Source organism: Hymenobacter sp. B81, from assembly GCF_044628455.1.
Lineage (GTDB): Bacteria > Bacteroidota > Bacteroidia > Cytophagales > Hymenobacteraceae > Solirubrum.
This window is the reverse complement of the sequence record NZ_JBIYZW010000001.1, coordinates 1,910,329-1,967,999: the sequence shown is the minus strand read 5'-3', so window position 1 is coordinate 1,967,999 and position 57,671 is coordinate 1,910,329. Positions and strand designations below refer to the sequence as shown.

Genomic DNA, 57,671 nt, shown 5'->3' with positions numbered 1-57,671 from the left:
GGTAGGGCCGCCGAAGTTACGCGCTCGGCTTAAAACCGCGGGCCTGCCGGGCCACTAAGGGGTACTGATATCGGGGCCGGTAGAAATATGTACCCCCCGGTGGGGGCGCACTTTTGACGCCGCCTGAAATTCCGCGCCCCCACCGGGAGGCGCAGTTTTGAAGCGGCTTAGAATTCTGCGCCCTCACCGGGGGGCGCAGTTTTGGCGAAGGTTCTGAAAGTGCGCCCCCGGCGGCCGGCGGGCTAGCGCCGCAGCACCTCTACCAGCTCGGGGCTGCTGAACAGCCGGGCCGGCGAAATCACCTGCTGCTCCAGCGGCAGCCGCGAGCCGTACCGCTCGCGCATCTTGGCCTGCACGGCCGGGTGGCTGAGGTCGAACTCGCGCAGGGTTTGCAGCTGCCCGATTGCGCGGCCGGTGGCCTGGTGGTACACTTTCCAGAGGAGTTCCGAGCAGTAGATTCGCTCGTCGGACCAGCCGAAGTACGGGTCGTAGGGCCGGCCGCGGTACTGGTGGCCGGTGCGCAGCAGGCGGCGCAGGGTGCGGGGCGTGAGCACCTGCTCCGCGTCGCGCAGGCGCTTCACCACAAAATGCTCGTCCTGGCCGCGCGTAATCCATTGTTCCAGGGGCGTAAGGCCCACCGGCTGCACGGCCTCCAGCACCTGCCACTCGCCGCCCTGCCGAAACAGCAGGCCGCAGTGGCTGTAGGGCGAGTGGGTGGCCAGCTGAATAGCCCGGCTCTGCGCCGATTGTGAGGTGTGAAAAATCAGGTCCCCCTCGCGCAGCCGCAGCGAAACGAGCAGCGTGGTCAGCTCGGCGCGCCGCTCCCGCTTAAAGTAGCCCGGGCGCTGCTGGCGGCGCGGGCAGGCCCACACGGCCAGCACGATGAACAGGACGGCAATAATGATAGATAACGGACGACGCATATAAGTGCAGAAAGCAAAAACGAAAGAACGTCATGTAGAGCCCCGCGAGACATCTCGTGTGCTGACGTCCGACAGCAACTCCACGAAGGAATTACTACCTGCTATCAGCACGCGAGATGCCTCGGCTGCGCTCGGCATGACGTTCTATGATGTTTCAGCTGCTGAAGCCGCTCCCTACGTCAGCATGCCGCCGTCGACCTGCAGCACCTGGCCGGTGATGTAGCTGGAGTCGTCGCCGGCCAAGAAGGCGGTGGCTTTGGCAATGTCCTCGGGCGAGCCGCCGCGCTTGAGCGGAATGGCCTTGCGCCACTCGTCTACCACTTTCTGGTCCAGCTCGCCGGTCATTTCCGTCTCGATGAAGCCCGGGGCAATGGCGTTGCAGCGGATGTTGCGCGAGCCCAGCTCCAGGGCCACCGACTTGGTGAAGCCGATGATGCCCGATTTGGAGGCCGCGTAGTTGGCCTGGCCGGCGTTGCCCTTGATGCCCACCACCGAGGTCATGTTGATGATGGAGCCCGACTTGGCGCGCATCATGGGTTTGGTGGCGGCTTTGGTGAGGTTGAACACCGACTTCAGGTTCACGCTGAGCACCGAGTCCCACTGCTCCTCGCTCATGCGCATGAGCAGGCCGTCCTTGGTGATGCCGGCGTTGTTGACGAGGATGTCGAGCCGGCCGAACTCGGCCACCACGTCGTCGACGAGCTTTTCGGCCTGCTGGTAGTCGGAGGCGTCGGAGCGGTAGCCTTTGACTTTGGTGCCGTGCTGGGCCAGCTCCTGTTCGAGCTGCTGGCCTTTCTCCACGCTGGAGAGGTAGGTGAAGGCCACCTGGGCGCCCAGCTGGGCAAAATGCTGGGCAATGGCCCGGCCAATTCCTTTCGAAGCGCCCGTAATCAGGGCCACTTTTCCGTCGAGCTGTTTGGTCATGAAGGCAAAAATCACGGATTCTCCCGGATTTTTCGGATTTAGCTTACGCTTTCCTTCGGTTCCCGGATTTTGTAGCCGATTTGGCCGCGGGTTATTTACCTGGCCGATGGCCATTCTCGAGCCCATATGCGTTTCCGCGTTCTGAAACTCCTGCTCCTGTTGCTGCTGGCCACGCCGCTGCGGGCGCAGACCAGGCCGGCAACGGTACCGCATTTCGTCGATGAGCAGCTGGTGGCGCAGCGAATTGAGCAGCTGAGCCGGCAGGGCGTACGGGAATTTGTGGTGTACCAAACCGACCAGGCTCAGGCGCCGGACACCCTGATTGAAGGCCAGTACCTGTTGCACGCGGAGGTGGTGACGTTCTTTTTCTGGCAGTCGGCGGGGCGCATGTATGGGCAGAAGTTTACCGATGCGGCGCTGTACGAGCCGGTGGCGGTGGCCGGCGGGCTGTTTTCGTTCGAGCAGCTGGACCAGCTGCCCGTGACGCGCGCCGAGCAGGCCAACATCAATTTTGTGGCGCCGGTGATGGAGCCGCGGCCTGATGCGCCACTGGTGGTACTGGTGCGCAATGGCCGCTGGGGCTACTTCGAGCTTTCCCCCGGCACCTACGTTGCCGCCGCCGCCCGGCAGCGGCTGCGCCGGCAGTGGTGCCAGCGCATTGGCCGCACCGTGGCGCAGGCCGAGCCCCTGTTTGCCCACCCGCAGCCCTACACCCGGCCCGCGTTTTAGCAGGTAGGCCGGTTTCCAGCAGAGCGGCCCACTGGGTCGGAATGAGGCCGCGGCCGTTACGGATTAGGTCCGACGAAGCAACCGGGCCTGTCATTGCGAGCAACGCGAAGCAATCGGTCCTTGCCCGTGGCACAACCCACCAGGCCTGATCAACTGATTCTGTTTTCGGTTCGCCAGGCTCGTTGGGTCGTGCCACGAGGGAAAAGATTGCTTCGGCTGCGCCTCGCAATGACAGCGGATGGGGCCGCGGTGCGGGTCGAACAGGAAGTGGGTGCAACCCCGCCGGGCTTTTTCCGACTCAAACTATTCAGTGCCCCACGGCGTTACCGACAGGTTCGCTGTCGACCTTTGCGCCGGCCTATCGTTACCCCATGCTCCGCCCCGCTCCGCCCAAGTTTACTTTTCTGCTTACCTGGTTTTTGCTCGCGCCGCTGCTGCTGGCGGCCCAGACCTACCGCCTGCGCGGCACCGTGCGCGGCACCGACGGCGAGGGGCTGCCCGGCGCCAACGTGGCCGTGCCCGCGCTCGGCCTGGGCACCGCCGCCAACCCCGACGGCAGCTACGTGCTGGAGCTGCCCGCCGGCCGCCACACCCTGCAGTTCTCCTTTATCGGCTACCAGACGATAACCCGCGAGCTGACCGTGCGCCCCCAGGAGCAGCGCCTCGACGTGGTGCTGCCCTCAGCCGGCAACGAGCTAACGGAGGTAGTCATCGAGGGCACGGGCACGCTGGAGCAGAAGCTGCAAACCACCCAGATGGGCGTCGAGCGGCTGTCGGCGCGCGAGGCCAAGCTGCTGCCGGCCTTGTTTGGCGAGGTCGACATCCTGAAAACCCTGCAGCTCAAGCCCGGCGTGCAAAACGGCGGCGAGGGCACCAGCGGCCTGTTCGTGCGCGGCGGCTCGGCCGACCAGAACCTGATGCTGCTCGACGAGGCGCTGGTGTACAACCCCAACCACTTGTTCGGGCTGTTCAGCACCTTCAACTCCGACGTGGTGCAGTCGGTGGACCTCTACAAGTCGGGCTTCCCGGCCCAGTACGGCGGCCGCCTCTCCTCGGTGGTCGACGTGAAAACGCGCGAGGGCAACAAGCAGCGGCTGGGCGTGAGCGGGGGCCTGGGGCTGATTTCCTCGCGCCTGGCCCTGGAAGGCCCGCTGGGCAAGGCCGCGGCCGATGCGCCGGCGAAGGGCTCGTTTATCCTGGCCGGGCGGCGCACCTACTTCGACGTGTTTACCCGGCAGCTCAACAAAATCAACGAGGGCGTGGAGGACTACAACCCCATTCCCGACTACTACTTCTACGACCTGAACCTGAAGGCCAACTACCAGCTCACCGACAAGGACCACGTGTTTCTGAGCGGCTACTTCGGCAACGACGTGTTCGGCTTCAACTCCGAGCGCGGCTTCAACTTCGACTTTCACTGGGGCAACCGCACCGGCGCCGTGCGCTGGAGCCACGAGTTTTCGCCCAAGCTCTTCACCAATACCTCCGTCACGGGCTCGTACTACGTCTACGACATCACCAACAAGCTCGACCAGTTCAGCTTCGGTTTGCGCAGCGACATTCGCGACTGGAGCCTGCGCTCCGACTGGGAGTGGAAGCCTTCCGACAAGCACACCGTGCGCTTTGGTGGTAGCGGCACCCTGCACCGCTTCGGGGTGGGCAGCCTGCAGGCCCGGGCCCAGGACAACTCGCTCAACATCGGCCAGGACATCGAGTACACCGGCCAGGAAGGCGGCCTGTACGCCTCCGACAACTTCACCGTGACCGACAAGCTGGCCGTGGACTACGGCCTGCGGCTGAGCGGCTTCCGCTCGGGCCAGAACGACTACGGCGGGCTGGAGCCGCGCCTGGCCGCGCGCTACACCCTCACGCCCAAACTCTCGGTAAAGGCCAGCTACGCCCTGATGTACCAGTACGTGCACCTGGTGGCCAACTCCGGCGCCTCGCTGCCCACCGACGTGTGGTATCCCTCGCGCCTTTCGGCCAAGCCGCAACGCTCGCAGCAGGTGTCGGCCGGGGCCAGCTGGCTGCTGGCGGGCGGCAAGCTGCTGCTCACCAACGAAGTGTACTACAAGTGGGCCCAGCGCCAGATCGACTTCCGCGACGGCGCCCAGCTGTTCGTGAATCCCGACCTCGACGCCGAGTTTCTCTACGGCACCGGCCAGGCCTACGGCAACGAGCTGTACCTGGAGAAAAAAGGCGGCCGCACCACCGGCTGGATCGGCTACACCCTGGCCTGGACCACCCGGCAGTTTGACCCGCAGCGCGGCGGGCCGGGCATCAACCAGGGCCGCGCGTTCTTCCCCACCTACGACCGCCGCCACAACCTCACCGCCGTGGCCATGCACAAGCTCAACGAGCGGTTCGATTTGACGGCCTCCTTCGTGTTCACCTCGGGCAACCCCACCACGCTGCCCGCCGCCCGCATTGCCGTGCAGGATCTGGAGGGCACCGACCTGGAAATCGTGCCGGTGTACCCCGACCGCAACTCCTACCGCCTGCCCAGCTACCACCGCCTCGACCTGGGCGTGGTGTACAAGCTGCGCCCCCGGGCCTGGGCCCGCGAGTCGGACCTGACCCTGAGCATCTACAACGCCTACAACCGCCGCAACCCCTACTTCATTTACTTCGACGAGGTGAAAAACAAGGAAACCGGGGAGCCCGAGCGCTTCCGCGCCCGTCTGGTGTCGCTGTTTCCGGTGATTCCCTCGCTGACCTACAACTTTAAATTCTAATCCCGGATTTATGCGAATTCAGCGGTTTTTCCGGATTACGTGGACGATGGGCAGGCTGGTCGGATCGTGGCGTAGCGGGCTGGCCGGCCTGCTGCTGATAGCCAGCGGCCTGCTCAGCGGCTGCGACCTGCAGCAGGACGTGGAGGTGGACTTGCCGCCCTACCCGGCGCAGCTGGTGGTGGAGTGCTACCTCGAGTCCGGCAAGGTGCCCCAGCTCACCGTGACGGAAAGCGCGCCCTACCTGAGCGACCCCACGCCCAAGGTGCCCACCGACGTGACCGTGGTGCTCACCGGCCCCGACGGCCGAGCCGAAACCCTGCGCCTGCTGCCCGGCCAGGACCCCGTCACCAAAAAGCTGTTTACCCACCGCGGGCGGCAGCCGCTCACCATCCGGCCCGGCGACACCTGGCGGCTGGAAGTAACCGACACCAAAGGCCGCCGCGTGACGGGCACGGCCACCATGCCCGCGCTGGTGCCCATCGACTCGGTGGAGTGGAAGTTCAACGACGAGCCGCCCGGCCGCCGCAAGGCCCTGGTGATTGTGAACTTCCAGGACCCGGCCGCCACCGCCGACTTCTACCGCCTGCAGATTCACCACGACAGCCTCTCGGAAGACTCCCGGGCCCTGGACCGCGACTTCGACGACCGCCTGTTCAACGGACAGAAGGTACCGATGGGCACCAGCTACGAGTTTGCGGCCAACGACACCCTGCTCATCACCTTCCACCACCTCGACCGGCCCTACTACTACTTTCTGCGCTCCATCGACGACGCGCAGTCGGCCAACGGCAACCCCTTCGGCCAGCCGGCCCAGATTCAGAGCACCGTGCAGGGCGGCCTGGGCGTGTTTGCCATTCTGAGCTACGAGCGGCGGCAGGTAGTGGTGCAGTAAGTTTCGCCCCATTGGCCCGCGCTAAAAGCCGGGATTGGGCCTTCGGCATGCAACTTTACCCAGGCCCAGCGTCATCCCGGCTCCAAACCCACCGTTCTGCTTCCCATGAAATTCCCCCGTTTCGCTTATCTGCTGCCCGTGGCAGCCCTGGTACTTGCCACCGCCACCGCCTGCGAGGACGAACCCACGGCAACCCCGCAACCGGCGCCCGAGGCCCTGCTGGTAGCCCACACCTGGCGCCTCGACGAAACCCGCCTGGACGGGCAGGTAACCGGCAGCGGGGCCACGGTGAAGGACCGCTACACCTGGCAGTTCATCCGCGGCGGCGCCTACCACCAGATGCTTACCGCCGACAACACGATGACCCACGGCAGCTGGCAGCTGGCCGACAAGGACGTCACGCTCCAGCTTATCGACCACAAAGGCGAACTGCTGGGCTACACCATTAAGCAGCTCGACGCGAGTACCCTGAAGGTGTCGTGGTTGCGCGGTGCCGAGGTATACGAAAACACCTACTCAGCCCAGTAGCGCCATTCTGGGTCTGAAAGCAACCAAGCCCGGTTCCGCTGCCTGAGCAGAGTAGAACCGGGCTTGGTTGCTTCCGAGGCAGACTGTTGGGGCCTTGGCCAATGGGAGCGGCGGCTACCTCCCCTGCAGCACGGCTTTGATCAGGGCCGTCAGGCGCGGCTCGGCATTGGCGGCGGCGGCCAGGATGTGCTGAATATCGACGGGCTTGAGGTGGCCGGGGCTGGCCAGATCCGTGATGACGGACACGGCCAGCACGGGCAAGCCCATGTGCCGGGCGGCAATGACCTCGGGCACCGTGCTCATGCCCACCGCGTCGGCCCCGATGGTGCGCAGGTAGCGGTACTCGGCGGGCGTTTCGAGCATGGGGCCGGGCAGGGAGGCGTACACGCCCCGGCGGACCCGGTCGGCAAAGCCCAGCTGCCGCGCCGCCGACTCGGCCCGGGCCAGCAGGGCGTGGCTGTAGGGCTCGAACATGTCGGGAAAGCGCGGGCCCAGCTCGTCGAGGTTAGGCCCCACCAGCGGGTTGGTGGGCTGCAGGTTGATGTGGTCGTCGATGAGCATCAGGTCGCTCAGGGCAAAGTCGGGATTCAGCCCGCCCGCGGCGTTGCTCACCAGCAGCTGCCCGATGCCCAGCAGCTTGAGCACCCGCACCGGAAACACCACCTGGGCCATGTCGTAGCCCTCGTAGTAGTGAAAGCGACCCTGTAGCACGGCCACCCGGCGCCCACCCAGCTCGCCCAGCAGCAGCCGCCCGGCGTGGCTTTCGACGGTGGACAGGGGAAAGTGCGGAATGTCGGCGTAGCTGAGCGTGTGCTGCACCTGCACCTCGCGGGCCAGGGCGCCCAGGCCGGTGCCAAGGATGATGCCGCAGTCGGGCTGAAAGGCGGCAGCGTGCTGCTGAATGTAGGCGGCAGCTTCGCGGAGCTGCTGCATCTGATGGGCGGCAGTGGTCATAACAAAAGCGCCGTCGACACGTGCCGGCGGCGCGCAAAAGTAGGGCGCAACGGCTCGTTGCGCGGAGGGAAAGCCAACTGATTTTAGTCAGCGCCCGTAGCCGCGCCAGCACCTGCCGGGCATGGGGGGTGGCGCGGCGGAAAGATTGGCGGCGTCTAAGCTGGATTTCGTAAAGACCGCGTACTATTGTTCCGTTCCCGAAACCATTCGGCCGACCAATGACGAAATCGTATTACTCCCTGATGCTGGTGCTGGGTTTGCTGGCCAGCAGCTGCGAGGAGGCTCCGCAGGAAGCTCCCAAAAAGGCGTCGACCACCGACTTCACGTATTCGGGCACGACGCAGAACTTCACGCCCATTCAATTCAGCAGCCGCGCCGCCGGGGCCGAAACCTTCGCCTGGAGCTTTGGCGACGGCGGCAGCTCCACCGAGGCCAACCCGGTGCACACCTTCCGGCGGGCCGGCAGCTACCTCGTGCGGCTGCGGGCTACCGGCGTGGGGGGAACTACGGAGGTAGCGAAAACCCTGACGCTGGCCCAGGCCGACACCGCAGCTATCATCGTGGCGCGGGCCGTGGGCAACTACCGCTTCGGCAAGGTCGTCCGCACGGAGTACGTGTTCCAGGACCCCGTTCCCCGCGTTACCCGCCTGCGTGACACTACACTGGCCCTAATCAGCCCCCAGCCCCGGACCCTGGAAATCGGGCGTCGCCGGCTCACCCTACTCAGCTCGTCGGTCGCCTGGCCCGTATCGACGCGCTCCGTGCCCAATTACCTGTTCGACGACACCCCCGTGCCCTCGAACTCGGCCAAGGTGTACCTGGCTCAGCAGGGCGATAGTCTCATCTTCTGGGTGCGCTTGGGAGGCCTCGGCAATCCGTACTTCACTACTTACTACGGCCGCAAGCTGCCGTAGCCCATATCCCCCAATAGCGTAACCCCAAGCACTAGTATGATGAAAACGTTTATAGCTCGCTTCCTGATGATTTTGCTGCTGTTGAATACAGCTGCTTGCAAAGAAACCGAAGAGGAGCCGCAGCCCCAGGCCGACTTTACCTTTACCGAGCCATTGAGAAGCCGGGCGCCCATCCGGTTCGAGGCTACAGCCCCCGGCGCCACCAAGTATCGATGGGATTTTGGTGATGGGGGCAAGGACTCAGTGGCCAATCCCACGCACACCTTTGCCGCAGTTGGCAACTACACCGTGACGCTGGCCGTGGACGGGCCCAACGGAGCAGCCAGCAAATCGAAGACGCTACTGGTGGAGGCACCACTGTCTATCCATATTCAAACGTTAGGTGACCACTGGGATGGGGTGCCCATCTCCTTCACCACCATTGCTACCTCCTGGGCCACTTCGTATCGGTGGGATTTTGGCGACGGCACGATCAGTACCGCGCCGAATCCTTCGCACGCCTTTGCCCTTCCGGGCACTTATTCGGTGACGCTTACGGCCACGGGCGCTGCCGGCTCGGCCACGGCCGCCAAGAGCCTCGTGGTGACCTCAGTCGTGGACATTTCCACAGGGTTGATCGGCCGGTACCGCTGTGGTCGGGTTAGCCGGAGTATGATGATGCCCGGGATGCCGGCTCCGAACGTCACTTTGCTGCCAGTCGACACCATCGCGGTCAGCATGTTGGCGGACGGGCGGCTCAAGCTGCAGGCCAACGGCTCGTTGCGTACGGTACTGGGCCTATACCCATCCATGAAGCTCTACCCGGGTACCGGTGGCATTTTATGGGGTTTTCCGGCGTACTGGTACAGTGGCAGTGACTGGGTTCGTCCCTCCGAAGACGCCTACTTCGAGAAACAGGGTAATCGACTAATATACCGGCAGTGGACCGGCGGCAACGGGGGCGGGGATGTATATACCTGCGACTGCCAAAAGCTGTAGCAACGCCGCCCTGTAGCGGACCACCCCCACTACTAGTTTCCATAGCTCTCAACGGTGATGTTTGGCGTCACACTTATTGGCTCACGATGAAAACGATTCTACCCCAACTCCTGGTCATCCTGCTCCTGGGAACAGCAGCGTGTAAGGAGGCCAAGGAGGAGCCAAGCCCCCAGCGGCTTGCGCTAACGGCCGAGTTTATTCACAGCGAGAATCCCCGCTGCAAATACCCGGTCCAATTCGAGACGTCGGCCTCTGGTGCGACCAAGCTTCGATGGGATTTCGGCGATGGCGGGAAAGATTCGGTAGCCAACCCCACGCATACGTTCGCGACGGCCGGCACGTATTCCGTGAGGCTGACCGTGGAAGGGCCCCAAGGAAAGGCCAGCAACTTGACGCCGCTGGTGGTGGGAGAGGCATTGCCACTCGATTTTCAGGTAAGCGGCCTGCTTTGGCATGGACGTGTCGTGAGCTTCAGTACTCTTAATGCTGCCCCAGCCTGGGCTACGGCCTATCAGTGGAACTTTGGCGACGGCGCCACGAGTACCGCGTCTAATCCCACGCACACCTTCAGCCAGCCTGGGGCGTTTGTCGTGAGCCTTACGGCCACCGGCCCCACCGGCTCGGCTATCGTGAGGAAAAACGTCGTGGTGGGCCCCACGGCAGCAGTAGCAACTCTTGTAGCCGGTCGGTACCGGTGTGCCAGAATCATGTGGGAATCGACGACGCTGATCAACCCGGTTCCCGTCTTTCGCCTGCTGCCCGCCGACACCATTACGGTTGGCGCGCTGCCCGATGGGCAAATAGAGTTTCGCGCCCCTGGTCCGCTGGCAACCTTTACTGGCTGGTACCCTACCATGAGGCTGAGCGCCGACCAGTTTCCCTATGCCTGGCCGGGCCCTACCAACCACGCCAACTATCGTTACGAAGCCGGCATGGCGACCCGTCCCTCGGGCCACGCCTATTTCCAGCAGCAGGGCGACAGTATGGTTTACAAGCAGTGGACCGGCGGTAATGCAGCCTACGACCGTTACACCTGCAACTGCAAAAAGCTCAAGTAGCGCTGCTTGATATAGCGCTGCTTGATAGCGTACTTCACTCGCGGGCTGACCAAAGCAATTGTTTGAGAGGCTGCTGCTCAAGTCAAGTAATTTCAGCTGAATATGAAACCGATTTTGTTCTGGCTCCTGAGCATTTTATTGCTGGCCACAGCCGCTTGTAAAAAGACCGAAGGTGAGCCGGAGCCGCCGGTATTGCCCATCGATGTGCAATCTTCGGGGGAAAGCTGGAACGGGGCGCCACTCACCTTCCGCACCGTCGCAGCAGAATGGGCCACTGCCTACCGCTGGGACTTTGGCGACGGCACGACCAGCACCCAGTCGGCCCCGGTGCATGCCTACGATCAACCGGGTACCTATTCCGTGACGCTTACGGCCACGGGCGCTGCCGGCTCGGCCACGGCCGCCAAAAGCCTCGTGGTGACCTCAGTCGTGGACATTTCCACAGGGTTGATCGGCCGGTACCGGTGTGGTCGGGTTAGTTGGGAGGAGATGATGCCTGGGATGCCGGCTCCGACCTTCACTTCGCTGCCGGCCGATACCATCGCGGTCAGTCTGCTGCCTGACGGCCGGCTCAAGCTGCAAGCCAACGGCTCGTTGCGCACGGTGGTAGGGATATTGTATACATCCATGAAGCTTTACCCGGGTACCGGCGGCATTTCCTGGGGGTTTCCGGCGTACTGGTACAGCGGCAGTGACTGGGTTCGCCCCGCGGAAGACGCCCGCTTCGAGCGGCAGGGCAAGCGACTGATTTACACGCAGTGGACCGGCGGCAACGGGGGCTGGGACAAATACTTCTGCGACTGCCAAAAGCTTTGAACACAACGTGAACAAGGCTCCGCAGAAACCCCAACAACAAACAAGGCCGGTTCTTCAACCGGCCTTGTTTGTTGTTGGGGTTAGCTGCTTTACTGAATCGTCAGCTCATAGGGCAGGCGGGCCTGCACGCCCTGCATCTGGGTTACAGCGCGGTACTGCTGGTAGATGGGGAAGAGCGGGCCCATCTGGCTTTTGAGCACGCGCAGCTCGGCTTCCTCCGAGTTGCCGTCGAAGTAGGAGAGCAGGCTTTCCAGGGCCGACTTGCGGCGGGGCAGGCGCTGAATGCGGTAGTCGCCCTCCTTGAGGTTGGCGCGGCGGGCGGCCAGGGTCAGCGCGTCGTCGAAGTCGCCGAGCACGTCGACCAGGCCGTTCTGCTTGGCTTCGAGGCCCGACCACACCCGGCCCGAGGCCAGGCGGCGCAGGCGCTCCACCGGCATACGGCGGCCCTGGGCGGCTTTGCTGGTGAAGTCGGTATAGATGCGCTCCACTTCGCGCTGCATCATTTGCTGCTCGAAGGGAGAAAGGCGGCGCGTGACGGTGGGAATGTCCGAGAACTTACCCGTGGTCACGCGGTCGACGGTGATGCCAAGCTTTTCGGAAAGCAGTGGGCCCAGATTGGGCAGCACGCCGAACACGCCGATGGAGCCGGTGATGGTGTTGGGGTGGGCCACGATGGTGTCGCAGCCCATGGCCAGGTAGTAGCCGCCCGAGGCCGCCACGTCCGACATCGACGCAATAACCGGCTTCACCTTTTTGGCCAGCATCACCTCGCGGTACATCACGTCGGAGGCCAGGGCCGAGCCGCCGGGCGAGTTGATGCGCAGCACGATGGCCTTCACCTTGTCGTCGAGGCGGGCGCGGCGGATGGCGTCGGCGAACTTGGTGCCGCCCACGTTTTCGTCGCTGCCCTTGCCGCCCACGATGTCGCCCTCGGCGTAAATCACGGCAATGCGGTTGCTGCCGGTCTTGGTGTCGTCGTCGGTGTCGGCCTTGTCGTAGGTGCTCAAACTCACCAGGCTGGGCTTCTTGTCTTTCTCCAGCTTAAGCTTGCCGCGCAGGTAGTCGAGCACCTGGTCGTAGTAGCCGAGCTTGGTCACCAGGCCCAGGCGCTGGGCGTCCTCGGCGTTGTGGACCAGCATCGAGTCCTGAATGACTTTGAGGCGGGCCAGGGGCAGCTTGCGGGCAGCGGCAATCTGCTGCACCGAGTGGTCGTTGATGGAGTTCAGAAACGACACCGTCTGGAAGCGGGCCGAGTCGGAGAAACTCTCGCGCATGTAGGGCTCCACGGCGCTCTTAAAAGAGCCCACGCGGAAGATGAAGGGCTCCACGCCGAGCTTGTCGAACAAGCGCTTGTAGAAAAACACCTCCGAGGACAGGCCGTTGAACTCGAGCAAGCCCTGGGGGTGCAGGTAAATCTCGTCGGCCACCGACGAGAGGTAGTAGCTTTTCTCGGAGGCCGTTTCGTGGTAGGCCACCACGAACTTGCCCGACTTCTTGAAGTCGATCAGCGCGTCGCGCACTTCCTCGAGCGAGGCCATGCCGCCCTGCACGATTTCCAGGTTGAGCAGAATGCCGCGGATGTCGTCGTCTTTTTTGGCGCGGGCAATGGCGGCTTTCAGGTCGATGAGGCCGATGGAGGAGTTGCCGGCACCGAAGGGCGTGAACTCGGCTTCCTGCTTGCGTTCGGTAATGGGCTTATCGAGCTTGAGCTCCAGCACCGAGTTGTCGGCAATGGTGACTTCGTCGGCCGAGCTGCCCAGGGCGGCGGCGAAGGCCAGCATCAGCACAAAACTGACCAGGCCAAACAAAAACAGGCCGGTGATGGTGGCCAGCACGTATTTCAGAAAGGTTCGCATGGGTGGGAAGGAAAAGAATCAGCGGTAGGCAAACAAAAGTAGGCGGTTTGGGTGGCCGGCACCGGGCGGTTGAAGCCCGTGCTGAGCGGCCATGAGGCGCCTAACCGCTGCCAAAGTACCGCCGCATTCGGTGGCCCCGGCGAGTATTCGACCACCGGGCGCTTTGGCGGGGTGAATGCCCGCGCAGCGGCCGGCACCGCCGCGACCCGGAGCATCGAATATATCAGTAGGGAAACTGCAGAAACGGGTACTGCCGGCGCATCTCGTGGAGCGCGTACATCCGTTGGGACTCCTCCTCCGGATCGAAAACCCTATTCTTGCCAAAGGTGAAAGGCAAGTGATGATAGTAGAAAAGGCCCCAATTGAGGGTTTCGTCAAATACCAGTTGGTCGCTGTGGAGGAAGATGTCAGCTGCGTACTTCATCACCATTTTCCAAGTCAGCAAAACCGCTTCCTCGTTGCCAAGCAAGAGCACGTAGTGGCGAAATGGAATGCCGCGGCGATACAGCCACTTCTTCAGCGCCGCTTCCGATTCGGGGGAGAACGTTTCAATGTTCTGGAAGTAACCGGTGCGGAATGGGGTAGGGTTGCGCGTGCTCATCGCGCCGTGCATCATGTAGGACGCTTCAAGATACTGGTCAACAAACGTGGTGGCTGCTGCACCCAGAAAGTGAATCTGATCCTGATGCTCGGCCGAAAGCGCTGCGGCCTCGGCAGCCGTGCCCAGGAAGGAGTAAGCCGGAAAGTCGATGCGGTGCTCCTGCAGGTGCTTAAAGTCAATCATGAGATGCGGTCGTAAATCGTCCACAAAATCCGCTTAATCCACCCGCATCAATCCGGGGATTAGTAGCCGTACTTCTCGCCCCACCACTGGCGCAGGCGCTCCTGCATCTTGGCCTCGGCCGGGTTGGCGCCGGGGGTGTAGAAGCGGCGGCCGCTGAGCGCGTCGGGCATGAACTCCTGGTACACGAAGTTGCCCGCGCCGTCGTGCGAGTAGTGGTACTCGGCCCCGTAGCCGAGCTGCTTCATGAGCTTGGTGGGGGCGTTGCGCAGCTGCAGGGGCACGGGCTGCACGCCCTGCTGCTTCACCAGCGCCCGGGCCTCCCGGATGGCCACGTACGAGGCGTTGCTCTTGGGTGAGGTGGCCAGGTACACCACGCACTGGCCCAGAATGATGTCGGACTCGGGCATACCGATGACGGTGACGGCCTGAAAGGTGCTCTGGGCCAGCAGCAGGGCGTTGGGGTTGGCGTTACCCACGTCTTCGGAGGCCAGAATGAGCAGGCGGCGGGCAATGAACTTGGGGTCTTCGCCGCCCTCCAGCATCACGGCCAGGTAGTAGAGCGCCGCGTTGGGGTCGGAGCCGCGGATGCTCTTGATAAAGGCCGAAATCACGTCGTAGTGCATCTCACCGCCCTTGTCGTAGCGCGAGAGGTTTTGCTGGGCCAGCTGCTGCACCAGCGCGTCGGTGATGGTGACTACGCCGGTGGTGGGCTCGGCCGGGGCCGACTCCACCACGATTTCGAGCAGGTTGAGCAGCTTGCGCGCGTCGCCGCCCGAAATGCGCAGCAGTGCGTCGTAGCTGGCTACTTCTACCGGCCGGCGGCGCAGCGCCTCGTCGGAAGCCAGGGCGCGGTCCACCAGGCCGGTGAGGTCTTCTTGGCTCAGGCCCTCGAGCACGTACACCTGGGCCCGGCTCAGAATGGCGGGAATCACCTCGAACGAGGGATTTTCGGTGGTGGCCCCGATGAGCGTGACGATGCCCTGCTCCACAGCCCCCAGCAGCGCGTCTTGCTGCGACTTGCTGAAGCGGTGAATCTCGTCGATGAACAACAGCGTGCCTCGGCGGCTTTTGGCCTGCTGGATCACGTCGCGCACGTCTTTCACCCCCGCGTTGATGGCCGATAGGGCCACGAAGGGCAGCTTCAGCTCCTTGGCCATGAGGTGAGCCAGGGTGGTTTTGCCCACTCCGGGCGGCCCCCACAGAATGAGCGAGGGAATGCGGCCCGCGTCGAGGTAGCGGCGCAGCACGGCGCCGGGGCCCACCAGGTGCTGTTGGCCCACGTACTCGGTGAGGGTGCGGGGACGCAGGCGCTCGGCCAGCGGGGCGCCGGGCCGGGGCTGGTCGGCGGGTGGGTCGAAAAGGGAAGTCATACGGCAAAACAACTACATGGCCCGGTAGTCGGGTAAGAGCAGGCAAGAACGGTACGTACCGCCGCGCGCCGCGTTGGGAATGGCCGTTTCGGTCTTCGCCAGCACCGTTTGGGTCATCCGAATCACTGAAACGGTCTTCGCAATGACCCAAACGGTCCTCGCTAACACCGATTGGGTCTTCGCAAGGACCGAATCGGTCATCCGAACCACCAAATCGGTCGTTGCGAAGACCCAAACAGTCGTTGCGAAGACTGTTTGGGTCATCCGAAGGACCGAAACGGTCTTCGCAACGACCAAAATGGCCCTTGTAACTCACTGGGCGGGGCCGGCAAGGCGGCCCTAGTAAGCAAGGGGGTACGCGCACTACTCCGTTGGCGCTACGGTGCGGGCCCGCCGGGCACCCTACCTTTGCCGGCCATGCAGAACTCCTGGCGCGTCCACCTGGCCTTGCTGGCCGTGGCGCTGATTTACGCGGCCAACTACAGCCTGGCCAAGGACGTGATGCCGCGCTACGCCGGTCCCTTCGGCCTGATTGTGCTGCGCGTGCTTCCGGCGGCCCTCATTTTCGGATTGCTGGCCCGCCTGAGCGGCGGCGCCCGCATCGAGGGCCGCGCCGACCACATTCGCTCCATCCTCTGCGGCATTTCGGGCATCGGACTGAACCAGCTCCTGTTTTTCGGCGGGCTGAACTTGACCACGCCCATCAACGCCTCGCTCACCCAAACCGTGTCGCCCATCGTGGTGCTGCTGGCCTCGGCCCTGCTGCTGGGCGAGCGAATCACGCGGGTGCGGGCGTCGGGCATTGCAGTGGCCGGGCTGGGGGCGGCGCTGCTCATCTCGGGGCGGGGCAGCGGCGGGGCGCCGCTGCCGCCCACGGCCACGCTGGGCAACGTGCTGGTGCTGCTCAACGCGGTGTTTTTCGGCATCTACCTGGTGCTGGTGACGCCGCTCATGCGCAAGTACCCGCCGCTCACGGTGCTGGCGCGCATTTTCCTGGTGGGGGCCGTGGTGGTGCTGCCCTTCGGCTGGCAGCAGGTGCAGCTCATCGACTACGCCCACCTGCCCACGGGCATCTGGGTGGCCATCGTCTACATGGTCATCCCGCTCACCATCTTCACCTACCTGCTCAACAACTGGGCCCTGAAGTACGCCGCGCCGGCTTTGCTGGGCGTCTACATCTACCTGCAGCCGGTGCTGGCCGCCCTCATTGCCGTGGGCACGGGCAAGGACGCCTTCACCTGGGGCCGCGCCCTGCAGGCCTCGCTGATTTTCCTGGGCGTGTGGCTGGTGAGCCAGAAGCCGCGCCCCGCCGTGCCGCTGGAGCCGGTGCAGGATTGAAGCCCCCCGCAAGGTGCGGGCAGTAGCAGCCGCAAAACCCCAGCCGCCCGGGCCGGTTGTCTACCTTTGCCGACCACTGACGTAGCCCGCCGATAACCGCGCGGGGCGCGGGCTTTCAGGTAACAACTGCTTCTTATGTCCATCACCTCCCAGGCCGACCTGACCGGCCTTCAGCAGATCAGCGCCGCCGTGGCCTCCACGCTGCGGCTGATGCGCGAGTACGCCCAGCCGGGCATGAGCACCCTGGAGCTGGACGAGTACGGCGGCCGCCTGCTGGCGGAGCTGGGTGCCCGCTCGGCGCCGCGGCTGACCTACGGCTTTCCCGGCTGGACCTGCATCAGCGTCAACCAGGAAGTGGCCCACGGCATTCCCTCGGCCCGCAAGGTGCTGCAGGAGGGCGACCTGATCAACATCGACGTGTCGGCCGAGCTGGGCGGCTACTGGGCCGACAACGGCGGCTCCTTCGTGCTCGGCGCCGACCTGCACCAGCGCCGCCCGCTGGTGGATGCCTCGCGGCAGATTCTGCACACGGCCATCAGCCGCATCCGCGGCGGGGTGCGCATTGCCGACATCGGCGGGCTGATTGAGGCCGAAGCACGCAAAGCCGGCTTTCGCGTCATCAAAAACCTGGTGGGCCACGGCGTGGGGCGCAGCCTGCACGAGGAGCCCAAAGAAATTCCCTGCTACTACGACCGCAGCAACCGCCAGCGCTTCAAGCGAAACTCGGTGGTGGCCGTGGAAACGTTTATCTCGACCCGCGCCTCAATGGCCCACCAACTCGCCGACGGGTGGACGCTGGCCACCAAGGACGGCAGCTACGTGGCCCAGCACGAGCACACCCTGGTGGTAACCGACGGCCAGCCCATTATCCTGACCGCCGACAACCGCATCTGGGACTGAGGCCAGCGGCCTAGTTTAGCTGGGCTCCCACAGCTCGATCTTGTTGCCGTCGGGGTCCAGCAGGTGCACGAACTTGCCGTAGTCGTAGTGCGCAATGTCGTCGAGGATGGTCACGCCGCTTTCGCGCAGCCAGCGCACGAGCCCTTCGATATTCTGCACCCGGTAGTTGATCATGAACTCCTTCGGGGAGGGCGCGAAATAGTCACTGCCTGTTGGGAAAGGGCTCCACTGCAGCGAGGCCACCTCCTCCGGCCGGTCAGCGCTGCGCGATTCAAACGTGGCGCCCCAGTCGTTGACCTCGAAGCCCAGGTGCCGGGCGTACCACTGCCGGGTTTGCTGCGGGTTATCGGAGAAAAAGAAGATGCCGCCGATGCCGGTGACTTTGGGCGTTACCTCGTTGGGGAGAGTCGGGTTGGTGGGGGCGTCGGGATGCTCGGTCATGGTTCGGGCTGATTGCGGGTTGCTGTGCCCCGGCCGGGGCGTTCCAAGATAAAGCGGTTGGTAGGTGGTAGCACCAACGGGTAGCCGCCACGGTCGTACTTTTGGGGTGGCCGCGCCCGGCTGCTGCCTTTGCCTATGAAACTACTGCTGGTGGAAGACGAGCCCAAGCTGGCCTCGTTCATCAAGAAAGGATTCGAAAACGAGGCCTACGAGCTGGAAGTGGCCTACGACGGCCGCGTGGGCCAGTCGCTGCTGGAAAAAAACCGCTACGATGTGGTAATTCTGGACGTGAACCTGCCCTACGTCAACGGCTTCGAGCTGTGCCGCCGCCTGCGCGAGCACGACGCGCAGGTGCCCGTGCTGCTGCTCACCGCCCTCGACTCGCTCGATGATAAGGTTACTGGCTTCGAGGCCGGCGCCGACGACTACCTGGCCAAGCCTTTCGAGTTCAAGGAGCTGCTGCTGCGCACCCGCGCCCTGGCCAAGCGCAACGGGGAGGCGGCCAGCGTCAAGCGCGTGCTGCGCATGGCCGACCTGGAGCTGCACCTCGACGGCAAGTACGTGACCCGCGCCGGGCAGCGCATCGACCTGACCACCCGCGAGTACGCCCTGCTGGAATACCTGCTGCTGAACCGCGGCAAAACCGTCACCCGCGTCGACATTGCCGAGCGGGTGTGGGAGCTGAACTTCGACACCAACACCAACGTCATCGACGTGTACGTGAGCTACCTGCGCAAGAAAATCGACCGCGACTTCACGCCCAAGCTCATTCACACCGTGGTGGGCATGGGCTACGTGATGCGGGAAGGGTGATGGGTAATTATTAATTAATAATTAAGAATTATTAATTGGAGTTGTTTTCATGAGTTTTTTGGCTCGACATGACCGTTCTTCAGCAGCTTGATAGTTCTTATTACGGGTTGCTGAAATGTGTTGAATTATTAATTCATAATTCATAATTCATAATTATTAATTAAAAGGAATGCTCATTCGCAACAAGCTCATTCTGCGCTTTACCCTAGTGGTGCTGGCCATTCAGCTGAGTTTGTCGCTGTTTGTGTACTACTTCAGCGCGGCCACCCGCGAAAAGGAGTTCTACAACCGCCTGGCGGGTAAGATCGAGCTGACGGGGCGCATCCTACTGCGGCGCGACAACCTGCGGCGGGGCGTGCTGAGCACCTTCCGGCGGCGCGATTTGCTGACCATGGCGCGCGAGCAGATCAGCATCTACAGCCCCCACGGCCGCCTCATCTACGCCAGCGACGACGCCATTGACCAGCGCGGCAACCTGGTGCACCTGGCCGAAGTGGGCCCCACTCACCCGGTGAGCTTCCGCTACGGCGGCCGCGAAACCCTGGGCATGGAGTACCGCCACGACGACCGCAACTACCACATCTTCGCCGCCGCCTACGACGACGTGGGCGTGCAGCAGCTGGCCAAGCTGCGGCTGCTGCTGCTGGTGGGCAACCTCGGGGCGCTGGCCCTCATTGTGGTGGCCGGCTGGTACTTCGCCGACGAATCGCTGCGGCCCATGGCACGCATCGTGCGCGAGGTGCGGCGCATCACGGCCTCCAACCTGAGCCAGCGCGTGCACGAGGGCAACCACAAGGACGAAATTGCCCAGCTGGCCATGACCTTCAACCGCATGCTCAGCGGGCTGGAGCTGGCCTTCGAGTCGCAGAAAAGCTTTCTGGCCCACGCCTCCCACGAGCTACGCACCCCGCTGGCCAACGCCCTGGGCACTCTGGAAACCTCCTACAGCTACGACACCGACCTGCAGGAAGCCCGGCGCAGCATGCAGTCCAGCATCGAGGAAATCCGCCGTATCATCGGCCTTACCAACGGTCTGCTGGCCCTGGCCAAAACCGACGAGGCCTCCTTCAAGCGCGGCCCCGTGCGCCTCGACGAGTGCCTGACCCAGGCCATGGACTACTGCGCGGCCAAGCACCCGGGGCGGGTGGTGAAGCAAACCTTTGGCGAGGTACCCGCCGAGCTCGACGACGCCTTTACCGTGCCCGGCAACGCCCACCTGCTCACCACCGCCCTGCTGAACCTGCTCGACAACGCCTGCAAGTACTCCGACGGCCCGGTGCAGGTGCAGCTGGGCTACCAGCGCCGCAAAACCCTGGTGGTAACCGTGCGCGACCAGGGCATTGGCATCAGCCCCGAGTCGCTCAAGCGCATCTACGAGCCCCTGTTCCGCGCCGACAACGGCCGCGACCAGCCCGGCCACGGTCTGGGGCTGCCCATCACCCAGAAAATCATTCGCCTGCACGGCGGCGAGCTGCTGGTCGAGTCGGCCGTGGGCGTGGGCACCACGGTGACCATCAAGCTGCCCGTGTAACGGGGCGGCGGCATTAGCTGGGGGAGCGGCGGCACATCTGTCATCCTGAGCATGTCGCGCATCAAGCGAGGACGAAGGCGCTTATCACGCCTGAACGACGCCGTACCAACGAATCCGGCTGACGGGGTAAGGTCCTTCGGCTGCGCCTCAGGATGACGGGCTGGTAAACAACGACTCGTTCTGACTTGGTAAGGTCCTTGACTTCGCCGACCTACGGTTCGGCCAGCGCCTCAAAATGACAGTGGTTAAACCGCTTCTCGACAGAGGCACTGCGGAGCGGGCCTCTAATCTTTTCTAATCCGGTTCTCACCCGGTTTTAATGCCCGCGGGCCTCCTTTGTGGCCCACCGGAGCATACTACCGATGAAGAAAGACCAACGTTCACCGCTGACGGCCTACCTGCTGGGCGCGGCCCTGCTGCTGTCGGCCGGGCTCAACGGCTACCTGCTGCTGCCCAGCGCCAACTACCTCACGGGCCCCGACCTGACCGAAGCCGCGCGGGTGGCCGAGTCGGAGCTGGAGCTGCGCCTGGCCCATAGCCAGCTGGCCCGCTGCCAGGCCGAGCAGCTGCGCAAGGACAGCCTGCTGGTGAGTTTGCTCAGCCGCACCCACTCGCTCTCGACGGGCCTCTAGCGGCTTTAATGTTTTCTAATGTGAGCCTAATGCGGCTCTAATACCGGGGGCGGAGCTTTGCCCCGAACTTTTAGTCTGCGCCCTTGCGGGCCACCTGCCATGCCTGTTTCGCTGCCCCGCTTACTGTTTATTCCTGTGTTGACGGCTGCCCTGGGCAGCACTCTGACCGGCTGCGACGCGCAGGGCGGCTCGAGCGAGCAGCAAACCACCGCGGCCGCCGAGGTGCCCGTGCTGCCCGTAACCCAGCTGGTGGCCACCGATACCGTGCTCTACCGCAAGTACGTGGCCGACATTCAGGCCCTGCGCAACGTGGAGGTGCGGGGCCGCGTGCCCGGCTTCCTGGAGAAGATTTACGTCGACGAAGGCCAGGAAGTGAAGCAGGGCCAGCTGCTGTTCCGCCTCAACGCTCAAACCTACCAGACCCAGCTCAGTAAGGCCCGCGCCGCCCTGGCCAGCGCCCGCGCCGACGCCCGCGTGGCCCAGCTCGAAGTGGGCCGCGTGCGCCTGCTGGTGCAGAACGACATCGTGTCGCCCTCGGAGCTGGAAGTCGCCCAGGCCCGCCTGCAGGCCGCGCAGTCGCAGGTTGAGCAGGCCCGCTCGGCCCAGACCGAGGCCGAGCTGCAGCTAAGCTACACCGAGGTGCGCGCGCCCTTCGACGGCATCATCGACCGCATTCCCCTCAAGGCCGGCAGCCTCGTCGACGACGGCACGCTGCTGACCACCGTGTCCGACATCCGGGCCGTGTATGCCTACTTCACCGTGTCGGAGGGCGAGTACCTGACCTACCAGAAGCGCCGCGCCAGCCGCGCCGCCGACGAGGTGCACCTGGTGCTGGCCGACGGCACGAGCTACCCCCACGCGGGCCGCATCGAAACCATCGAAAGCGAGTTCGACGCCAACACCGGCTCAATTGCCTTCCGGGCCCGCTTCCAGAACCCCGACAAGCTGCTCAAGCACGGCGCCACCGGCCGGGTGCGGCTGGCCAACCCCGTCGAAAATGCCGTGCTGCTGCCCCAGAAAGCCGTGTTTGAGCTGCAGGACAAGAACTTCGTGTTCGTGGTAGACCAGCACAACCGCCTGCGCCAGACCCACTTCGTGCCCCGCACCCGCCTGGCGCACTTCTACCTGGTGGCCTCGGGCCTGAAGCCCGGCGACCGGGTGGTGTACGAGGGCGTGCAGGACGCGCGCGACGGCATGCAGATCCGGCCCCGCCCCGTGGCCATGGACAGCCTGCTGGCCCCCGCGCCGCAGCCCCGCAGCGGCGGGGGCGGCGCGGCCACGGTAGCTGCCGTGCACGCCTACTGACCCGCTTGAAAATAGAATAGTTGCCCTCCGGGCAAGCCGTAACTTCCGTGTTGCGCTTGCCGGAGCATCACTCCTGGAAGTGCCGCATGCTTTGGTGAGCAGACGCTATCCTGAAGGGGGAGGAAGTGCTCCGGCAAGCTCAGCACGCATTCAGGGCCGCTGAGGCCCGCTGTTCGCCGCGCCGGCCGCCTGGGCCGGGGCCGGCTACCTACTAGCTGCTCATGCTCGCCTTGTTCATCAAGCGGCCGGTGCTGTCACTGGTCATTTCGCTGTTTATTACCCTGCTGGGGGCGCTGGCGTTTTTCGCCCTGCCCATCACGCAGTTTCCCGAAATCGTGCCGCCCTCGGTGACCGTTACGGCCAAGTACACCGGCGCCAACGCCGAGGTGTGCGCCAAGGCCGTGGCCACCCCGCTGGAGCGCGCCATCAACGGCGTGCCGGGCATGACCTACATGTCGACGGTAACCTCCAACAACGGCATCACCGCCATTCAGGTGTTCTTTGAGGTGGGCACCGACCCCGACCTGGCGGCGGTGAACGTGCAGAACCGCGTCACCACCATCATCGACGAGCTGCCCGAGGAAGTTATCAAGGCCGGCGTGACCACCGAGAAGGAAGTCAACAGCATGCTGCTGTACCTCAACGTGCTCAGCGACGACCCCGCCGCCGACGAGGAGTTCATTTACAACTTCGCCGACATCAACATCCTGCAGGAGCTCAAGCGCATCGAGGGCGTGGGCCGGGCCGAAATCATGGGTTCGCGCGAGTACTCCATGCGCGTGTGGCTCAAGCCCGACCGCCTGCTGGCCTACAACGTGTCGGCCGACGAGATTGTGGAGTCTATCCGGGCCCAGAACGTGGAGGCGGCTCCCGGGCAGACCGGGGAAAGCTCGGGCCGCGCGGCCCACATGCTGCAGTACGTGCTGCGCTACACCGGCAAACTCTTCGAGCCCGAGCAGTACCGCAACATCGTGGTGCGTGCCAACGCCGACGGCTCGGTGCTGCGCCTGCGCGACGTGGCCGAGGTCGAGTTCGGCACGCTCAGCTACGGCATGGTATCGAAAACCGACGGCCGCGCCTCGGCCGCCATCATGCTCAAGCAGCGCCCCGGCTCCAACGCCCGCGACGTCATTGCCAACGTGAAGGCGCGCATGGCCGAGCTGAAGGGCACTTCGTTTCCGCCGGGCATGACCTACAACATTAGCTACGATGTGTCGCGCTTCCTCGACGCATCGATCAGCGAGGTGCTGCGCACTTTGTTTGAGGCCTTCCTGCTGGTGTTCGTGGTGGTGTATGTGTTTCTGCAGGACTGGCGCAGCACGCTCATTCCGGCCCTGGCCGTGCCGGTAGCCCTCATCGGCACGCTGGCCTTCATGCAGGCCTTCGGCTTCTCCATCAACCTGCTCACGCTCTTCGCCCTGGTGCTGGCCATTGGCATCGTGGTCGACAACGCCATTGTGGTGGTGGAGGCCGTGCACGTGAAGATGCACGAGGAGCACCTCTCGGCCCGGCAGGCCACGCTGGCGGCCATGGGCGAAATCGGCGGAGCCATTGTGGCCATCACGCTGGTAATGTCGGCCGTGTTTGTGCCGGTGGCCTTTATGAGCGGCCCGGTGGGCGTGTTCTACCGGCAGTTCTCGCTCACGCTGGCCATTGCCATCGTCATTTCGGGCATCAACGCCCTTACGCTCACGCCCGCGCTCTGCGCCCTGCTGCTCAAGCCCACCCACGCCATCGAGGGCGACACGCCCGATGCGCCCGGCGGCCCGCGCCCGGGGCTGCTGGCCCGCTTTTTTGCCGGCTTCAACCGCCGCTACGACGCCCTGGCCCGCAGCTACGAAAGCCTGCTGCGCCGCATCGCGCCCCGCCGCTGGGTCACCATCGGTATGCTGCTGGTTTTCAGCCTGGCTACCTGGGCCCTGAGTCTGGTGCTGCCCGCGGGCTTTATTCCGACCGAGGACCAGGGCATGATTTACGTGAACGTGACGGCCCCGCCCGGTGCCACCGTGGAGCGTACCGAGAAAGTGCTCGACCAGGTGCAACGCGCGGCCGCCCAGCTCGGGCCGGTGGAGTCGGTAACCACGCTGGCAGGCTACAGCCTGCTGAACGAAGTGGCCGGCGCCTCCTACGGCATGGGCATGATCAACCTCAAGGCCTGGGACCAGCGTGAGCAGTCGGTGGATGAGCTGATTGCCGAGCTGCGCCAGCGCACCGCCGGCATTAGCGACGCGCGCATCGAGTTTTTCTCGCCGCCCACCGTGCCCGGCTTCGGCAACTCCAGTGGCTTTGAGCTGCGCGTGCTCGATAAAACCGGGCGCGGCGATTTGCAGCAGACGGCCGCGGCCACCAACAAGTTTATCACGGCCCTGGCCGGCACGCCCGAAATCGGGGCCGCCTTCACCACCTTCGACGCCAACTTCCCGCAGTACCTGATTCACGTGGACCAGGAAATGGCGGCCAAGAAGGGCGTGACCGTGGACCGGGCCATGAGCACCCTGCAAACGCTGCTGGGCTCGTTCTACGCCTCCAACTTCATCCGCTTCGGGCAGATGTACAAGGTGATGGTGCAGGCCGCCCCGAACTACCGCGCCGCGCCCGAGGACGTGCTCAAGCTGTACGTGAAAAACGACCGCGGCGAGATGGTGCCCTACTCCACGTTCCTGACGATGGAGCGCGTGTACGGCCCCGAGCAGCTCACCCGCTACAACATGTACACCTCGGCCATGCTCAACGGCGACGCGGCCCCCGGCTTCAGCTCGGGCGAGGCCATTGAGGCCGCCGAGCGGGTGGCCGAAAAAGAGCTGCCCCGCGGCTTCAGCTACGAGTGGAGCGGCATGACGCGCGAGCAGATTCTGTCGGGCAACCAGGCCGTGTACGTGTTCCTGATGGTCATTGTGTTCGTGTACCTGCTGCTGGCGGCCCAGTACGAGAGCTTCCTGCTGCCGCTGCCGGTGCTGCTGTCGTTGCCCACCGGGGTGTTCGGCGCCTTCCTCTCGCTGAAGCTGCTGGGTCTGGAAAACAACATCTACGCCCAGGTGGCGCTGGTCATGCTCATCGGCCTGCTAGGCAAAAACGCCATTCTCATCATCGAGGTGGCCAACCAGCGCCGGCAGGAGGGGGCCACGGTGCTCGAAGCCGCCATCGAGGGTGCCGTCTCGCGCCTGCGCCCCATCCTGATGACCTCCTTCGCCTTCATTGCCGGCCTGATTCCGCTCGTGGTGGCCTCGGGCGCCGGCGCGCTGGGCAACCGCTCAATCGGCACGGCCGCGGCGGGCGGCATGCTCATCGGCACCCTGTTCGGCGTGGTGCTCATCCCGGGCCTGTACGTGCTGTTTGCTTCCCTGAGCAAGCCCGCCACTACCGACGAGGACGAACCCGAACCCCAACCCGAACCTCCCAAAGCTGTAGTGCGCCGTCTCGAGCCGGCCTAACCTTTCCCCGGAAAACGGAACGGTCGCGCTGGTCGGCGGCCCCCGCTGCGCGGCCAGCCCGGTCCCGGCCGCCACCCGGCGGCGCCCCGCCCACGCCGCCGCGGCCGGGCCCGTGGGCTGACTCCACCACCCGCCGCGCGGCGGAGCCATGCGCAGCCAGCCGACCGTTCTTTTTTCGTCATGCCCCGGCGCCGCCGGCCCGGACTTTGCCTTTCTCATGTCTGCTATACCCGCTTATTCCCGCTTTTTCCGGCCACTGCGGCTGCTGCCCGCGCTGGGGCTGCTCTGGCTCGGCGGCTGCAAGGTGCTGGAGCCCACCCCGCCCCGGGCCGGGGCCGCGCTGCCCGCCAGCTACGGCGCGGCCGCCCCGGCCGACTCGGCCACCGTGGCCGCCCGCCCCTGGCGCGAGTTTTTCGCCGACCCCGCCCTGGTGGGCCTCATCGATACGGCCCTGCAGCGCAACTACGATTTGCGCATGGCCGTGCAGCGCGTGGAGCAGGCCCGCAGCCAGCTGCTCTCGGCCCGCGGCGCGCTGCTGCCCACCGTGAGCGGGGCCGCCGCGGCCGGCGCCGACCGCTGGGGCGACTACACCCTCAACGGGGTGGGCAACTACGACACCAACCTCTCACCCAACATCGAAGGCCGGCAGCGCATTCCCACGCCCGTTACCCCCGACTACTTCCTGGGGCTGCGCAGCTCCTGGGAAATCGACCTCTGGGGCAAGCTGCGCCAGCGCCGCCGCGCCGCCGCCGCCCGCCTGCTGGCCTCGGAGCAGGGCCGCCAGCTGGTGACCACCGCCCTGGTAGCCGAGGTGGGCCGCCTGTACTACGAGCTGCTGGCCCTCGACAACGAGCTGGCCGTGCTGGGCCGCAACACCCAGCTGCAAAGCCGCGCCCTGGAAATCGTGCGGGTGCAGAAGCTGGGCGGGCGCGCCACCGAGCTGGCCGTGCAGCAGTTCACGGCCCAGCTGCGCCGTACCCAGGGGCTGGAGTTTCAGGCCCGGCAGCGGGTGGTGCAAACCGAAAACCAGCTTAACCAGCTGCTGGGCCGCTACCCCCAGCGCGTAGCCCGCGGCGCCGGTATCCGCGAGCAAAGCCTGCCCGACAGCGTGGCGGCCGGCGTGCCCGCCCAGCTGCTGCTGCGCCGCCCCGACATTCGCCGCGCCGAGCTGGAGCTGGCCGCCACCCACGCCGACGTGTCGGCCGCCCGGGCCGCGTTTCTGCCCTCGCTCACCATTACGCCCTACGTGGGGCTGAACGCCTACCGCGCCTCGGTGCTGTTTCAGCCCGAGTCGATTGCCTTCGGGGTGCTGGCCGGCCTCACGGCGCCGGTGTTCAACCGCAGCCAGCTCAAGGCCGAGTACGGCCGCGCCACCGCCGCCGACCAGGAAGCTTTGCTGGCTTACCAAAAGACGCTGCAGACCGGGTTCGTGGAAGTGCACACCAACCTGCGCGGGCTGGCCAACTACCGCCGCGCCTACGCCCGCAAGCAGGAGGAAACCGCCGCCCTCAACCGCGCCGTGGCCGTGGCCAACGACCTGTACCTGACCGGCTACGCCAGCTACCTGGAGGTGATTACGGCCCAGCGCGGCGCCCTCGATGCCGAGCTGGAAGCCACCAACCTGCGCAAAGAGCAGTTCTTGCAGCTCATCGAGCTGTACCGCGCCCTCGGCGGCGGCTGGGAGCCCACCCCCGCCGGCTGATGAGGGTAGGCATTCTGTTACACTTTTACCTGTTACAGTTTAAACTGTAACAGGTAAAAGTGTAACAAGCCCGCCGCCCGCCCGGGCCGTGTTTCAGAAATCGAGGGATTGGGAAAACCTGAAACCGGCACCACCCACCCGCGCGCCGGGCGGGTGCATCGTTTATCAACCAGGAAGCCCCGTTGGGGCTTTCGTTTTTACCGAATGACCCAGGAAGAATTGCACCAGGCCGGCTTCGTGCGGGCCGACTGGATTCCCAGCGGTACCCGCTACCAGCACGGCGAGCTGTACGTGCGCCTCACCGAGCAGGGCAGCCTGCGCCTGTTCATTCCCGCCGGCCAGCCCCACGCCGTGGAGCTGGCCTCGGGGAGTTTGTACGAGCCGGTGGTGCACTTTCTGGGGCCCCTGGAAGAGGTGGCTGCGCAGCTCGGGCGCCTGGAGTAGGAGGTGTTACGACAGGGCCTGGGGCGGGGGCGAGCCGGCGGGGCGGGACTTGTCCGGCGGCAGGGGCACGAACTCGTGGTTGTCGTTGGGTGGCAGGGCAATGCGCCCGGCCTGCCAGTCGGCCTTGGCTTGCTCAATCCGCTCCCTGCGCGACGAGACGAAGTTCCACCAGATAAACCGCTCACCCAGCGGCTCGCCGCCCAGCAGCATCAGGGTGCTGGTTTCGCGGGCCGTGATAACGGGGTCGGGGCCGGGCGTGAACACCAGCAGCTGCCCGGCGCCGTAGCGGTGGCCGCCCACCTCCACCTGGCCCTTGGCCACGTAGGCCCCGCGCTCGGCGTAGCCCCGGGGCAGGCCGAAGCGGGCCCCGGGCTGCAGCACCACGTGCAGGTAGAACAGGGGCGAGTGGGTGCGCACCTCGTTGCGCAGCCCGAAGGCGTCGCCGGCAATCAGGCGCATCCACACCCCGTTTTCGGTGAACACCGGCAGCTCGTGGGGCTGGTAGTTGGTAAAGGCCGGGGCGCTTTCCTCGTCGGCCGCGGGCAAAGCCACCCAGGTCTGAATCATTTCCAGCTGCCCGCCGGCCAGCGTGGCCGGGTCCTTGAACCGCTCGGAGTGGGCAATGCCGCTGCCGGCGGTCATCCAGTTCACCTCGCCGGGCCGGATGATCTGCTCCACGCCCAGGCTGTCGCGGTGCGTGACCTGCCCGCCAAACAGGTAGCTCACGGTGGACAAACCGATGTGGGGGTGGGGCAGCACGTCGAGGTCGGGCGCCGCGCCGGGGGCCAGGCTGACCGGACCGGCGTGGTCCATGAAGATGAAGGGCCCCACCATGCGCCGCTGCCGGAAGGGCAGAATGCGCTTCACGGCGAAGCCGGGGGCCAGGGCCGCAGCCCGCGCGTCGATAACTAAGTCCAGCATGGCAAAAAGGCGTTGAGCAGGGGTGAGCGAAAAAGTGGGCGGCCGCGGGGGGCGGAACAGTACAGGAGGGTTGGGGCCGCGGGCGTGGCGTTCTTGAAGGCAGATTCCGCCGCGGCGCGCCCGGGGCGGAAATGTAAGGCGCCAGCCGCGAACCGCCCGCTCCGGCCCCGCGCGCCGACTTTATCCACCCTACTTTCCCCGCACGCTCATGAGCAAACCCGGAATCCTGCTGGCGGTACTCGGCCTTGGCCTGCTGGCCGGCCCGACCCTGGGGCAGCAGCGGCTGACTACCGGCGCCCAGCAGCCCATGCCGGCCGAGTGGATCGACGCCGACACCGGCCACAAGGTGGTGCGCCTGACGCCCACCGAAGGCCGCAACGCCAGCTTCTACTTCCACAACAACCCCTTCGTGCCGGCGCGGCGCGGGGGCGGCCACCGCATGGTGTACTACCACACCGGTCCCCAGGGCAAGCAGCTCTACGCCCTCGACCTGCAAACCCGCCAGACCGAGGCCCTGACCAAGCCGCGCCCATCGATGAGCGGCGAGATTGTGGCCCCGAAGCGGCGCGAGGTGTTCTACCAGGTGCACGACACGGTATACGCCACCCACGTCGACACCCGCCAGACCCGTCGCGTGTTCGTGTTTCCGGCTGATTTCAAGGCCAGCATCACCACCCTGAACGCCGACGAAACCCAGCTGGGCGGGGCCTGGAGCAGCGACGCCGAAAAGGAAATTTCGCGGCAGTACCCCGAGAAGAAGGACTACTTCCGCCGCATCTACGACGCCAAGCTGCCGCGCACCCTGTTCACGGTGAACGTGCAGACCGGCCAGCTCACCAAGCTTTACACTGACCACGCCTGGCTGAACCACGTGCAGTTTTCGCCCACCGACCCGCGGCTGCTCATGTTCTGCCACGAAGGCCCCTGGGAGCTGGTGGACCGCATCTGGACCATCGACGTGCACACCAAGGAGGTGAAGAAGGTGCACCAGCGCACAAAGGAGCGCGAAATAGCCGGCCACGAGTGGTTTGCCGCCGACGGCAAAACCATTTGGTTTGACCACCAGCTGCCCCGCGGCGGCCCGTTTTTCGTGACGGGCACTGACCTGAAAACCGGCAAGCAGCGCAGCTACGAGCTGACCCGCGACGAGTGGTCGGTGCACTACACCAGCTCGCCCGACCAGCGGCTGTTTGCCGGCGACGGCGGCTACCCTTCCTCAGTGGCTAAGTCGCCCAACGGCCACTGGATTTACCTGTTCCGGCCCGACGGCAAGAAATTCAAGTCGGAGAAGCTGGTGAACCTGAAAAGCCACCAGTACAAGCTGGAGCCCAACGTGCACTTCTCGCCCGATGGCAAGTGGCTGATTTTCCGCGCCAACTTCGAGGGCGAAAGTCAGGTGTACGCCGTCGAAATTGCCAAAGCCTCGTCCTAACCAACTGCCACCCGCCCGCTGTTTCTCATGCTGACCCGTACCCTGAAATCCTGCGGCTTCGGCCTGCTGCTGAGCGCCCTCGCGCTGCCGGCCCTGGCCCAGGAGCTGCCCAAGAAAAAGCAGATTCTCAAGAAGATGACTTTGGCCAACGACTACTTCATGAAGAAGTGGCCGGACACGGGCAAGGAAATCGTGACCAACAAAACCCGCCCCAGCCACATCTGGACGCGGGGGGTGTACTACGAAGGTTTGCTGGCGTTGCACGGCATCGACAAGCAGAAGCGCTACTACGACTACGCCGTGGACTGGGGCGAGAAGCACCACTGGGGCCTGCACCGCGGCATCGAAACCCGCAACGCCGACAACCAGTGCGCCGGCCAGACCTACCTGGCCCTCTACGAAATCGACCCCAAACCCGAGCGCATCCGCGACATCAAGGCCAGCATCGATTTGATGGTGAAAAGCCCCAAGGTGGACGACTGGTGGTGGATTGACGCCCTGCAGATGGCCATGCCCATCTACGCCAAGCTGGGCGCCATGACCCAGGACACGGCCTACTACGAGAAGATGTACCGCCTCTACAACTACTCGAAAACCCAGCACGGCGGCAACGGCCTCTACAACCCCCAGGACCGCCTGTGGTGGCGCGACAAGGACTTTGTGCCGCCCTACAAAGAGCCCAACGGCGAAGACTGCTACTGGAGCCGCGGCAACGGCTGGGTGGTGGCCGCGATGGTGCGCGTGCTGGAAATCATGCCCAAGGGCGCCCCGCACCGCGAGGAGTACGAGCGGATGTTCTTGGACATGATTGCGGCCCTACCGCCCCTGCAGCGCCAGGACGGCTTCTGGAACGTGAGTTTGCACGACCCCAACCACTACGGCGGCAAGGAAATGACCGGCACCGCCCTGTTTACCTACGGCATGGCCTGGGGCGTGAACAACGGCCTGCTCGACGCCAAGCAGTACCGGCCCATCATCGTGAAGGCCTGGAACGTCATGGCCAACGAATCGGTGCAGAAAAACGGCTTCCTGGGCTACGTGCAGGGCACCGGCAAGGAGCCCAAGGACGGCCAGCCCGTGACCATCACCAGCATGCCCGATTTCGAGGACTACGGCCTGGGCTGCTTCCTGCTGGCCGGCACCGAAGTCTACAAAATGCACGACGCGCCGACGGCGAAGTCTACCGCCAAAAACTAAGCGGCGTCAGCGCTGCCACCCGCCTTTCCCACCCATGAAAAAATACCTCGCCCTCAGCTTGCTGCTCGCCGCCACGCTGGCGCAAAACCCGGCCGCAGCGCAGGCGCCCCGGTGGCCCGCGCTGACCCAGCAGGCCAAGCCCTGGACTCGCTGGTGGTGGCAGGGCAGCGCCGTAAACGAGCACGACCTCACGCGCCTGCTGCAGCAGTACCAGCAGGCGGGCCTGGGCGGGGTGGAGATTACGCCCATTTACGGCGTGAAAGGCACCGAAAGCCAGTTCGTGAACTTTCTGGCGCCGCGCTGGATGGATTTGCTTACTCACACCCTCACCGAAGCCGGCCGGCTGGGGCTGGGCGTGGACATGGCCCAGGCTTCGGGCTGGCCCTTCGGCGGGCCCTGGGTGACGCCCGACGACGCCTGCAAGTACGTGGCCTACCAGACCTACTCGCTCAAGGGCGGCGAGCAGCTCCGGGAAGCCGTGGCCTACACTCAAAAGCCGCTGATTCGCACCATCGGCCAGCCTATTGACCTCAAGCAGCTGGCCGACCCCATCACCCTCAACAAGAACCTGCAGCTGCACGCCTTCGACCAGGTGCGCTTCGAGAAGCCGCTGCCGCTGCAGGCGTTGGTGGCGTATTCTGACAAGGGCGAAACCGTGGATTTGACCGGCAAGGTGGGCGCCGACGGCAAGCTGAGCTGGACCGCGCCCCGCGGCAACTGGACGCTCTACGGCGTGTTCCAAGGCTGGCACGGCAAAATGGTGGAGCGCGCCGGTCCCGGCGGCGAGGGCGACGTCATCGACCACTTCTCGCAGCAGGCCACCCAAAACTACCTGCGCCGCTTCGACGAGGCCTTCAAGGGGCGCGACGTAAAGCCGATTCGGGCGTTTTTCAACGACTCCTACGAGGTAGACGACGCCCACGGCGAAGGCAACTGGACGCCGCAGCTGTTTGCCGAGTTTCAGCGGCGCCGCGGCTACGATTTGCGCCGCCACCTGCCGGCCTTGTTCAGCAAAACCGGCGACGAGGCCAACCAGCGCGTGCTCAGCGACTACCGCGAAACCATTTCGGAGCTGCTGCTGGAAAACTACACCCAGACCTGGAGCAAGTGGGCCAAAACCCACGGCGCGCTCATCCGCAACCAGGCGCACGGCTCGCCGGCCAACATCCTCGATTTGTACGCCGTGACGGACATTCCCGAAACCGAGGGCGAGGACTTGCTGCGCCTGAAGTTCGCCTCCTCGGCCGCGCACGTCACGGGCAAGCCGCTGACTTCGTCGGAGTCGGCCACCTGGGAGAATGACCACTTCCTGTCCAGCCTCAGCGACGTGAAAAAGGCCATGGACAAGATGCTGCTGGGCGGGGTAAACCACACCTTCTACCACGGTACCAACTACTCGCCGCAGAACGCGGCCTGGCCGGGCTGGCTGTTTTACGCCGCCGTGCACTTCAACCCCAACAACTCGTTCTGGCCCGACTTCACCAAGCTCAACCAGTACGTAGCCCGCAGCCAGAGCTTTTTGCAGGCCGGCCAGCCCGCCAACGACGTGCTGGTGTATTTGCCCATCTACGACTCGTACACCCGCCCGGGCAAGGTGCTGCTGCAGCACTACGACGGTATCCGCCACGGCTTCAAGGACCTGACCGTGGGCGCCACCGGCGAAACGCTGCTGCAGAAAGGCTACGGCTTTGACTTTATTTCGGACCGGCAGCTGCTGGGCGTGAAGGGCAGCGGCAAGGGTCTGCAAACCGGTGGCGCCAGCTACCAGACCATTCTGGTGCCCGATGCCCGCCTGATGCCGCTGCCCACCTTGCAGCAGCTGCTGAAGCTGGCCCAGGGCGGGGCGACCGTGGTCTTCCAGAACCAGCTGCCCACCGACGTGCCCGGTTTGGGCCAGCTCGATGCGCGCCGCGCGGCGTTCAAAAAGCTGCTCGGCCAAATCAAGCTCAAAGACAGCGGCCGCGCCGGCATTCAGCAGGCCGCGCTGGGCAAGGGCCAGGTGCTGGTGGGTAAGGACGTGGACGCCCTGCTGAGCCAGGCCGGCGTGCAGCGCGAAACGTTGGTGGACAACGGCCTGCAGTTCATTCGCCGCCGCCACGCCCGCGGGCACTACTACTTCGTGGCCAACTGGGGCGATAAAGCCGTGGAAGGCTGGGTGCCGCTGCATACGGCGGCCAAATCGGTGGCCCTGTACAACCCCATGACCGAGCAGCTGGGTCTGGCTGGCACGCGCCGCGCCGCCGGGGGGCAGCCCGAGGTGTACGTGCAGCTGGCCCCCGGCGAGTCGTGCATCCTGGAAACCAACGAAGCCGTGGTGAACGGCCCGGCCTACGCCTACCTGAAGCCCGCCGGTCCGGCCCAGCCGCTGGCCGGCCCCTGGCAAGTGCGCTTCGTGGCGGGCGGGCCCGAGCTGCCGGCCGCCACCGAAATCAAGCAGCTGGGCTCGTGGACCAGCCTGGGCGAGGCCGCGCAGAAGTTTTCGGGCACGGCGGCCTACACCGCTTCGTTTGCCCTGCCGCCGGGCAGCGCGGCCGACGGTTGGCTGCTCGATTTGGGCCGGGTAGCCGAAAGCGCCCGGGTGCAGCTCAACGGCCAGGATCTGGGCACGCTCATCGGCCCCACTTACCGGCTGCTGATTCCGAAAGAGCAGCTGAAAGCCCGCAACACGCTCACCGTGCTGGTGAGCAACGGCATGGCCAACCGCATCAGTGATATGGACCGGCGCGGGGTGGAGTGGAAGAACGCCTACAACATCAACATGGCCAGCAAGCTCAAGGAAAACCGCAACGCCCAGGGCCTGTTCACCGCCGCCCAGTGGGCCCCGCGCGAGTCCGGCCTCATTGGCCCCGTGACGCTCACGCCCGCCACCACCCGCGCCGAAAAACTGCAGTAAGCCATGCTGAACCGACGCACGTTTTTGACTGGCTTGGTGCTGCTGCCGTTGGCGCGGGCCTTCGCGGCCTTTGCCGACGGCAAGCCCTGGCCCAAGGGCAGCGTGGCCAGGTTCAGCAAGCACCTGAAGCCGGTGGGCCGGGCGCTGGAAATGGAGGGCTACTACGTGTGGTGCACCAGCCCGATTTACGGACACGACGGCAGGGTGCACGTGTTTTTTTCACGCTGGCCCCAGCAGAAGGGCATGGGCGGCTGGCTCAACAGCTGCGAAATAGCCCGCGCCGTGGCCGACTCGCCCGCCGGCCCCTTCGTGTACCAGGAAACCGTGCTGGCCCCGCGCGGCCCCGGCTTCTGGGACGCCACCACCTGCCACAACCCCCACGTGCAGCTGGTCGACGGTAAGTACTGCCTGTTTTACATGGGTACCTCGAACGGCAAAACCAACACCAAGCGAATCGGGCTGGCCACCGCCGAGCGGCTGGAAGGTCCCTGGACGCGCCCCGACGCGCCGCTGCTGGAGCCGGGCGCCGAGGGGGCCTGGGACGACCACTGCACCACCAACCCCGCGTTTGTGAAGCACGAGGGCCGGTACTGGCTGTACTACAAGTCGTGGAACACCCGGGACTACGTCACATCCACGCACCCCACCATTCGGGGCAACCGCAAGTACGGGCTGGCCGTGGCCGAGCGCCTGGAAGGCCCCTACGTGAAGCACCCCGCCAACCCCGTCATCGACTTCTCGCGCCTGGGCCACAACAAGCAGTTCGAAGACGCCTTCGTGTGGCACGAAAACGGCAAGTTTCAGCTGCTGGCCCGCGACATGGGCGTGTACGACCACGAAGTGGGCCTGCTGCTGGAGTCCCGGGACGGCATAGCGTGGACCTACCCGAAAATAGCCTACCGGGCTTTGCGCGAGTACGTGCAGGAGCCGCCCGCGCCCGCTAATCTGAAGCGCTACGGCCGCCTCGAACGGCCCCAGCTGCTCATGCGCAATGGCAAGCCCGCGTACCTGTTTGGCGCCTCGCAGGGCGGCCGGTACCTGACGGCCTCGGCCTTCGTGTTCAAAATCGACTAACTCAACCTTCGCTTGCTCATGCTTGGTGTTGCTTTCCGCCGCGGCCTGCTGGCGGCCGCCCTGCTGCTGACGGCCCCCGTCGCCCACGCTGACATTACCCTGCCGGCTTTGCTCACCGACCATTTGGTGCTGCAGCAGAAAACCACCGTGGCGCTCTGGGGCTGGGCTGCGCCGGGCGAAGCGGTGCAGGTGACGGCGGGCTGGCAGAAAAAGCCGCTGCGCACCGTGGCCGACGCCCAGGGCAACTGGCTGGTGCGCGTGCCTACGCCCAAGGCCGGCGGGCCCTACACGCTGGTGTTTCAGGGCCGGAACCGGCTGGCGGTGCGCGACGTGCTGCTGGGCGAGGTGTGGCTGTGCTCAGGGCAGTCGAACATGGCTTTTCCGGTGGCCAAGGGCGCCTCGAAGTGGATGACCGGCGTGACCAACGAGGCGGAAGCGGTGCCGAAAGCGAATTACCCCGCCATCCGCATGTTCACGGTCACGCAGAAAGTAGCCGACGAGCCCGAGCGTGACGTGCAGGGCAGCTGGGCGGTGTGCAGTCCGCAGACCGTGGGGGCGTTTTCGGCCGTAGCCTACTTTTTCGGGCAGGAGATTCACCTCAAAACCGGCGTGCCGGTGGGGCTGATTCATTCTTCCTGGGGCGGCACCCCGGCCGAGTCTTGGACGCGGCGCGAGGTGCTGGCGCAACACCCCGAGCTGAGCCCGATACTGACGCGCTACGCCGAGGGCCTCGCGCGCCGCCCGGCCTACGAAGCCGAGCTGGCGGCCTGGAAGCAGGAAAAGCAAGCCAACCCGGAAATCAACCGCCCCAAGCCCCGGGAGCCGCTCAGCGCCAGCAGCAACAAGTCGCCCGCCAAGCTCTACAACGGCATGATCCGCGGCTTGCAGCCCTACACGCTGCGCGGCGTCATCTGGTACCAGGGCGAAAGCAACGCCGAGCGGGCCTACCAGTACCGCACCCTGTTTCCGGCCCTGATTGCCAGCTGGCGCCAGGACTGGCAGCAGCCCGAGCTACCGTTTTACTTCGTGCAGATTACCCCGCACAAGGGCCAGAACCCCGAAATCCGCGAAGCGCAGCTGCTGAGCTGGCAGCAGGTGCCACGCACCGGCCTGGTGGTAACCACCGACGTGGGCGACTCCCTCGACATTCACCCGCGCAACAAGCAAACCGTGGGGCACCGCCTGGCCCGGTGGGCCCTGCGCCACGAGTACAACCAGCGCAAGCTGGAAACCTCCGGCCCCATCTACCGCTCGATGCGCGCGGAAAACGGGAAAGTGCGGCTGGAATTCGACCACGCCGCGGGGCTGAAAGCGGAAGGCCCGCGCCTGCGCGACTTCACCGTGGCCGGCGCCGACAGCGTGTTTCACCCCGCCCAGGCCCGCATCGACGGCAACTCGGTGCTGGTGTGGAGCGACCAGGTAACCCGGCCGGTGGCCGTGCGCTTCGGCTGGCTGGCCGTGCCGCACGCCAGCCTCTACAACGCCGCCGGGCTGCCCGCCTCGCCCTTCCGCACCGACGCCTGGCGCGTATCTACCCACGGCAAACGGTAGCGCGCTTCGGCCGTCGATGGCCGGAAAACCTGCCGACAGGGCCGCAGAGGCCGCTTGGGCGGGGCGGCGGCGCGGCCCGCGGGCCGCGCATCTTTTTGGGGTAGCAGGAGGGTGCGGGAAGGTTCGGCCCCGGATAAGGGGCACATTTGGCTTAGTAAGTGAGAAGCGTGAACCTGACGGACGCGTGGCGGGGTAGGGGAAAGGCGGGTGTGGGAATCCGCTACAAAGAAGCCCGGCCGCGCGTCCCGTCAACGCTTCCCGACTTACCTCTCCTTGTTGGTTTGACTGCTCTTTTCGGCTATGCACCTACTCCTGTCGTTTCTGCTTCCGCTGCTGGCCTGGCTCGGCTCCTTCGTTACACCAGCCCCGGCGGCTTCCGATGTCGAACCGGCCTGGGTAAAGGAAGTGGGCGCCAAAACCCAGCCCCGAGCCAACAAAACCTTCCTGGTTACCAAGTACGGCGCGGTGGCCGACGGCAAAACGCTCAACACCAAAGCCATTCAGCAGGCCATTGATGCCGCGGCCAAAAAAGGCGGCGTGGTGACCTTCGCGCCGGGCCAGTACCTGACGGGCTCCATCTTCCTGAAGAAGGGCGTGACGCTGGATATTCCGCAGGGCGTAACGTTGCTGGGCAGCCAGGAGCTAAAGGATTACCCCGTGATGCCCTCGCGCATTGCCGGCGTGGAAATGAGCTGGCCCGCGGCCCTCATCAACGTGCTCGACCAGGACAACGTGGCCATTACCGGCCAGGGCACCGTGGACGGGCAGGGCAAGCCGTTCTGGGACAAGTACTGGCAGATGCGCAAGGACTACGACAAAAAGGGCCTGCGCTGGATTGTCGACTACGACGCCCAGCGCCCGCGCACCCTGCTGGTGTCCAACTCCACCAACGTCACCCTCACGGGCATTACCCTGCAGCGCGCCGGCTTCTGGACGGTGCACATCCTGTACTCCAAGCACGTCACCGCCGACGGCCTCGTCATCCGCAACAACATCGGCGGGCACGGCCCCAGCACCGACGGCATCGACATCGACTCGAGCAGCTACGTGCTGGTGCAGAACTGCGACATCGACTGCAACGACGACAACTTCTGCCTGAAGGCGGGCCGCGACTGGGACGGCCTGCGCGTGAACCGGCCCACCGAGTACATCCTCATTCAGAACTGCGTGGCCGGTGCCGGCGACGGACTCTTTACCTGTGGCTCCGAAACCTCGGGCGGCATCCGCCACGTCATTGCCCGCGGCCTCAAGGCCAAGGGCACCAAGTACGGCATTCGGCTGAAGTCGGCGGTGAACCGCGGCGGCACGGTGGAAGACATCGTGGTGGAAAACATCGAAATGGACGGCGTGCGGGTGCCCATCATCATGACCATGAACTGGAACCCCTCTTACAGCTACTCCACGCTGCCGGCCGGCTACACCCAGGAAACCCTGCCCGAGCACTGGAAAAAGATGCTGGCCACCGTGGAGCCCGAGCGCGGCATGCCCCGCTTCCGCAACGTGCGCATCAGCAACCTGAACGCTACCAACGCCAAGACCGGCGTATCGGCCGAGGGACAGGCCAAATCCATGCTGGAAAACTTCACGCTGGAGAACATCACCATCAGCACCGCGGCAGCCGGCAAAATCGACTTCGCCCAGGGCTGGAACCTGAAGAACGTGACGGTGAAGGCCGACGACCAGGAGCCCATTGCCGTGCAGAACAGCACGGGCATGAACTTCTAAACCTGCCCAGAACGGTGCCCCAGCCAGCCAGGTCGGGGCACTGTTTTGTTTAACCCCCTTGGGCGCATGAAAGCCAAGCACAACCTGTTTGCGGTGGGGCTCATTACCTCGCTGTTTTTCCTGTGGGGTTTCGCGGTAAACCTGAACCCGGTGCTGATTCCGCACCTGAAAAAGGCCTGCCAGCTCAGCGATGCGCAGTCGGCGTTCATCGACTCGGCGTTTTTCGCGGCCTACTTCCTGCTGGCCATTCCCGCCGGGCTGTTCATGAAGCGCTACGGCTACAAGGGCGGCATCTTGGTAGGCTTGCTGCTGTTTGCGCTGGGGGCTTTCCTGTTTTATCCGGCCGCCGCCACCCGCACCTACGGCCTGTTTCTGGCCGCGCTCTTCATCATTGCCTGCGGCCTCACCTTCCTCGAAACCGCCGCCAACCCCTACATCAGCGTGCTGGGCCCGGCCGACACGGCCCCGCAGCGCCTGAACTTCGCGCAGTCGTTCAACGGGCTGGCCGCTACGCTGGCCCCGCTGCTGGGCGGCGCGCTCATTCTCTCGGGGCAAAGCCTCACGCCGGCGCAGGAAGCCGCTATGGCCCCGGCCCAGCTCACGGCCTACCTCGATGCCGAAGCCGCCACGGTGCAGGGGCCGTACCTGGTCATCGGGCTGGTGGTGCTGGCCGTGGCCGCGGTGCTGTTCTTCACCCGTCTGCCCGACATCGTGGAAGCAGCGCACGAACAAGCCGAAAGCCGCTCGATCTGGAAAGAAAAGAACCTGCTGCTGGGCGTGGGGGCGCAGTTTTTCTACGTGGGCGCGCAGGTCTGCATCAGCAGCTTCTTTATTCGGTTTTCGGGCCGGGTGGCGGGCATCGGCGAGCAGGCGGCCACGCTCTACCTTTCGGGCGCTTTGCTGGGCTTTATGCTGGGGCGGTTTCTGGGCACGCTGCTCATGAAGTTCGTGGCGCCCGCGCGGCTGCTGGCCTGCTACAGTCTGGCCAACGTGCTGCTCATCGGGCTGGCCGTGACGCTGCCGGGCCGGCCGGCGGTGCTGGCCCTGGTGGGCGTGGAGTTTTTCATGTCCATCATGTTTCCCACCATCTTCTCGCTCAGCATCCGCGGCCTGGGGGCCAACACCAAAACCGGCTCCTCGCTGCTCATTATGGCCATTGTGGGCGGGGCGGTGTTTCCGGTACTCATGGGCCAGGTGTCCGACGCCAGCAGCATTCAGCTGGCCTACCTGGTGCCGGGCCTGTGCTTCGTGATGGTGCTGCTCTTCGCGCTGAAAAACCTGGTGGCCAAGCCCCGGCCCGAGCTGGTGGCGGCGCACTAATTCCCCGGCCCGGATTTTCTGAACCTCACTTTTGATTCATGTTTAGTCTGACAGGCAAGCAGGCCGTGATTACCGGCGGCGGCAGCGGCATCGGCCGGGCCATTGCGCGGCTCTTTGCCCGGCAGGGTGCCGCGGTGCACATCATCGAGCTCAGTGCCGAAGCCGGGCAGGCGGCGGCCGACGAAATCGGCCGGGACGGCGGCCGCGCCTGGGTGCACGCCGCCGACGTGAGCCAGCAAGCCCAGGTGGCGGCGGTTTTTCAAGCTATTGGCGCGGTGGATATTCTGGTCAACAACGCCGGCATTGCCCACGTGGGCAGCGTGGAAAACACGGCCGAAGCCGATTTCGACCGCGTGTACCAGGTGAACGTGAAGGGCGCCTACAACTGCCTGCACGCCGCCGTGCCGGGCATGAAGCAGCGCGGCGCGGGCGTCATCCTGAACCTGGCTTCCATTGCCGCGCACGTGGGCATCACCGACCGCTTCGCCTACTCCATGAGCAAGGGCGCCCTCTTCGCCATGACCCTGTCGGTGGCGCGCGACTACCTGCCCCACGGCATCCGCTGCAACAGCATTTCGCCCGCCCGGGTGCACACGCCCTTCGTCGACGGCTTCCTTGCCAAAAACTACGCGGGGCAGGAGCAGGCCATCTTCGAGAAGCTATCCAAAAGCCAGCCCATCGGCCGCATGGGCACCCCCGACGAGGTAGCCGCGCTGGCCCTGTACCTGTGCTCCGACGAGGCCGGCTTCGTCACCGGCTGCGACTACCCCATCGACGGCGGCTTCACCACGCTGAATAATTGATTATTGGTTGATTGCTGATTGTTGGATGTTCAGACGCACCCAAAACAATCAGCAGTCAACAACCAACAACTAACAACCAAAAACCAACAACTAAAGAATGAAACTCATCCGCTTCGGTCCGCCCGACCAGGAAAAACCGGGGGTGCTCCTCGACGGCAACCGCTACGACGTATCGGCGCACGTGCGCGACTACGACGAGCGGTTTTTTGTCCAGGGCGGCCTCGACCAGCTGGCGGAACTGCTGCGCACCCAGGCCGGGCACCTGCCCCAAGTGGCCGACGACGTGCGCCTGGGCAGCCCGGTGGCGCGGCCCAGCAAGATTGTGTGCGTGGGGCTGAACTACGCCGACCACGCCCGCGAAACCGGCGCTACCCCGCCCGCCGAGCCGGTGCTGTTCTTCAAGTCGACCACCGCCATGGTGGGTCCGCACGATGACATCGTGATTCCGCGGGGCTCGGTGAAAACCGACTGGGAAGTGGAGCTGGCGGTGGTCATTGGTAAGCGGGCATCCTACGTCGAAGAGGCCGATGCGGCCCGGTACATTGCCGGCTATGTACTGCACAACGACGTATCGGAGCGCGAGTTTCAGCTCGAGCGCAGCGGTACCTGGGACAAGGGCAAGGGCTGCGACACCTTCGCCCCGCTGGGTCCCTTCCTGGCCACCGCCGACGAAGTGCCCGACGTAAACAACCTGCGCCTGTGGCTGACGCTGAACGGCCGGCCCATGCAGGACGGCAACACCCGCGACTTCATCTTCCGCATTCCCTACCTGGTCAGCTACATCAGCCAGTTCATGACTTTGCTGCCCGGCGACGTGATTTCCACGGGCACGCCCGCCGGCGTGGGCCTGGGCCTGAACCCGCCGGTGTATCTGAAGCCCGGCGACGTGGTGGAGCTGGGCATCGACGGGCTGGGCACCTCGCGGCAAGTGCTGAAAGCCTATGGAGCGCATTGATGCCCACCAGCACTTCTGGCAGTTTGAACCCCGGCGCGACGCCTGGCTAACCGACGAGCTGGCCGCGCTGCGCCGCGACTTCCGGCCCGCCGACCTGGCCCCGCTGCTGCAGGCGCACGGTTTCGACGGCTGCGTGGCCGTGCAGGCCGATCAGTCGGAGCAGGAAACGGCGTTTTTGCTGGAACTGGCCGGGCAGCACGATTTCATTCGGGGCGTGGTGGGTTGGGTGGATCTGCAAGCCGCTGATGTGGCCGCGCGGCTGGACTACTGGCAGCAGTTTGAGCTGCTGAAGGGCTTTCGGCACATTCTGCAGGGCGAGGCCGACCGCGCCCTCATGCTCACGCCCGCTTTCCGGCGCGGCCTGGCGGCGCTATACCGACACGGATTTAGCTACGATTTGCTGATTTTGCCCGACCAGCTGGGCTACGCGGCCGAGCTGGCGGATACTTTCTCTACGCAGCCCTTCGTGCTCGATCATTTGGCCAAGCCTTTCATCAAGGCCGGCGCGCTGGAGCCCTGGCGGCGGCAGCTGCGCGAGTTGGCCGCCCACGAAAACGTGCTGTGCAAGGTGTCGGGGCTGGTGACGGAGGCCGACTGGCAGGGCTGGCAGCCCGCCGACTTCCGGCCCTACCTGGACGCAGCGTTTGAGGCGTTCGGTCCCCGGCGGCTGATGTTCGGCTCGGACTGGCCGGTGTGCCGCGCGGCCGGCGGCTACGGGCGGGCCTATGCTCTGGTGGAAGACTATCTCTGTCCTTTCTCCGCCGACGAGCAGCGCGGGTTCTGGGGCGACAACGCCGCCGCGTTTTACCGGCTATAGAGCGGCACGCCGGCGGCGCGTTGTCGAACGACTTACGGCCCCGGCCACGGGGCGCTTTTCACTACATCAGCAACAATTGAGACGCAAGTATGGGTCTCTACAGCCAACGCATTTGCGCTATGAATCTGGAGCTGCAGGATAAAGTCATCATCGTTTCGGGCGGGGCCAAGGGCATCGGCGAGGGTATTGTGCGCGTGCTGGCCGCCGAAGGGGCTGTTCCGGTCATCATCGGCCGCAACGTGGCGGACAATGAGGCGGTGGTGGCGAGCGTGGCGGCTACGGGCGGGCGGGCCGGGCAGGTGGTGGCCGAGCTGGCCGAGCCGGTGGCCTGCGAGCAAGCCGTGCAGGCAGTTCGGGCGCAGTTCGGGCGCATCGACGGGCTGGTGAACAACGCGGGCGTCAACGACGGGGTGGGGCTGGAGCACGGCTCGTACGCGGGCTTCGTGGCCTCGCTGCACCGCAACGTGGTGCACTACTACCTGCTGGCGCAGCACGCTTTGCCCGAGCTGATTAAAAGCCGGGGCAGCATCGTGAACATCTCCTCGAAGACGGCCGAGACGGGGCAGGGGAATACCTCGGCCTACGCGGCGGCCAACGGCGCGCGCAACGCCCTCACCCGCGAATGGGCGGTGGAGCTGCTCAAGTACGGCATCCGTGTAAACGCCGTGGTAGTAGCCGAGTGCTGGACGCCGCAGTACGAATCGTGGATTCAGACCCTGGCGCACCCCGCGGAGAAGCTGCGCGAAATCACGGCCCGCATTCCGCTGGGCCAGCGCATGACCACGGCCGAGGAAATTGCCAATACCACCGCGTTTCTGCTCTCGGCCCGCAGCAGCCACACCACCGGCCAGATCCTGCACGTCGACGGCGGCTACGTGCACCTGGACCGCTCCCTGGCCAACGCGTGAGTTCAGAACCCGGCGGGGTGATTGTCAGGCAGGGCCGGAACCGTGTCGGGGTGGGGTAGAAGCTTGTCGGACTGGGTCGAAAACGTATCGGAGTGGGTCGGAAGCGTATCGGGGTGGGGCAGAAGGATATCGGAGTGGGGAGGAATGGTATCGGGCAGAGTCGGTTGCGTATCGGGGTGGGCGGAAACGGTATCGGGGCGGGGCGGAAGCGTTTCGGGCCCAGTGGAAACGGGTCAGTGAGCAGGGGCTACCTTACGGCTATGAGCAAGGGATACAGCATCATCATCGGCAGCCCCGTTGATTACGAAGAACTGGTCGCCTACATCGTTATCGGTGGCCGGGAAGTGGCTTTGGTGAGCCAGGAGGAAGGCAAGGATCAGCTGAGAGTAGAGTTCTTCGACGAACCCCGCGTCACAGATCTGCCCTACGAACCCTTCGTAGCAGCTCTGCAGCAGGCTAAGCTGGCGCTACTGCAGTAGCGGGCCGCCACTGCAAGGCGGGCTATTGCAGTACCACCACGAGGCTGCGCGCGCCGTGGGCCCCAATCACCAACGACTGCTCGATGTCGGCCGTTTTCGACGGGCCGGCAATGAACACGCCATAGGCGCCAGGGTGGCCCACTGCGGCGTAGGCCTGGTGCATGGTGGCTACCAGGCGCTGCGCATCAAGTACCAGCACCAGGTGCTGGGTTATCATGGGCAGGGCGCGGTGCAGCATGTGGGCTTCGGGCACCCACACGGCGCCGTTTTCGGCCACGCCCAGCTCGCCGCGCAGCACGGCCAAATCCACCGCTTCCAGCTCGGCAATGGGCGTTTGCGGCGTTACGGCTACCGTGGCCGGCATCAGGTTGGAGGCCAGCCGGCCGGCCCGGGGAAACAGCTGCCGAATCACCTCGGGCAGGGTTTGCCCGGGAGCCTGCCACACCACGCGCCCGCCAATGCCGGTGAGCAGCTCGCTGAAGCGTTCGGCGGAGGCATCGTCGCCGAAATCAGCCACCGGCGGCAGGGGAGTGGGGGCGGGGCGGTTGGCGCGCACGGCCGCCAGAATGGAGTTGCGGGAGGACATGAAAGTGAATGGGTAAATGAGTGAATGGGTGAATTGACGGGGCGCCTGAACGACCATCACTCATTCGCTCATTCGCTCATTCACCGTCTGCTGGTACCAGTCGCGGAAGCTTTGATGGGGCGGCTCGGGCAGCTCGCGGGCTTTGGCCCAGGGGTTGAAGGCGGGGGCGTGGGTGAGGGCATGGGGCAGCAGGCGCAGGCCTTCGCGGGCCAGTTTGCCGCCGGCGCGGTACACCTCGGGGCGAGCCAGCACGCGGCTGAGCAGCTTCATGCCCCACTTCTTGCCGGCCGGCAGCTCGCCCTGCTGGCCGATGAGCTGGCGCCACTTGTAGAGCTGGGTGTGAATGTCGATTTTGACCGGGCACACGTCGGTGCAGGAGCCGCAGAGGGTGCTAGCGAAGGGCAGGGAGCGGTGCTGGTGCAGGTCGATGTTGGGCGAAAGGATGGCGCCGATGGGGCCGGGCACGGTGAAGTCGTAGCTGTGGCCGCCGCTGCGCCGGTACACCGGGCAGGTGTTCATGCAGGCCCCGCAGCGGATGCACTTGAGCGAGTTGCGGAAATCGGGGCGGCCCAGCTGCCGGGTGCGGCCGTTGTCGACGATGACCACGTGCATCTCGCGCCCTTCGGCGGGCCGGGCAAAGTGCGAGGTGTAGGTGGTGACGGGCTGGCCGGTGGCGCTGCGGGCCAGCAGGCGGGTGAACACGCCCAAGTCGGCGGTGCGGGGAATGAGCTTTTCCAGGCCCATGCAGGCAATGTGCACCCGGGCCAGGTTCACGCCCAGGTCGGCATTGCCCTCGTTGGTGCACACCACCACGGCGCCGGTTTCGGCCACCGCGAAGTTGACGCCGGTAATGGCCACCTGGCCGATGAGAAACTTCGCGCGCAAATGCTGGCGGGCCGCTTCGGTGAGGTTCTGCGGGTCTTGCTCGCCCTTGGGAGTGCCCAGGTGCTGGTGAAAGGTTTCGCCCACGTCTTCCTTCTTCAGGTGAATGGCCGGCAGCACCAAATGGCTGGGCGCCTCGCCGCGCAGCTGCACGATTCGCTCGCCCAGGTCGGTGTCGACCACGTCGATGCCGTGCTGGATGAGGTAGGGATTGAGGTGGCACTCCTCGGTGAGCATGGACTTGCTCTTGACGATGCTGGTGGCCCCGGCCTGCTGAATCAGCCCGAGCACGATGCGGTTGTGCTCCTGGGCGTCGGCGGCCCAGTGCACCCGCACGCCGTTGGCCTGGGCCTGGCGCTCAAACTGCTCCAGGTACTCGTCGAGGCGGCTGAGGGTGTGCTCCTTGATGTCGGAGGCGAGCTGGCGCAGCTGCTGAAACTCGGGCAGGGCGTAGGCAGCCCGGTCGCGCTTCTGGCGCACAAACCACAGCGTTTCGTCGTGCCAGGTGGTGCGCTCGGCGTCCTGGGTGAAGGCGGCGGCTCGTTCGGGGTGGCTCATGGCTTGGGGGCGAAGCGGCAGTACCACTCAAAGTCGTACTGCTGCTGTCGTTGCTGATGGTGGGGCGCAGCGGGGTGGTCGTTCAACGATAGTGGTACCACGGCTCTAAAGCCGTAGTACCCCTGCGGGCTAGACCGCGGCCACGGCGCCGGGGGCGAAGGTGGAAACCTGCGTGGGGGCGGCGGCCAGCGCCGCGTGGAAGATTTCGGCGGCGTGCAGCACGCGCATGGGCAGCTGGCGGCGGCGCACAATGCCTTCCAGGTGCATCAGGCACGACATGTCGCCGCCGGTGAGTATTTGGGTGCCGTTGAGCAGGTGGTCCTGCACGCGGTCCTGGCCCATGCGCGCCGACACGGCTTCCTCGCTCACGCAGAAGGTGCCGCCGAAGCCGCAGCACTCGTCGTTGCGCGTGAGCTCGGTTAAGGTCAGCCCGTCGATGGAGCGCAGCAGGCGGCTGAGCTGCCCGTCGCGCACCGGCGTCATTTCCGACTCGTTGGCCTGGTGCAGGCCGCGCTGGCCGTGGCAGCTCAGGTGCAGACCCACCTGGTGCGGAAAGAGGCCCGGCAGCTCCGCGACGCCCAGCACGGTGGTGATGAAGTCGAACAAGTCGTAGGTGGCCTGGCGCACGTGCTGCACGGCGCTGGTTTGCTCCACCACGTCGTAGTGCTTGCGCACGTGGTAGACGCAGCTGCCGGAAGGGGCCACCACGTAGTCGTAGCCCTGGAAGGTGCGCACGAAGTGCTGGTACACCGGCTTGGCGTCCTGCTCGCAGCCGGTGTTGGCCATGGGCTGGCCGCAGCAGGTTTGCTGGCGCGGGAAATCGGCGTGCACGCCCAGCTTGGCTAGTAGCTGGTAGGTCGCAATGCCCACCTGCGGGTAGAACTGATCGACGTAGCAGGGAACGAACAGGGCGACTTTCATTTGGTGGTAGTAAGTATTTGGTATTGGGTAGTGAGTATTGGATAGTGAGATTATCATTAGTGCGTACAGCTTGCCGTGCTTGATACTCACTACTTAATACTTACTACTCAATACTCTCTACGTGAACAGAAGCTGGGTTTTTTTCCAGGCCTCGCCCTGCTCGAGGTGCACCAGGGCGCCCAGGGCCGTGGCCTGGGGAACTTCCAGGGTGCGGATTTCGGCGCGGGGGAAGTTCCAGCTCAGGGTTTGCATGAACAGCGGGTTGCGGGCAAAGCCGCCGTCGACGAAGATGGTTTGCTCGCCCTGCCACACCAGGTGAATGGATTCGAGCAGCAGGTTGATGAGCCCGTGCATGAGGTGCTGGTAGGCGTCGCTGGCGGTGCGGAAACCCGAGATGTTCCACTCTTCGGCGGGCTGCTCGGGGAAGGGGCCGGTGCCCTCCATGCAGCCGGGGCGGAAGTCGGCCGAGGTTTCGTCGTAGGGGCGCGCCAGCACAATGGAGCGGTAGAAGTCGGGCTTCACGTGGAAGTGTTGGGCAATGCGCTCGACCTGGTAGTCGTGCTCGCGGCCCAGAAACACCCGGGCGGCGCGCGTGGCCTGGCCCCGCGGCGTCATGAAGCTCAGGCAGTCGCGGCGCAACAGCTCGGGCGTGAGCGGCTGGCTGTTGAAGGGGTTGATGGTGACCGACCAGGTGCCCGTTGATACCAGCACGAACGGGTCGTCGTGCTCGGCCAGGTAGGGCATCACGGCGGCGGTGCTGTCGTGCAGGCCCACGCCCACCATGATGCCGTCGACCACGGAGGCAATGGAGTCGCGGGTGAGCGGGGCGAGCTTTTCGTCGATGCCCTCGCGGCGCACCCAGTCGTGGTACTGACCGCGGTGGTAGTCCCACAGCCCGGTGTGGCAGCCCACGGAGGTGTAGTCGCTGAACTTCTCGCCCGAAATCAGGTAGGAGAGGTAGTTGGGCAGATGCAGTGAGGTGTGAATGCGGGCGTACTGCTCGGGCTTGGCGTGCTTGAGCCAGTAGAGCTGCAGGCCCGAGTTGAGCATGCCCAGCCGCGGCGAGCAGGTGTCGGCGGCAAACTCGGCGGGCGTCTGGTCGAGCGCGGCGTAGAACTGCTCGACGATGGCCTCGGGCAGGGGCTTGAGGTAGTTGTAGAGCGGCAGGATGGGCTGGCCGTCGGCGCCCAGGTGCACGAAACTGGCTCCGTAGGCGGTGAAGTTGACGCCCTTCACGGTGTAGTGCGGGTGGTGGCGCAGCTTGTGCCAGTTGGTTTGCACCCACTCGGTGAGGCGGGGCAGGTGGTCACAGGGAAAGCCGTCGTCGTCGAGGGCATCGGTGCACACGTGCAGGTGCTCGTCGATGATCTGCCGGTCCTCGTCGAAGAGGATGAGCTTCTTGTTGGTCTTGCCGATGTCGAAGACGGCGTAAATCGACTTTTTCATCGCCTTTTTCATAGACCTGTGGAGAGGCTGAGCTTGCCGCGCTGCCGAATGAGCTGCTCGCGCAGGCCGGCGCGGCGGTAGGCCGCCACGGGCTGCAGCGCGCCGCCGCTCTGCCGGTAGCTTTCGGCCACCAGGGGGCGCACGTCGGTGAGGAAGGCGTCGCGCAGAATTTCCTCGGCCCGGGCCACGTCGTTGGCCTCCTGCGCTTCGTGCAGGGCCGCGCGGTCGACCAGCAGGGCCTTGGCGTAGGCGCCCAGGATGTTGTCGACCGACTGCAGCAAGTCTTCCAGCGGGTCCTTGGTGTTGTGGCTGGCGTCGATCATGTAGGCCACGGCGGCGCTGCTTACCTGGGCATCGTGGGCGGCGTCGACCAGCTCGTTGAAGATCAGGAAAAGCTGGAAGGGCTTGATGCTGCCGGTGGTCAGATCGTCGTCGCCGTACATCGAGCCGTTGAAGTGGAAGCCGCCCAGGCGCCCGAACTGCCGCAGCCGGCCCACAATCTGCTCGATGTTGGTGTTGGGCAAATGGTGGCCCAAGTCCACCAGCACGTTGGCGTTCTGGCCCAGCTGCTGGCACAGCGCGTGCGAGGTGCCCCAGTCGGGAATCACCATGGAGTAGAAGTGCGGCTCGTAGGGCTTGTACTCAATGAGCATCTGCCAGTCGCTGGGCATGGCCTCGTAAATGGCCGCCAACGACTCCTGGGTGCGCAGGTAGGCGCGGCGCAGGTGCTGCTGGCCGGGGAAGTTCGAGCCGTCGGCCAGCCACACCGTGAGGGTTTTGGCCCCCAGCTGCCGGCCGTAGCCGATGCAGTCGACGTTGTGCTGAATGGCCTGCTGGCGCACGCCCGGCTCGGTGTGGCTCAGGGAGCCGAACTTGTAGGAGAAGGGCTGGTCTTTTTGATCCTGGAAGGTGTTGGAGTTCACCGAGTCGATAACCAGGCCGTGGTGGCTGAGCAATTGCTGCAGACCGGGCACATCCTGCGGGATGTCCCAGGGAATGTGCAGGGAAATCGAGTTCGACGAGCGGTTGAGCTGGTGCAGCAAAGCCACGTCGGCAATCTTTTCCTCCAGGTTGCGCGGCTCGCCGCCCAGCGGGTAGCGCCCGAAGCGCGTGCCGCCGGTGCCCAGCGCCCAGCTCGGAATAGCCACCTGAAAGTCGCTCAGCTGCTGCACGATGGCCTGCGCGTCTTGCTGGCGGCGGCTCAGCAGGTCGGCCAGGAAAGAGAATTGAAGCTGATGCTCGGCCAGCAGCGGCTGGTTCAGCTCCGGCAGGGGTAGATCAGATGCCATGCGAGTCGGGAGGGGAAAAAGAGGATAGAAGCCGGCGGGCCGCCCGGGGCCTGCGGTTGCGAAGAGCAAATTAGCCCGGCACCCCGCCCCGAACTGTTCTGAACTCTCCTGCTGGGCGGCGTTTTTTCGGGCCGGGCGGACGGCAAAAAGCCGGCTCTGCTGTGCGCCAAGGCAGCAGAGCCGGCTTGGGCGGCCGGGCCGGCTACAGGGAGCCGCGGCGAATGGTGTAGAAGGGGTTGCGCACCTTCACGCGCTGCTTTTCCAGCAGCAGGGTGGCGGCGGTGCGGCCCATGGCCTCGAAGTCGGTGGTGATGACGGTCATGTTCAGCAGCTCCTTCAGGGGCGTTTCGTTGAAGGAGATGATGCCCACCTCGCGGCCCAGCAGGTAGCTGGTCTGGCGGATTTTCTTGACCAGCTCCACCAGGTCGGTTTCGCGGATGACCACGTAGGCCGTGCCGGCCTGCAGCACCTCGTTCATGGCGTTTTCGACCACGGCAAAGGCCAGGTTGTGGAGCAGGCAGAACGAGCGGAAGCCCCAGGGCAGCTCCTCGGGGTGGTTGGCGTCGCTGGGCAGAATCAGCACCAGGCGGGTATACTTGGCCAGCAGGTCGGCCGCGTTTTCCAGAGCCCCGAAAATGTCCTTGTCGAAGTCCTGAAACACGCGCAGGCAGTCGTGGCGCAGCTCGGGCAAATCCTTGTCGAGCAGCACCAGCTCCTGCGAGGGAATGGTGTTCAGAATGTTCTGGTAGGTGGCCTTGTCGGTGTCGAGGGTGAAGTGCGGCATCACCACGTAGTAGTTGTACTTGCCCAGGTTCTTCTCGATGATTTCCTGGAACAAATGCACGTTGTAGTGGTGAATCTGCAGGTCGACGGTGGCCTGGTCGCCGAGGGTTTCCAGGAAGGCGTAGTAGATGATTTTCTTGTAGGAGCTGAGCTTGTTGAACACCAGCAGGATTTTGAGCTTGGTGCTGTCGTTGGCCTGCACGTAGTAGCCCTTGCCCTGCACCGAGGTAATGAAGCCCCGCTCGCGCAGCTCGCGGTAGGCTTTTTCCACGGTGTCGCGGGCCAGGTAGTACTCCACGCTCAGCTCGCTGATGGAGGGCAGCTGGTCGCCGTTCTTGAGAATGCCCCGCTCGATGTCGGTAATCACCGACTGCACGATCTGCTTGTACTTGGGCGTCTTGTCGAGGGGCTTGAACTGCAGCTTGTACATGCCGGGGGCCGGGGGCAGGGCGGGGGAGTCGCGGCGCACGTCGGCGGGCACGGGCAGGGCCGAGGTTCGGTCGCGGGAAGCAGACTTAATGATCATGGCGGGCGGGGAAAAAAGGTGCCAGCCGCGAAGTCGGCGGAGTCCCTGCCGAAGGGGTGGAGCAGGGCGCCGGGAGCGGCAGCGGTCGGGTTTGCTCCCGTAAAATACCGAATCGTGCCTACTTAGCCCAGAAAAACGGGCGCGGCGGGGCCTAAATATTTCCGGGAACGTTGCCAGAAAACCCGAACTACCGGCTTCGGCGGCTCAAACCCGGCGGGCCCAAAAAAAACCTGGCGAGCCGGTTCCCCGTCGGCTCGCCAGGTTGGCAGAACGTAGACGCGCCCTTGCTCGGGGCTAGCGCACGAAGGCCATGGCCACGCCGCCGTCTACGTTCAGTACGTTGCCCGTCGACTTCGACAGGCTGCCATCGACAAAGACGAGCACGGCCTTGGCAATGTCTTCGGCCAGCACTTCCTCGCCCAGCAGGGTGCGCTTGGCGTAGTGGGCGGGCAGGTCTTCCACCGCCACGCCATAGGCCTTGGCGCGGCCCGCGGCCCAGTCGCCCTCCCAGATTTTGCTGCCGCGCAGCACGGCGTCGGGGTTCACGGTGTTCACTCGCACCTTGTCGGGGCCCAGCTCGGCGGCCAGCAGGCGCGACATGTGCAGCTGCGCGGCCTTGGCCGTGCCGTAGGCCACGTTGTTGGGGCCGGCCACCAGGCCGTTTTTGCTGGCAATGTTCACGATGTCGCCGCCCAGCTGCTGCTGGCGCAGGATTTCCACGCCGGCCTGCGACACCAGAAACTGGCCCTTCACCAGCACGTTGTCGAGCAGATCCCAGTCGGCCTGGGTGGTTTCGGCCAGGGGCTTGGAGATGCTCAGCCCGGCGCAGTTCACCAGGATGTCGACGCCGCCGAACTGCAGGATGGTGGCCCGCAGCGACTCGTGGATGGCCTCGGCCTTGGTCACGTCGATGGCGGCGGTCAGGGCGTTGTCGCGGCCGTACTTCTTGCGCAGCGCGGTCTGGGTTTCCTCCAGCCGGTCGCGGTCGGTAGCTACCACGCAGGCGCCGTGCTGCAGCAGGATTTCGCAGATGGCCAGGCCAATGCCGCCGGTGCCGCCCGTAACGTAGGCCACCTTACCCGACAGGGCCTTGGGCTTGGGCATGCGCTGCAGCTTGGCTTCTTCCAGCAGCCAGTACTCGATGTCGAAGGCTTCCTGTTCGGGCAGGCCGGCGTACTCGCTCACGGCTTCGGCGCCCTTCATCACGTTGATGGCGTTGGTGTAGAACTCGGCGGCCACGCGGGCGGTCTGCTTGTCCTTGGCAAAGGTGAACATGCCCACGCCGGGCCACAGAATCACCACGGGGTTGGCGTCGCGCATGGCCGGGCTGCTGGGGCGCTTGCAGCGCTCATAGTAAGCGGCGTAGTCCTGGCGGTAGGCGGCAAACTGCTCCTGCAGGTACTCCTGCACGGCGGCCAGCGGCTGGCGCATGGCGGCCTCGTCGAGCACCAGCGGGCGAATTTTGGTGCGCAGGAAGTGGTCGGGGCAGCTGGTGCCCTGGCGGGCCAGGCGCGGCAAATCGTGGGAGTTCACAAACTCGAGCACGCGGGCGTCGTCGGTGTAGTGGCCCAGCATGCGGCGCTGGCCCGAGGCCAGGCCGCGCAGCACGGGCATCACGGCCGCGGCCTGCCGGCGGCGCGTGGCCTCGTCGGGGCCGGCGGTCAGCTTCTCGCCGCCGAACACCGGGCGGTTTTTACCGAAGTTGGCCTGCAGGTAGGCGGCGGCCTGCTCAATGACTTCGAGGGTGTTGAGGTAGCATTCGTAGGAGGTTTCGCCCCAGGTAAACAGGCCGTGGCCGCCCAGAATGACGCCGCGCAGGCCCGGGTTGTCCTGCACTACTTTCTCGAGCTGCAGGCCCAGGTCGAAGCCCGGCCGCTGCCAGGGCAGCCAGGCCAGGGTGTCGCCCCAGATGTCGTGCATGATCTGCTCGCCGTTTTTGCTGGCGGCAATGGCAATGAGCGCGTCGGGGTGCAGGTGGTCGATGTGCTTGAAGGGCAGCAGGCCGTGCAGCGGGGTATCAATGGAGGGAGCCGCGCACTTGGGGTCGAACAGGCAGTGGTCGAACAGGGCCACCATCTCGTCTTCGTGCGGCAGGCCGCGGTAGCGGCTTTTGAGCTGGTGCAGTTTTTCTACGTACAGGTTGGCGCAGCCGGCTTTGGTGAGCGTGCCGATGTCGCCGCCCGAGCCTTTCACCCACATCACGGGCACGGGCTGGCCGGTAACCGGGTCGGTTTCCGTAATTTTGACGGACGTGTTGCCGCCGGCGTAATTGGTCAGCCGCAGGTCGGCGCCCAACAGGTTCGAACGGTAAAGGAAAAGGGCTACTTCGTCGCCGCTCAGTTCGAGCGCCTTCGCCTCGTCCCACAGGTAGCTGACGTGCTGGAAGGTTAGCGTTTTTTCCATAATGGGAAGGTCTGTTGAATTGCCAGAACAGTAAAAAGGTGCTTTTCAACAAAGTACGCGGCTGGCGGCGGCGGCAACCTCCTGCACTCTCCTGCTCGCCCGTGAAAAAAATGTTACCCGCGCGGCGCGGGCTTCGCCTTCAGGAGGGCACAGGAGAGTAGGGCGGTAGATATAAGGCAGCTTTGCTTAAAACCACACAACTATGGCAGTACTCTGGGGAGTTATCCTGCACGCCATCGGCGGCTTTGCATCCGGCAGCTTCTACCTGCCCTACAAGAAAGTGAAGGGCTGGGCCTGGGAAAGCTACTGGCTGGTGGGCGGCCTCGTGTCGTGGCTGGTTGCCCCCATTGTGCTGGGTTTGGCCACCGTGCCCGACTTGTTTGCGGTGCTGGCCGAGGCCCCGGGAACCGACCTGGCTTGGGTGTACTTCTGGGGCGTGATGTGGGGCCTGGGCGGGCTCACCTTCGGGCTGGCCATGCGCTATCTGGGCCTCTCGCTGGGCATGGCCGTTACGCTGGGCTTGTGCGCCGTGTTTGGCACCGTGGTGCCGCCGCTCTGGAAAAACGAGTTTGCCCAGCTGCTGGGCACGCCCTCGGGCCGCATGATTCTGCTGGGGCTGGGCGTGTGCGTGCTGGGCATCCTGGTGTGCGGGGTGGCCGGCATGATGAAGGAGAAAACCCTGTCGGCCGAGGAAAAGCAGGCTTCCATTGCCGAGTTCGATTTGCGCAAGGGCCTGCTGGTGGCCGTGTTTTCGGGCATTATGAGCGCCTGCATGTCCTTCGGCCTCGACGCCGGCCAGGGCATTGCCCAGCTGGCCGTGCAGCACGGCGCCGACCCGCTCTACCAGAACAACGCCATCCTGGTGGTGGTGCTGCTGGGCGGCCTCACCAGCAACGGGCTGTGGTGCCTGTACCTGAACTTCAAAAACAACACCTTCTCCGACTACACCAACCTGACGGCCCCGGTGGCGCGCAACATCTTTTTCTGCGCCCTGGCCGGCCTCACCTGGTACCTGCAGTTTTTCTTCTACGGCATGGGCGACACCCAGCTGGGCGAGTACCGCTTTTCGGGCTGGACGTTGCACATGGCCTTCATCATCACCTTCAGCTCTCTGTGGGGCCTGTACCTGCACGAGTGGCGCGGGGCCAACCGCCTCACCATGCGCACCGTCAGCCTGGGCATCCTGGGCGTGGTGCTGTCCACCGTCATCGTGGGCTACGGCAACTACCTGGGCTCCCGCCCCGCCGCCGCCGAAACTTCATCGGCTACCGAGCAGACCGCGCCCCAGGGCACGCAGTTGGCCGAGGCCGGGGTGCACTGACCCGCCCACTTACGACGCTCCCACAACGCCCGCTTCCCGCACCGGAGGCGGGCGTTTTGCTTGCTGGCAGCGGCGGCCTGCGTCCGGGTCGGGAGTGGGCCGGGTGACGCCGGCAATTGTCCGGCGGGAAGTATCTTGCGGATATGTCCGGCCGGAAAGTGGCCGCCAAGCCTGCCTTGAGTCCTTGTTGGCAGCCAGGATGGGCCGCGGGGCCTCTCATGTGCTCACCTGCCCCGGCCCGCGGCGCGGCAGCGGCGAACCGGCAATTGCACTGCGGGCGAGCGGAGAAATTCCGGAAAAGGGGCTGAAGGGTGGTTGAATGGCTACAAACGTTTGGGGCTGGCCACGCAAAAAGATGGGTTATATGAAAAAACGAGTAGGCTCATGCACTTCAGACAGTAGTCTACAGGAGAGTTTGCCCGCTTGGGTCCGATAATTTGGCCTTCACTAAAGCCCCCGGCTGCTGGTCCCAACTCAAACGCTTTCCCTCTGCTCACCATGAAAAACAACTACAACTGGCGCCTACCCCGGCCCGTGATGCTCTTACCGCTGCTGCTCACGCCCGGCCTCGCGGCGGCGGCCCTGCCGGCCATTTCGGTCGTGACTACCGTGGCCGACTGGCAGGTCAGCGGCAAAGTGGTGTCGGAGAAAGGCGAAGGCCTGCCCGGCGTGACGGTGGCCCTGAAGGGCGGCACCCGCGGCGTGACGACCGGCGTCGACGGCAGCTTTACGTTGGCGGTACCCGAGCAGGGGGGCACGCTGGTATTCAGCTTCGTGGGCTTTCAAACCCAGGAGCGCAGCTTCTCGGGCCCGGCTACGTTCTCCATCACGCTGGTGGAAGACACCAAGAGCCTGGGCGAGGTAGTGGTGGTGGGCTACGGCACCCAGAAGAAAGCCGACGTGACCGGCGCCATTGCCCGCATCGACGCCAGCAAGCTGGAGGAGCGGCCCATTCTGCGCGTCGACCAGGCCCTGATCGGGCAGCTGGCGGGCGTGCAGGTGCAGCAGAACACCGGCCTGCCCGGCCGCGGCTTCACGGTGCAGGTGCGCGGCAACGGCTCCATCACGGCCAACAGCCAGCCCCTGTACGTTATCGACGGCTTCCCGCTGGAGGCTACCTCGCCCAACGCCAACGGCAACTACACCTTCGGCAGCCCGCTCGACAACATCAACCCCAACGACATTCAGTCGATTGAGGTGCTGAAGGACGCCGCCGCGGCCGCCATCTACGGCTCGCGCGCCGCCAACGGGGTGGTGCTGGTAACCACCAAGCGCGGCAAGAGCGGCAAGCCGCAGATTGCCTTCAACACCTACGTGGGCATCTCGCAGGCCCAGCGCAAGATGGATCTGCTCACCTCCGAAGAGTGGGTGGAGCGCGCCACCGAGCTGATCAACGGCGCCTGGGTGCGCTCGGCCCCGGGCCGCACCGCCGACCAGGACAACAACACCCGCCGCCAGATTCTGGGCTTGGCCCCGGGCCAGTACAACGAAGCCCTGATGCCCGACGACCGGTGGTTTATTCCCGGCCATCCCGGCCTCGACTACGTGGACTGGCAGGACGAGGTGTTCCGCACCGCCCTCACCCAGAGCTACCAGGTGTCGGCCAGCGGCGCCTCCGACAACGTGAACTACTACGTGTCGGGCAACTTTACCGACCAGGAAGGCATCGTGCTGGGCGTGAACTACAAGCGCTACTCGGCCCGCGCCAACATGGAAGTGAAGGCCTCCGACAAGCTCAAGTTTGGCCTGAACGTGACGCCAACCTACTCGGTGAGCAACGACCCGGGCGTGGAAGGCAAGGACAACATCGTGCAGAAGCTCATCACCACCGCGCCGGTGGTCGAGTCGAGCGCCGGGCTGATGACCAACTACGGCCCCAACGAGCGGTACCTGTGGGCCAACAGCAACAACAGCCCCTACGGCCTGCTCACCGACCGCCAGCAGCAAACCACCATCTTCCGCACCCTGACCTCGGTGTTTGGGGAGTTCGAAGTCATCAAGGATTTGCGCCTGCGCTCCACCCTGAACCTGGACAACACCGACTCGCGCGCCAAGGGCTACACGCCCAACGCCCGCAGCGGCGGCACCGGCGCGGTGGGCACCTTCAGCGGCTACCGCAAGCAGGCCTTCGTGAACGAAAACACGCTGAGCTTTAACCGCGTTATTGCCGACAAGCACGACGTGGCGGCGCTGGCCGGCTACGCCTACAACTTCTACAAAACCGAAACCGACAAGCTGCGCTCTTCGGGCGGCTTCGTGAACAGCGCCGTGACCACCCTCAACGGGGCGCAGAACATCACCGGCACCGGCGACAACGGCACCACCGAGACCCAGAACGTGCTGCTCTCGTACTTCGGCCGCGTGCAGTACGCCTTCGACGGCAAGTACCTGGCCACGGCCAGCGTGCGGCGCGACGGCTCGTCGCGCTTCGGCGAAAACAACAAGTGGGGCGTGTTCCCGGCCGCTTCGGTGGGCTGGCGCATCTCGCGGGAAAATTTCATGCAGGCCGTCACCCCGGTGAGCGAACTGAAGCTGCGCGGCAGCATCGGCTTGTCGGGCAACAACGGCATCGGCGACTACAGCAGCGTGCCCACCCTGGGCATCTACAACTACACCTTCGGCGGGCAGCTGGCCACGGGCCAGGCGCCCAACGTGTCGGCCAACCCCGACCTGAAGTGGGAAAAGTCGCGCACCCTCGACGTGGGCCTGGACTTCGGCTTCCTGAAGAACCGCATCTTTGGCTCGTTCGACTACTACACCAAAACCAGCAAGGACCTGCTGCTGAACCAGCCGGTGCGCAGCGCCTCGGGCTTTGGCTCGCAGCTGGTGAACATCGGCGAGGTGGTCAACCAGGGCTGGGAAGTGGAGCTGAACACGCGCAAC

46 protein-coding genes (1 of these 46 running past the window's edge) are annotated in these 57,671 nt (G+C 65.0%); 31 read left to right on the top strand and 15 right to left on the bottom strand.

The window, feature by feature from the left end:
• Window positions 1–242: 242 nt before the first annotated feature.
• Complete coding sequence (locus ACE191_RS08630; RefSeq protein ID WP_400191793.1) at window positions 243–923, bottom strand: YiiX family permuted papain-like enzyme; 681 nt, start codon at window positions 921–923, stop codon at window positions 243–245.
• 174 nt (window positions 924–1,097) lie between these two features.
• Window positions 1,098–1,847, bottom strand: a complete 750-nt coding sequence (gene fabG, locus ACE191_RS08625) for a 3-oxoacyl-[acyl-carrier-protein] reductase (RefSeq protein WP_400191792.1) — start codon at window positions 1,845–1,847, stop codon at window positions 1,098–1,100.
• Window positions 1,848–1,973: 126 nt separating this feature from the next.
• On the opposite strand from fabG, the gene ACE191_RS08620 reads away from it, so the two are divergent.
• The 4 genes from ACE191_RS08620 (at window position 1,974) to ACE191_RS08605 (ending at window position 6,731) form a co-directional block, all read left to right on the top strand.
• Window positions 1,974–2,576, top strand: coding sequence for a hypothetical protein (locus tag ACE191_RS08620; RefSeq protein ID WP_400191791.1), 603 nt, complete (start codon window positions 1,974–1,976; stop codon window positions 2,574–2,576).
• 371 nt (window positions 2,577–2,947) lie between these two features.
• Window positions 2,948–5,311 carry a TonB-dependent receptor domain-containing protein gene (locus ACE191_RS08615; protein WP_400191790.1) on the top strand — a complete coding sequence of 788 codons (2,364 nt, stop codon included), beginning with the start codon at window positions 2,948–2,950 and terminating at the stop codon, window positions 5,309–5,311.
• A 10-nt stretch (window positions 5,312–5,321) separates the two neighbouring features.
• The gene (locus ACE191_RS08610; RefSeq protein WP_400191789.1) at window positions 5,322–6,203 is read left to right on the top strand and encodes a DUF4249 domain-containing protein; all 882 of its coding nucleotides are present in this window, start codon (window positions 5,322–5,324) and stop codon (window positions 6,201–6,203) included.
• A 105-nt stretch (window positions 6,204–6,308) separates the two neighbouring features.
• Entirely contained in the window at window positions 6,309–6,731 is a 423-nt protein-coding gene (locus ACE191_RS08605; RefSeq protein ID WP_400191788.1) for a hypothetical protein, read from the top strand.
• Window positions 6,732–6,845: 114 nt separating this feature from the next.
• Here ACE191_RS08605 and ACE191_RS08600 read toward each other — a convergent pair whose 3' ends face one another.
• Window positions 6,846–7,685, bottom strand: coding sequence for a purine-nucleoside phosphorylase (locus ACE191_RS08600; protein WP_400191787.1), 840 nt, complete (start codon window positions 7,683–7,685; stop codon window positions 6,846–6,848).
• A gap of 218 nt (window positions 7,686–7,903) precedes the next feature.
• Here ACE191_RS08600 and ACE191_RS08595 point away from each other — a divergent pair, with 218 nt between their 5' ends.
• From ACE191_RS08595 to ACE191_RS08580, 4 genes are all read left to right on the top strand, one after another.
• Window positions 7,904–8,599 (top strand): PKD domain-containing protein, encoded by a 696-nt coding sequence (locus tag ACE191_RS08595; protein ID WP_400191786.1) that lies wholly within the window; start codon window positions 7,904–7,906, stop codon window positions 8,597–8,599.
• Window positions 8,600–8,635: 36 nt separating this feature from the next.
• A complete protein-coding gene (locus tag ACE191_RS08590) occupies window positions 8,636–9,577 on the top strand; it encodes a PKD domain-containing protein (RefSeq protein WP_400191785.1) in 942 nt (313 codons plus the stop codon).
• An 86-nt stretch (window positions 9,578–9,663) separates the two neighbouring features.
• The gene (locus ACE191_RS08585; protein ID WP_400191784.1) at window positions 9,664–10,635 is read left to right on the top strand and encodes a PKD domain-containing protein; all 972 of its coding nucleotides are present in this window, start codon (window positions 9,664–9,666) and stop codon (window positions 10,633–10,635) included.
• Window positions 10,636–10,737: 102 nt separating this feature from the next.
• A complete protein-coding gene (locus ACE191_RS08580; RefSeq protein WP_400191783.1) occupies window positions 10,738–11,451 on the top strand; it encodes a PKD domain-containing protein in 714 nt (237 codons plus the stop codon).
• An 89-nt stretch (window positions 11,452–11,540) separates the two neighbouring features.
• On the opposite strand, the gene sppA is transcribed toward ACE191_RS08580, so the two are convergent.
• The 3 genes from sppA to ACE191_RS08565 form a co-directional block, all read right to left on the bottom strand.
• Window positions 11,541–13,307 carry a signal peptide peptidase SppA gene (gene sppA, locus ACE191_RS08575; RefSeq protein ID WP_400191782.1) on the bottom strand — a complete coding sequence of 589 codons (1,767 nt, stop codon included), beginning with the start codon at window positions 13,305–13,307 and terminating at the stop codon, window positions 11,541–11,543.
• A gap of 223 nt (window positions 13,308–13,530) precedes the next feature.
• Window positions 13,531–14,091 carry a hypothetical protein gene (locus ACE191_RS08570; RefSeq protein WP_400191781.1) on the bottom strand — a complete coding sequence of 187 codons (561 nt, stop codon included), beginning with the start codon at window positions 14,089–14,091 and terminating at the stop codon, window positions 13,531–13,533.
• 59 nt (window positions 14,092–14,150) lie between these two features.
• Window positions 14,151–15,461, bottom strand: a complete 1,311-nt coding sequence (locus tag ACE191_RS08565; protein WP_400191780.1) for a replication-associated recombination protein A — start codon at window positions 15,459–15,461, stop codon at window positions 14,151–14,153.
• A gap of 417 nt (window positions 15,462–15,878) precedes the next feature.
• On the opposite strand from ACE191_RS08565, the gene ACE191_RS08560 reads away from it, so the two are divergent.
• Window positions 15,879–16,799 (top strand): DMT family transporter, encoded by a 921-nt coding sequence (locus ACE191_RS08560; RefSeq protein ID WP_400191779.1) that lies wholly within the window; start codon window positions 15,879–15,881, stop codon window positions 16,797–16,799.
• 135 nt (window positions 16,800–16,934) lie between these two features.
• Window positions 16,935–17,699 (top strand): type I methionyl aminopeptidase, encoded by a 765-nt coding sequence (map, locus tag ACE191_RS08555; RefSeq protein ID WP_400191778.1) that lies wholly within the window; start codon window positions 16,935–16,937, stop codon window positions 17,697–17,699.
• A gap of 15 nt (window positions 17,700–17,714) precedes the next feature.
• Here the strand turns inward: map and ACE191_RS08550 are convergent, their stop codons facing one another.
• The gene (locus ACE191_RS08550) at window positions 17,715–18,140 is read right to left on the bottom strand and encodes a VOC family protein (protein ID WP_400191777.1); all 426 of its coding nucleotides are present in this window, start codon (window positions 18,138–18,140) and stop codon (window positions 17,715–17,717) included.
• A 135-nt stretch (window positions 18,141–18,275) separates the two neighbouring features.
• On the opposite strand from ACE191_RS08550, the gene ACE191_RS08545 reads away from it, so the two are divergent.
• The 7 genes from ACE191_RS08545 to ACE191_RS08515 all read left to right on the top strand — a co-directional run bounded on the left by ACE191_RS08545 (window position 18,276) and on the right by ACE191_RS08515 (window position 27,998).
• Window positions 18,276–18,953 carry a response regulator gene (locus ACE191_RS08545; protein ID WP_400191776.1) on the top strand — a complete coding sequence of 226 codons (678 nt, stop codon included), beginning with the start codon at window positions 18,276–18,278 and terminating at the stop codon, window positions 18,951–18,953.
• Window positions 18,954–19,122: 169 nt separating this feature from the next.
• Window positions 19,123–20,484: a sensor histidine kinase gene (locus ACE191_RS08540; RefSeq protein WP_400191775.1), complete on the top strand. Its 1,362-nt coding sequence runs from the start codon at window positions 19,123–19,125 to the stop codon at window positions 20,482–20,484.
• 362 nt (window positions 20,485–20,846) lie between these two features.
• Window positions 20,847–21,116 (top strand): hypothetical protein, encoded by a 270-nt coding sequence (locus ACE191_RS08535; protein ID WP_400191774.1) that lies wholly within the window; start codon window positions 20,847–20,849, stop codon window positions 21,114–21,116.
• Between the two features lie 135 nt (window positions 21,117–21,251).
• The gene (locus ACE191_RS08530; protein WP_400191773.1) at window positions 21,252–22,421 is read left to right on the top strand and encodes an efflux RND transporter periplasmic adaptor subunit; all 1,170 of its coding nucleotides are present in this window, start codon (window positions 21,252–21,254) and stop codon (window positions 22,419–22,421) included.
• Between the two features lie 221 nt (window positions 22,422–22,642).
• A complete protein-coding gene (locus ACE191_RS08525) occupies window positions 22,643–25,852 on the top strand; it encodes an efflux RND transporter permease subunit (protein ID WP_400191772.1) in 3,210 nt (1,069 codons plus the stop codon).
• A gap of 217 nt (window positions 25,853–26,069) precedes the next feature.
• A complete protein-coding gene (locus ACE191_RS08520; RefSeq protein ID WP_400191771.1) occupies window positions 26,070–27,554 on the top strand; it encodes an efflux transporter outer membrane subunit in 1,485 nt (494 codons plus the stop codon).
• Between the two features lie 204 nt (window positions 27,555–27,758).
• Complete coding sequence (locus ACE191_RS08515; protein ID WP_400191770.1) at window positions 27,759–27,998, top strand: hypothetical protein; 240 nt, start codon at window positions 27,759–27,761, stop codon at window positions 27,996–27,998.
• Window positions 27,999–28,004: 6 nt separating this feature from the next.
• On the opposite strand, the gene ACE191_RS08510 is transcribed toward ACE191_RS08515, so the two are convergent.
• Window positions 28,005–28,919, bottom strand: coding sequence for a pirin family protein (locus ACE191_RS08510; RefSeq protein WP_400191769.1), 915 nt, complete (start codon window positions 28,917–28,919; stop codon window positions 28,005–28,007).
• Window positions 28,920–29,127: 208 nt separating this feature from the next.
• Between ACE191_RS08510 and ACE191_RS08505 the strand changes: the two genes are divergently transcribed.
• The 12 genes from ACE191_RS08505 (at window position 29,128) to ACE191_RS08450 (ending at window position 44,073) form a co-directional block, all read left to right on the top strand.
• Window positions 29,128–30,351: an oligogalacturonate lyase family protein gene (locus tag ACE191_RS08505; RefSeq protein ID WP_400191768.1), complete on the top strand. Its 1,224-nt coding sequence runs from the start codon at window positions 29,128–29,130 to the stop codon at window positions 30,349–30,351.
• A 27-nt stretch (window positions 30,352–30,378) separates the two neighbouring features.
• The gene (locus ACE191_RS08500) at window positions 30,379–31,548 is read left to right on the top strand and encodes a glycoside hydrolase family 88 protein (protein WP_400191767.1); all 1,170 of its coding nucleotides are present in this window, start codon (window positions 30,379–30,381) and stop codon (window positions 31,546–31,548) included.
• A gap of 34 nt (window positions 31,549–31,582) precedes the next feature.
• Window positions 31,583–34,441, top strand: a complete 2,859-nt coding sequence (locus tag ACE191_RS08495; protein WP_400191766.1) for a glycosyl hydrolase — start codon at window positions 31,583–31,585, stop codon at window positions 34,439–34,441.
• Between the two features lie 3 nt (window positions 34,442–34,444).
• Window positions 34,445–35,515 (top strand): glycoside hydrolase family protein, encoded by a 1,071-nt coding sequence (locus ACE191_RS08490; RefSeq protein ID WP_400191765.1) that lies wholly within the window; start codon window positions 34,445–34,447, stop codon window positions 35,513–35,515.
• An 18-nt stretch (window positions 35,516–35,533) separates the two neighbouring features.
• On the top strand, window positions 35,534–37,066 hold the full coding sequence (locus ACE191_RS08485; protein ID WP_400191764.1) for a sialate O-acetylesterase: 1,533 nt from the start codon (window positions 35,534–35,536) through the stop codon (window positions 37,064–37,066).
• 300 nt (window positions 37,067–37,366) lie between these two features.
• Window positions 37,367–38,791 carry a glycoside hydrolase family 28 protein gene (locus tag ACE191_RS08480; protein WP_400191763.1) on the top strand — a complete coding sequence of 475 codons (1,425 nt, stop codon included), beginning with the start codon at window positions 37,367–37,369 and terminating at the stop codon, window positions 38,789–38,791.
• A gap of 66 nt (window positions 38,792–38,857) precedes the next feature.
• Window positions 38,858–40,111 carry an L-fucose:H+ symporter permease gene (fucP, locus tag ACE191_RS08475; protein WP_400191762.1) on the top strand — a complete coding sequence of 418 codons (1,254 nt, stop codon included), beginning with the start codon at window positions 38,858–38,860 and terminating at the stop codon, window positions 40,109–40,111.
• Between the two features lie 38 nt (window positions 40,112–40,149).
• On the top strand, window positions 40,150–40,914 hold the full coding sequence (locus ACE191_RS08470) for an SDR family NAD(P)-dependent oxidoreductase (protein WP_400191761.1): 765 nt from the start codon (window positions 40,150–40,152) through the stop codon (window positions 40,912–40,914).
• Between the two features lie 97 nt (window positions 40,915–41,011).
• On the top strand, window positions 41,012–41,869 hold the full coding sequence (locus tag ACE191_RS08465) for a fumarylacetoacetate hydrolase family protein (RefSeq protein WP_400191760.1): 858 nt from the start codon (window positions 41,012–41,014) through the stop codon (window positions 41,867–41,869).
• Entirely contained in the window at window positions 41,856–42,686 is an 831-nt protein-coding gene (locus ACE191_RS08460; RefSeq protein ID WP_400191759.1) for an amidohydrolase family protein, read from the top strand. Before ACE191_RS08465 ends, ACE191_RS08460 begins: the two co-directional genes overlap by 14 nt.
• A 119-nt stretch (window positions 42,687–42,805) precedes the next feature.
• Complete coding sequence (locus ACE191_RS08455) at window positions 42,806–43,594, top strand: SDR family oxidoreductase (protein WP_400191758.1); 789 nt, start codon at window positions 42,806–42,808, stop codon at window positions 43,592–43,594.
• A gap of 260 nt (window positions 43,595–43,854) precedes the next feature.
• Window positions 43,855–44,073 carry a hypothetical protein gene (locus ACE191_RS08450; RefSeq protein WP_400191757.1) on the top strand — a complete coding sequence of 73 codons (219 nt, stop codon included), beginning with the start codon at window positions 43,855–43,857 and terminating at the stop codon, window positions 44,071–44,073.
• A gap of 22 nt (window positions 44,074–44,095) precedes the next feature.
• Here the strand turns inward: ACE191_RS08450 and ACE191_RS08445 are convergent, their stop codons facing one another.
• From ACE191_RS08445 to ACE191_RS08415, 7 genes are all read right to left on the bottom strand, one after another.
• Window positions 44,096–44,659, bottom strand: coding sequence for a lactate utilization protein C (locus ACE191_RS08445; protein ID WP_400191756.1), 564 nt, complete (start codon window positions 44,657–44,659; stop codon window positions 44,096–44,098).
• Between the two features lie 60 nt (window positions 44,660–44,719).
• The gene (locus ACE191_RS08440; protein ID WP_400191755.1) at window positions 44,720–46,099 is read right to left on the bottom strand and encodes a lactate utilization protein B; all 1,380 of its coding nucleotides are present in this window, start codon (window positions 46,097–46,099) and stop codon (window positions 44,720–44,722) included.
• 129 nt (window positions 46,100–46,228) lie between these two features.
• Complete coding sequence (locus ACE191_RS08435; protein ID WP_400191754.1) at window positions 46,229–47,020, bottom strand: (Fe-S)-binding protein; 792 nt, start codon at window positions 47,018–47,020, stop codon at window positions 46,229–46,231.
• A gap of 117 nt (window positions 47,021–47,137) precedes the next feature.
• Window positions 47,138–48,478: an FGGY-family carbohydrate kinase gene (locus ACE191_RS08430; RefSeq protein ID WP_400191753.1), complete on the bottom strand. Its 1,341-nt coding sequence runs from the start codon at window positions 48,476–48,478 to the stop codon at window positions 47,138–47,140.
• Window positions 48,475–49,755, bottom strand: coding sequence for a TIM barrel protein (locus ACE191_RS08425; protein ID WP_400191752.1), 1,281 nt, complete (start codon window positions 49,753–49,755; stop codon window positions 48,475–48,477). The genes ACE191_RS08430 and ACE191_RS08425 overlap by 4 nt, the downstream gene beginning before the upstream one ends.
• Window positions 49,756–49,957: 202 nt before the next feature.
• Window positions 49,958–50,968: a GntR family transcriptional regulator gene (locus ACE191_RS08420; protein ID WP_400192302.1), complete on the bottom strand. Its 1,011-nt coding sequence runs from the start codon at window positions 50,966–50,968 to the stop codon at window positions 49,958–49,960.
• 390 nt (window positions 50,969–51,358) lie between these two features.
• Window positions 51,359–53,467 (bottom strand): bifunctional aldolase/short-chain dehydrogenase, encoded by a 2,109-nt coding sequence (locus ACE191_RS08415; RefSeq protein WP_400191751.1) that lies wholly within the window; start codon window positions 53,465–53,467, stop codon window positions 51,359–51,361.
• A gap of 202 nt (window positions 53,468–53,669) precedes the next feature.
• Between ACE191_RS08415 and rhaT the strand changes: the two genes are divergently transcribed.
• Together rhaT and ACE191_RS08405 are read left to right on the top strand one after the other, a co-directional pair.
• Window positions 53,670–54,788, top strand: a complete 1,119-nt coding sequence (rhaT, locus tag ACE191_RS08410) for an L-rhamnose/proton symporter RhaT (protein WP_400191750.1) — start codon at window positions 53,670–53,672, stop codon at window positions 54,786–54,788.
• Between the two features lie 498 nt (window positions 54,789–55,286).
• Window positions 55,287–57,671: the 5' portion of a SusC/RagA family TonB-linked outer membrane protein gene (locus ACE191_RS08405; RefSeq protein ID WP_400191749.1), read on the top strand. Its footprint extends 825 nt past the window's final position; only the first 2,385 of its 3,210 coding nucleotides appear in the window; the start codon lies at window positions 55,287–55,289; its stop codon lies off the right edge, out of view.

Bases quoted from the DNA above. Each gene is read 5' to 3' on its own strand.
- ACE191_RS08630 (WP_400191793.1), bottom strand. From the start codon at position 923: ATGCGTCGTCCGTTATCTATCATTATTGCCGTCCTGTTCATCGTGCTG.
- fabG (WP_400191792.1), bottom strand. From the start codon at position 1,847: ATGACCAAACAGCTCGACGGAAAAGTGGCCCTGATTACGGGCGCTTCG.
- ACE191_RS08620 (WP_400191791.1), top strand. From the start codon at position 1,974: ATGCGTTTCCGCGTTCTGAAACTCCTGCTCCTGTTGCTGCTGGCCACG.
- ACE191_RS08615 (WP_400191790.1), top strand. From the start codon at position 2,948: ATGCTCCGCCCCGCTCCGCCCAAGTTTACTTTTCTGCTTACCTGGTTT.
- ACE191_RS08610 (WP_400191789.1), top strand. From the start codon at position 5,322: ATGCGAATTCAGCGGTTTTTCCGGATTACGTGGACGATGGGCAGGCTG.
- ACE191_RS08605 (WP_400191788.1), top strand. From the start codon at position 6,309: ATGAAATTCCCCCGTTTCGCTTATCTGCTGCCCGTGGCAGCCCTGGTA.
- ACE191_RS08600 (WP_400191787.1), bottom strand. From the start codon at position 7,685: ATGACCACTGCCGCCCATCAGATGCAGCAGCTCCGCGAAGCTGCCGCC.
- ACE191_RS08595 (WP_400191786.1), top strand. From the start codon at position 7,904: ATGACGAAATCGTATTACTCCCTGATGCTGGTGCTGGGTTTGCTGGCC.
- ACE191_RS08590 (WP_400191785.1), top strand. From the start codon at position 8,636: ATGATGAAAACGTTTATAGCTCGCTTCCTGATGATTTTGCTGCTGTTG.
- ACE191_RS08585 (WP_400191784.1), top strand. From the start codon at position 9,664: ATGAAAACGATTCTACCCCAACTCCTGGTCATCCTGCTCCTGGGAACA.
- ACE191_RS08580 (WP_400191783.1), top strand. From the start codon at position 10,738: ATGAAACCGATTTTGTTCTGGCTCCTGAGCATTTTATTGCTGGCCACA.
- sppA (WP_400191782.1), bottom strand. From the start codon at position 13,307: ATGCGAACCTTTCTGAAATACGTGCTGGCCACCATCACCGGCCTGTTT.
- ACE191_RS08570 (WP_400191781.1), bottom strand. From the start codon at position 14,091: ATGATTGACTTTAAGCACCTGCAGGAGCACCGCATCGACTTTCCGGCT.
- ACE191_RS08565 (WP_400191780.1), bottom strand. From the start codon at position 15,461: ATGACTTCCCTTTTCGACCCACCCGCCGACCAGCCCCGGCCCGGCGCC.
- ACE191_RS08560 (WP_400191779.1), top strand. From the start codon at position 15,879: ATGCAGAACTCCTGGCGCGTCCACCTGGCCTTGCTGGCCGTGGCGCTG.
- map (WP_400191778.1), top strand. From the start codon at position 16,935: ATGTCCATCACCTCCCAGGCCGACCTGACCGGCCTTCAGCAGATCAGC.
- ACE191_RS08550 (WP_400191777.1), bottom strand. From the start codon at position 18,140: ATGACCGAGCATCCCGACGCCCCCACCAACCCGACTCTCCCCAACGAG.
- ACE191_RS08545 (WP_400191776.1), top strand. From the start codon at position 18,276: ATGAAACTACTGCTGGTGGAAGACGAGCCCAAGCTGGCCTCGTTCATC.
- ACE191_RS08540 (WP_400191775.1), top strand. From the start codon at position 19,123: ATGCTCATTCGCAACAAGCTCATTCTGCGCTTTACCCTAGTGGTGCTG.
- ACE191_RS08535 (WP_400191774.1), top strand. From the start codon at position 20,847: ATGAAGAAAGACCAACGTTCACCGCTGACGGCCTACCTGCTGGGCGCG.
- ACE191_RS08525 (WP_400191772.1), top strand. From the start codon at position 22,643: ATGCTCGCCTTGTTCATCAAGCGGCCGGTGCTGTCACTGGTCATTTCG.
- ACE191_RS08520 (WP_400191771.1), top strand. From the start codon at position 26,070: ATGTCTGCTATACCCGCTTATTCCCGCTTTTTCCGGCCACTGCGGCTG.
- ACE191_RS08515 (WP_400191770.1), top strand. From the start codon at position 27,759: ATGACCCAGGAAGAATTGCACCAGGCCGGCTTCGTGCGGGCCGACTGG.
- ACE191_RS08510 (WP_400191769.1), bottom strand. From the start codon at position 28,919: ATGCTGGACTTAGTTATCGACGCGCGGGCTGCGGCCCTGGCCCCCGGC.
- ACE191_RS08505 (WP_400191768.1), top strand. From the start codon at position 29,128: ATGAGCAAACCCGGAATCCTGCTGGCGGTACTCGGCCTTGGCCTGCTG.
- ACE191_RS08500 (WP_400191767.1), top strand. From the start codon at position 30,379: ATGCTGACCCGTACCCTGAAATCCTGCGGCTTCGGCCTGCTGCTGAGC.
- ACE191_RS08495 (WP_400191766.1), top strand. From the start codon at position 31,583: ATGAAAAAATACCTCGCCCTCAGCTTGCTGCTCGCCGCCACGCTGGCG.
- ACE191_RS08490 (WP_400191765.1), top strand. From the start codon at position 34,445: ATGCTGAACCGACGCACGTTTTTGACTGGCTTGGTGCTGCTGCCGTTG.
- ACE191_RS08485 (WP_400191764.1), top strand. From the start codon at position 35,534: ATGCTTGGTGTTGCTTTCCGCCGCGGCCTGCTGGCGGCCGCCCTGCTG.
- ACE191_RS08480 (WP_400191763.1), top strand. From the start codon at position 37,367: ATGCACCTACTCCTGTCGTTTCTGCTTCCGCTGCTGGCCTGGCTCGGC.
- fucP (WP_400191762.1), top strand. From the start codon at position 38,858: ATGAAAGCCAAGCACAACCTGTTTGCGGTGGGGCTCATTACCTCGCTG.
- ACE191_RS08470 (WP_400191761.1), top strand. From the start codon at position 40,150: ATGTTTAGTCTGACAGGCAAGCAGGCCGTGATTACCGGCGGCGGCAGC.
- ACE191_RS08465 (WP_400191760.1), top strand. From the start codon at position 41,012: ATGAAACTCATCCGCTTCGGTCCGCCCGACCAGGAAAAACCGGGGGTG.
- ACE191_RS08460 (WP_400191759.1), top strand. From the start codon at position 41,856: ATGGAGCGCATTGATGCCCACCAGCACTTCTGGCAGTTTGAACCCCGG.
- ACE191_RS08455 (WP_400191758.1), top strand. From the start codon at position 42,806: ATGAATCTGGAGCTGCAGGATAAAGTCATCATCGTTTCGGGCGGGGCC.
- ACE191_RS08450 (WP_400191757.1), top strand. From the start codon at position 43,855: ATGAGCAAGGGATACAGCATCATCATCGGCAGCCCCGTTGATTACGAA.
- ACE191_RS08445 (WP_400191756.1), bottom strand. From the start codon at position 44,659: ATGTCCTCCCGCAACTCCATTCTGGCGGCCGTGCGCGCCAACCGCCCC.
- ACE191_RS08440 (WP_400191755.1), bottom strand. From the start codon at position 46,099: ATGAGCCACCCCGAACGAGCCGCCGCCTTCACCCAGGACGCCGAGCGC.
- ACE191_RS08435 (WP_400191754.1), bottom strand. From the start codon at position 47,020: ATGAAAGTCGCCCTGTTCGTTCCCTGCTACGTCGATCAGTTCTACCCG.
- ACE191_RS08430 (WP_400191753.1), bottom strand. From the start codon at position 48,478: ATGAAAAAGGCGATGAAAAAGTCGATTTACGCCGTCTTCGACATCGGC.
- ACE191_RS08425 (WP_400191752.1), bottom strand. From the start codon at position 49,755: ATGGCATCTGATCTACCCCTGCCGGAGCTGAACCAGCCGCTGCTGGCC.
- ACE191_RS08420 (WP_400192302.1), bottom strand. From the start codon at position 50,968: ATGTACAAGCTGCAGTTCAAGCCCCTCGACAAGACGCCCAAGTACAAG.
- ACE191_RS08415 (WP_400191751.1), bottom strand. From the start codon at position 53,467: ATGGAAAAAACGCTAACCTTCCAGCACGTCAGCTACCTGTGGGACGAG.
- rhaT (WP_400191750.1), top strand. From the start codon at position 53,670: ATGGCAGTACTCTGGGGAGTTATCCTGCACGCCATCGGCGGCTTTGCA.